Origin of the sequence: Nocardia niwae NBRC 108934 = DSM 45340, assembly GCF_001613465.1 — a bacterium.
Lineage (GTDB): Bacteria > Actinomycetota > Actinomycetes > Mycobacteriales > Mycobacteriaceae > Nocardia > Nocardia niwae.
The window spans coordinates 1-56,002 of record NZ_BDCK01000047.1; the positions used below are offsets into that span (position 1 = coordinate 1).

The 56,002-nt window shown below is 67.8% G+C and carries 56 protein-coding genes and 1 other RNA gene; 27 read left to right on the forward strand and 30 right to left on the reverse strand.

The window, feature by feature from the left end; all coding sequences use genetic code 11:
* The 4 genes from NNI01S_RS29250 to NNI01S_RS34920 form a co-directional block, all read left to right on the forward strand.
* Window positions 1-484: DNA-directed RNA polymerase subunit beta (locus NNI01S_RS29250; RefSeq protein WP_369689708.1), on the forward strand; the 484-nt coding region annotated here is incomplete at its 5' end.
* Window positions 485-556: 72 nt separating this feature from the next.
* On the forward strand, window positions 557-871 hold the full coding sequence (locus NNI01S_RS29255) for a hypothetical protein (protein WP_063024096.1): 315 nt from the start codon (window positions 557-559) through the stop codon (window positions 869-871).
* 466 nt (window positions 872-1,337) lie between these two features.
* Window positions 1,338-1,904: a hypothetical protein gene (locus NNI01S_RS34915; RefSeq protein ID WP_157115073.1), complete on the forward strand. Its 567-nt coding sequence runs from the start codon at window positions 1,338-1,340 to the stop codon at window positions 1,902-1,904.
* Window positions 1,905-1,945: 41 nt separating this feature from the next.
* Window positions 1,946-2,992: a flotillin family protein gene (locus tag NNI01S_RS34920; protein WP_157115074.1), complete on the forward strand. Its 1,047-nt coding sequence runs from the start codon at window positions 1,946-1,948 to the stop codon at window positions 2,990-2,992.
* Window positions 2,993-3,212: 220 nt separating this feature from the next.
* Here the strand turns inward: NNI01S_RS34920 and NNI01S_RS29270 are convergent, their stop codons facing one another.
* The 5 genes from NNI01S_RS29270 to NNI01S_RS29290 form a co-directional block, all read right to left on the reverse strand.
* Window positions 3,213-3,962: a DUF8020 domain-containing protein gene (locus NNI01S_RS29270; protein WP_063024102.1), complete on the reverse strand. Its 750-nt coding sequence runs from the start codon at window positions 3,960-3,962 to the stop codon at window positions 3,213-3,215.
* 96 nt (window positions 3,963-4,058) lie between these two features.
* On the reverse strand, window positions 4,059-5,522 hold the full coding sequence (locus NNI01S_RS29275; protein ID WP_245676412.1) for a PepSY-associated TM helix domain-containing protein: 1,464 nt from the start codon (window positions 5,520-5,522) through the stop codon (window positions 4,059-4,061).
* Between the two features lie 311 nt (window positions 5,523-5,833).
* Window positions 5,834-6,397, reverse strand: a complete 564-nt coding sequence (locus NNI01S_RS29280; protein ID WP_169813034.1) for a hypothetical protein — start codon at window positions 6,395-6,397, stop codon at window positions 5,834-5,836.
* 148 nt (window positions 6,398-6,545) lie between these two features.
* Window positions 6,546-8,204 (reverse strand): acyl-CoA synthetase, encoded by a 1,659-nt coding sequence (locus NNI01S_RS29285; RefSeq protein ID WP_063024116.1) that lies wholly within the window; start codon window positions 8,202-8,204, stop codon window positions 6,546-6,548.
* A gap of 178 nt (window positions 8,205-8,382) precedes the next feature.
* Window positions 8,383-10,008 carry an acyl-CoA synthetase gene (locus tag NNI01S_RS29290; protein WP_063024118.1) on the reverse strand — a complete coding sequence of 542 codons (1,626 nt, stop codon included), beginning with the start codon at window positions 10,006-10,008 and terminating at the stop codon, window positions 8,383-8,385.
* A gap of 252 nt (window positions 10,009-10,260) precedes the next feature.
* On the opposite strand from NNI01S_RS29290, the gene NNI01S_RS29295 reads away from it, so the two are divergent.
* Complete coding sequence (locus tag NNI01S_RS29295) at window positions 10,261-10,863, forward strand: carboxymuconolactone decarboxylase family protein (RefSeq protein ID WP_063024120.1); 603 nt, start codon at window positions 10,261-10,263, stop codon at window positions 10,861-10,863.
* On the opposite strand, the gene NNI01S_RS29300 is transcribed toward NNI01S_RS29295, so the two are convergent.
* Window positions 10,831-11,331 (reverse strand): ArsR/SmtB family transcription factor, encoded by a 501-nt coding sequence (locus tag NNI01S_RS29300; protein ID WP_063024122.1) that lies wholly within the window; start codon window positions 11,329-11,331, stop codon window positions 10,831-10,833. The two genes, NNI01S_RS29295 and NNI01S_RS29300, sit on opposite strands and share 33 nt — an antisense overlap.
* Window positions 11,332-11,413: 82 nt before the next feature.
* Complete coding sequence (locus tag NNI01S_RS29305) at window positions 11,414-12,046, reverse strand: hypothetical protein (protein ID WP_063024124.1); 633 nt, start codon at window positions 12,044-12,046, stop codon at window positions 11,414-11,416.
* Window positions 12,047-12,511: 465 nt separating this feature from the next.
* On the opposite strand from NNI01S_RS29305, the gene NNI01S_RS34925 reads away from it, so the two are divergent.
* Window positions 12,512-12,676, forward strand: a complete 165-nt coding sequence (locus NNI01S_RS34925) for a hypothetical protein (protein ID WP_157115075.1) — start codon at window positions 12,512-12,514, stop codon at window positions 12,674-12,676.
* Window positions 12,676-13,587 carry a phosphatidylinositol mannoside acyltransferase gene (locus NNI01S_RS29310; protein WP_063024126.1) on the forward strand — a complete coding sequence of 304 codons (912 nt, stop codon included), beginning with the start codon at window positions 12,676-12,678 and terminating at the stop codon, window positions 13,585-13,587. Before NNI01S_RS34925 ends, NNI01S_RS29310 begins: the two co-directional genes overlap by 1 nt.
* Window positions 13,588-13,761: 174 nt before the next feature.
* On the opposite strand, the gene NNI01S_RS29315 is transcribed toward NNI01S_RS29310, so the two are convergent.
* Complete coding sequence (locus tag NNI01S_RS29315) at window positions 13,762-14,991, reverse strand: acyl-CoA dehydrogenase family protein (RefSeq protein WP_063024129.1); 1,230 nt, start codon at window positions 14,989-14,991, stop codon at window positions 13,762-13,764.
* Between the two features lie 33 nt (window positions 14,992-15,024).
* Window positions 15,025-16,419: an acyl-CoA dehydrogenase family protein gene (locus NNI01S_RS29320; protein ID WP_435825109.1), complete on the reverse strand. Its 1,395-nt coding sequence runs from the start codon at window positions 16,417-16,419 to the stop codon at window positions 15,025-15,027.
* Between the two features lie 522 nt (window positions 16,420-16,941).
* Here NNI01S_RS29320 and NNI01S_RS29325 point away from each other — a divergent pair.
* A complete protein-coding gene (locus tag NNI01S_RS29325) occupies window positions 16,942-17,529 on the forward strand; it encodes a Uma2 family endonuclease (protein WP_169813035.1) in 588 nt (195 codons plus the stop codon).
* 87 nt (window positions 17,530-17,616) lie between these two features.
* Here NNI01S_RS29325 and ftsX read toward each other — a convergent pair whose 3' ends face one another.
* The 6 genes from ftsX to NNI01S_RS29350 all read right to left on the reverse strand — a co-directional run bounded on the left by ftsX (window position 17,617) and on the right by NNI01S_RS29350 (window position 22,659).
* Window positions 17,617-18,522 (reverse strand): permease-like cell division protein FtsX, encoded by a 906-nt coding sequence (gene ftsX / locus NNI01S_RS29330; RefSeq protein ID WP_063024135.1) that lies wholly within the window; start codon window positions 18,520-18,522, stop codon window positions 17,617-17,619.
* Window positions 18,522-19,211 (reverse strand): cell division ATP-binding protein FtsE, encoded by a 690-nt coding sequence (gene ftsE, locus NNI01S_RS29335; protein ID WP_063024137.1) that lies wholly within the window; start codon window positions 19,209-19,211, stop codon window positions 18,522-18,524. The genes ftsX and ftsE overlap by 1 nt, the downstream gene beginning before the upstream one ends.
* Window positions 19,212-19,295: 84 nt before the next feature.
* A complete protein-coding gene (locus tag NNI01S_RS36425) occupies window positions 19,296-19,421 on the reverse strand; it encodes a hypothetical protein (RefSeq protein WP_281180702.1) in 126 nt (41 codons plus the stop codon).
* A 16-nt stretch (window positions 19,422-19,437) separates the two neighbouring features.
* Entirely contained in the window at window positions 19,438-20,298 is an 861-nt protein-coding gene (locus tag NNI01S_RS29340; RefSeq protein WP_063024140.1) for a mechanosensitive ion channel family protein, read from the reverse strand.
* Window positions 20,299-21,414 carry a peptide chain release factor 2 gene (gene prfB / locus NNI01S_RS29345; protein WP_063024230.1) on the reverse strand — a complete coding sequence of 372 codons (1,116 nt, stop codon included), beginning with the start codon at window positions 21,412-21,414 and terminating at the stop codon, window positions 20,299-20,301. It lies immediately after the preceding gene.
* Window positions 21,415-21,798: 384 nt separating this feature from the next.
* Window positions 21,799-22,659: a helix-turn-helix transcriptional regulator gene (locus NNI01S_RS29350; protein WP_063024142.1), complete on the reverse strand. Its 861-nt coding sequence runs from the start codon at window positions 22,657-22,659 to the stop codon at window positions 21,799-21,801.
* Window positions 22,660-22,798: 139 nt separating this feature from the next.
* Here NNI01S_RS29350 and NNI01S_RS29355 point away from each other — a divergent pair, with 139 nt between their 5' ends.
* Together NNI01S_RS29355 and hisN are read left to right on the forward strand one after the other, a co-directional pair.
* Window positions 22,799-23,395 (forward strand): NADPH-dependent FMN reductase, encoded by a 597-nt coding sequence (locus NNI01S_RS29355; RefSeq protein ID WP_063024144.1) that lies wholly within the window; start codon window positions 22,799-22,801, stop codon window positions 23,393-23,395.
* A gap of 81 nt (window positions 23,396-23,476) precedes the next feature.
* The gene (hisN, locus tag NNI01S_RS29360) at window positions 23,477-24,298 is read left to right on the forward strand and encodes a histidinol-phosphatase (protein WP_063024146.1); all 822 of its coding nucleotides are present in this window, start codon (window positions 23,477-23,479) and stop codon (window positions 24,296-24,298) included.
* A 142-nt stretch (window positions 24,299-24,440) separates the two neighbouring features.
* Here the strand turns inward: hisN and NNI01S_RS29365 are convergent, their stop codons facing one another.
* A complete protein-coding gene (locus NNI01S_RS29365; protein WP_063024148.1) occupies window positions 24,441-25,226 on the reverse strand; it encodes a glutamine amidotransferase in 786 nt (261 codons plus the stop codon).
* Window positions 25,227-25,765: 539 nt separating this feature from the next.
* Between NNI01S_RS29365 and NNI01S_RS29370 the strand changes: the two genes are divergently transcribed.
* Complete coding sequence (locus NNI01S_RS29370; RefSeq protein WP_063024150.1) at window positions 25,766-26,992, forward strand: cytochrome P450 family protein; 1,227 nt, start codon at window positions 25,766-25,768, stop codon at window positions 26,990-26,992.
* Between the two features lie 150 nt (window positions 26,993-27,142).
* Here NNI01S_RS29370 and NNI01S_RS29375 read toward each other — a convergent pair whose 3' ends face one another.
* From NNI01S_RS29375 to NNI01S_RS29385, 3 genes are all read right to left on the reverse strand, one after another.
* On the reverse strand, window positions 27,143-28,048 hold the full coding sequence (locus NNI01S_RS29375) for an alpha/beta hydrolase (RefSeq protein WP_369689709.1): 906 nt from the start codon (window positions 28,046-28,048) through the stop codon (window positions 27,143-27,145).
* Between the two features lie 59 nt (window positions 28,049-28,107).
* Window positions 28,108-28,713, reverse strand: a complete 606-nt coding sequence (locus NNI01S_RS29380) for a TetR/AcrR family transcriptional regulator (RefSeq protein ID WP_169813036.1) — start codon at window positions 28,711-28,713, stop codon at window positions 28,108-28,110.
* Between the two features lie 190 nt (window positions 28,714-28,903).
* Window positions 28,904-29,878 carry an NHL repeat-containing protein gene (locus NNI01S_RS29385; protein WP_063024232.1) on the reverse strand — a complete coding sequence of 325 codons (975 nt, stop codon included), beginning with the start codon at window positions 29,876-29,878 and terminating at the stop codon, window positions 28,904-28,906.
* A 154-nt stretch (window positions 29,879-30,032) separates the two neighbouring features.
* On the opposite strand from NNI01S_RS29385, the gene recQ reads away from it, so the two are divergent.
* The 5 genes from recQ (at window position 30,033) to NNI01S_RS29410 (ending at window position 34,772) form a co-directional block, all read left to right on the forward strand.
* Window positions 30,033-31,916 (forward strand): DNA helicase RecQ, encoded by a 1,884-nt coding sequence (gene recQ, locus NNI01S_RS29390; protein ID WP_063024156.1) that lies wholly within the window; start codon window positions 30,033-30,035, stop codon window positions 31,914-31,916.
* Window positions 31,917-31,992: 76 nt separating this feature from the next.
* On the forward strand, window positions 31,993-33,072 hold the full coding sequence (locus NNI01S_RS29395; protein WP_063024234.1) for a metallophosphoesterase: 1,080 nt from the start codon (window positions 31,993-31,995) through the stop codon (window positions 33,070-33,072).
* A gap of 67 nt (window positions 33,073-33,139) precedes the next feature.
* Window positions 33,140-33,382 (forward strand): WLR motif membrane protein, encoded by a 243-nt coding sequence (locus tag NNI01S_RS29400; protein ID WP_063024158.1) that lies wholly within the window; start codon window positions 33,140-33,142, stop codon window positions 33,380-33,382.
* A 56-nt stretch (window positions 33,383-33,438) separates the two neighbouring features.
* Window positions 33,439-33,912 carry an SsrA-binding protein SmpB gene (smpB, locus tag NNI01S_RS29405; RefSeq protein ID WP_063024160.1) on the forward strand — a complete coding sequence of 158 codons (474 nt, stop codon included), beginning with the start codon at window positions 33,439-33,441 and terminating at the stop codon, window positions 33,910-33,912.
* Window positions 33,909-34,772: an EamA family transporter gene (locus NNI01S_RS29410; protein WP_174554507.1), complete on the forward strand. Its 864-nt coding sequence runs from the start codon at window positions 33,909-33,911 to the stop codon at window positions 34,770-34,772. Before smpB ends, NNI01S_RS29410 begins: the two co-directional genes overlap by 4 nt.
* Before the next feature lie 184 nt (window positions 34,773-34,956).
* Here NNI01S_RS29410 and NNI01S_RS29415 read toward each other — a convergent pair whose 3' ends face one another.
* Entirely contained in the window at window positions 34,957-36,216 is a 1,260-nt protein-coding gene (locus NNI01S_RS29415) for an ABC transporter substrate-binding protein (RefSeq protein WP_245676415.1), read from the reverse strand.
* Window positions 36,217-36,266: 50 nt separating this feature from the next.
* Window positions 36,267-37,580 (reverse strand): ABC transporter substrate-binding protein, encoded by a 1,314-nt coding sequence (locus NNI01S_RS29420; RefSeq protein WP_063024164.1) that lies wholly within the window; start codon window positions 37,578-37,580, stop codon window positions 36,267-36,269.
* Window positions 37,581-37,963: 383 nt separating this feature from the next.
* Here NNI01S_RS29420 and ssrA point away from each other — a divergent pair.
* The 3 genes from ssrA (at window position 37,964) to NNI01S_RS29435 (ending at window position 40,673) form a co-directional block, all read left to right on the forward strand.
* Window positions 37,964-38,334: a transfer-messenger RNA gene (gene ssrA / locus NNI01S_RS29425) on the forward strand.
* A gap of 418 nt (window positions 38,335-38,752) precedes the next feature.
* Window positions 38,753-40,105, forward strand: a complete 1,353-nt coding sequence (locus NNI01S_RS29430) for an AAA family ATPase (RefSeq protein WP_063917723.1) — start codon at window positions 38,753-38,755, stop codon at window positions 40,103-40,105.
* 37 nt (window positions 40,106-40,142) lie between these two features.
* The gene (locus tag NNI01S_RS29435; RefSeq protein ID WP_218019278.1) at window positions 40,143-40,673 is read left to right on the forward strand and encodes an RloB family protein; all 531 of its coding nucleotides are present in this window, start codon (window positions 40,143-40,145) and stop codon (window positions 40,671-40,673) included.
* Window positions 40,674-40,845: 172 nt separating this feature from the next.
* Here the strand turns inward: NNI01S_RS29435 and NNI01S_RS29440 are convergent, their stop codons facing one another.
* Window positions 40,846-41,535: a DUF899 domain-containing protein gene (locus tag NNI01S_RS29440; RefSeq protein WP_063024168.1), complete on the reverse strand. Its 690-nt coding sequence runs from the start codon at window positions 41,533-41,535 to the stop codon at window positions 40,846-40,848.
* A gap of 326 nt (window positions 41,536-41,861) precedes the next feature.
* On the opposite strand from NNI01S_RS29440, the gene NNI01S_RS29445 reads away from it, so the two are divergent.
* The gene (locus NNI01S_RS29445) at window positions 41,862-42,752 is read left to right on the forward strand and encodes a phosphotransferase family protein (RefSeq protein WP_063917724.1); all 891 of its coding nucleotides are present in this window, start codon (window positions 41,862-41,864) and stop codon (window positions 42,750-42,752) included.
* A 69-nt stretch (window positions 42,753-42,821) separates the two neighbouring features.
* Here the strand turns inward: NNI01S_RS29445 and NNI01S_RS29450 are convergent, their stop codons facing one another.
* On the reverse strand, window positions 42,822-43,307 hold the full coding sequence (locus tag NNI01S_RS29450) for a GNAT family N-acetyltransferase (RefSeq protein WP_063024172.1): 486 nt from the start codon (window positions 43,305-43,307) through the stop codon (window positions 42,822-42,824).
* 32 nt (window positions 43,308-43,339) lie between these two features.
* Window positions 43,340-44,086 (reverse strand): SDR family oxidoreductase, encoded by a 747-nt coding sequence (locus tag NNI01S_RS29455; protein ID WP_063024174.1) that lies wholly within the window; start codon window positions 44,084-44,086, stop codon window positions 43,340-43,342.
* A 101-nt stretch (window positions 44,087-44,187) separates the two neighbouring features.
* Between NNI01S_RS29455 and NNI01S_RS29460 the strand changes: the two genes are divergently transcribed.
* Entirely contained in the window at window positions 44,188-45,075 is an 888-nt protein-coding gene (locus tag NNI01S_RS29460; RefSeq protein ID WP_063024176.1) for a helix-turn-helix transcriptional regulator, read from the forward strand.
* 30 nt (window positions 45,076-45,105) lie between these two features.
* On the opposite strand, the gene NNI01S_RS29465 is transcribed toward NNI01S_RS29460, so the two are convergent.
* Window positions 45,106-46,011, reverse strand: a complete 906-nt coding sequence (locus NNI01S_RS29465; RefSeq protein ID WP_245676416.1) for an EamA family transporter — start codon at window positions 46,009-46,011, stop codon at window positions 45,106-45,108.
* A 389-nt stretch (window positions 46,012-46,400) separates the two neighbouring features.
* On the opposite strand from NNI01S_RS29465, the gene NNI01S_RS29470 reads away from it, so the two are divergent.
* Both NNI01S_RS29470 and NNI01S_RS29475 read left to right on the forward strand, forming a co-directional pair.
* Complete coding sequence (locus NNI01S_RS29470; protein WP_063024178.1) at window positions 46,401-46,793, forward strand: Ig-like domain repeat protein; 393 nt, start codon at window positions 46,401-46,403, stop codon at window positions 46,791-46,793.
* Between the two features lie 83 nt (window positions 46,794-46,876).
* Entirely contained in the window at window positions 46,877-47,782 is a 906-nt protein-coding gene (locus tag NNI01S_RS29475; RefSeq protein WP_063024180.1) for a universal stress protein, read from the forward strand.
* A gap of 3 nt (window positions 47,783-47,785) precedes the next feature.
* On the opposite strand, the gene NNI01S_RS29480 is transcribed toward NNI01S_RS29475, so the two are convergent.
* Window positions 47,786-48,241, reverse strand: a complete 456-nt coding sequence (locus tag NNI01S_RS29480) for a hypothetical protein (protein ID WP_063024242.1) — start codon at window positions 48,239-48,241, stop codon at window positions 47,786-47,788.
* Window positions 48,242-48,395: 154 nt separating this feature from the next.
* Here NNI01S_RS29480 and NNI01S_RS29485 point away from each other — a divergent pair, with 154 nt between their 5' ends.
* Window positions 48,396-49,358, forward strand: coding sequence for a GlxA family transcriptional regulator (locus NNI01S_RS29485; protein ID WP_063024182.1), 963 nt, complete (start codon window positions 48,396-48,398; stop codon window positions 49,356-49,358).
* An 85-nt stretch (window positions 49,359-49,443) separates the two neighbouring features.
* Window positions 49,444-50,058, forward strand: coding sequence for a dihydrofolate reductase family protein (locus NNI01S_RS29490; RefSeq protein ID WP_063024184.1), 615 nt, complete (start codon window positions 49,444-49,446; stop codon window positions 50,056-50,058).
* A gap of 5 nt (window positions 50,059-50,063) precedes the next feature.
* On the opposite strand, the gene NNI01S_RS29495 is transcribed toward NNI01S_RS29490, so the two are convergent.
* Window positions 50,064-51,011 carry an alpha/beta hydrolase family protein gene (locus NNI01S_RS29495; RefSeq protein WP_084489387.1) on the reverse strand — a complete coding sequence of 316 codons (948 nt, stop codon included), beginning with the start codon at window positions 51,009-51,011 and terminating at the stop codon, window positions 50,064-50,066.
* Between the two features lie 385 nt (window positions 51,012-51,396).
* On the opposite strand from NNI01S_RS29495, the gene NNI01S_RS35625 reads away from it, so the two are divergent.
* Complete coding sequence (locus NNI01S_RS35625) at window positions 51,397-51,702, forward strand: type 1 glutamine amidotransferase family protein (protein WP_063024186.1); 306 nt, start codon at window positions 51,397-51,399, stop codon at window positions 51,700-51,702.
* Here the strand turns inward: NNI01S_RS35625 and NNI01S_RS29505 are convergent.
* The 3 genes from NNI01S_RS29505 to NNI01S_RS29515 all read right to left on the reverse strand — a co-directional run bounded on the left by NNI01S_RS29505 (window position 51,683) and on the right by NNI01S_RS29515 (window position 54,693).
* Window positions 51,683-52,231, reverse strand: a complete 549-nt coding sequence (locus NNI01S_RS29505) for a thioredoxin family protein (protein ID WP_063024188.1) — start codon at window positions 52,229-52,231, stop codon at window positions 51,683-51,685. The genes NNI01S_RS35625 and NNI01S_RS29505 overlap by 20 nt on opposite strands.
* An 84-nt stretch (window positions 52,232-52,315) precedes the next feature.
* Window positions 52,316-53,275: a serine/threonine dehydratase gene (locus tag NNI01S_RS29510; protein ID WP_063024190.1), complete on the reverse strand. Its 960-nt coding sequence runs from the start codon at window positions 53,273-53,275 to the stop codon at window positions 52,316-52,318.
* 23 nt (window positions 53,276-53,298) lie between these two features.
* Window positions 53,299-54,693: a bifunctional lysylphosphatidylglycerol flippase/synthetase MprF gene (locus NNI01S_RS29515; RefSeq protein ID WP_245676417.1), complete on the reverse strand. Its 1,395-nt coding sequence runs from the start codon at window positions 54,691-54,693 to the stop codon at window positions 53,299-53,301.
* Window positions 54,694-55,624: 931 nt separating this feature from the next.
* On the opposite strand from NNI01S_RS29515, the gene NNI01S_RS29525 reads away from it, so the two are divergent.
* A complete protein-coding gene (locus NNI01S_RS29525; RefSeq protein WP_157115077.1) occupies window positions 55,625-55,981 on the forward strand; it encodes a hypothetical protein in 357 nt (118 codons plus the stop codon).
* Window positions 55,982-56,002 lie beyond the last annotated feature (21 nt).

Here is a 56,002-nt window from a genome sequence, read left to right on the forward strand (position 1 = left end):
AGTGGATTCATCGAAACACGTTGGGCACACACCGTTGTCGTTGTGCCACTTCTACCGGCACGTGTGTGACCTGCCCGCCGAAGTCCATCCACCGCATCTAGGCCGCATCACGCTACGCGCGGGGCGGGTCTGTGGGTTGATGATGCCCGCGTTCATCGGCTCGGAAGTCAAGGCGTGGATGGACCGCACCGGTCAGCCGTCCGGACCGGTACTGACGTATCCGCGTTCGCAGCGCTGGACCTTCCTCACCGGGCCGGACCTGCCGGAGGACATTCGATTGTTCGCGGAGATGTCGAGGCTGAACGTCTCCATCCTCCGTGCCGGGGAGATCGCGTTACCCGGTCCCGGACAGCGCCCCGGCTTGTTCCGGGCGTGGGTGCAGCCTCCCCGGGATTCCTATCGGCCGCCAGGGCGGGTTGTGGTCGAGGCGATCCGGGGATGCGCCGCCCAGCACACCCGGCGGGTGGTGAGGGCGTATGCCTGACACGATCACGGCCACGGTGCCGTGCGGGTGTGGCCCGGCGTGTCAGCCCGTGCAGCCGCCGCAGGCTGGTCGATGACCGGGGATCAGGACGCCGAGCGCGCCGACGCCGAGTTCGACGTCCTCACCGATGTGATCGGCACCCTCGTGGCCGCCACCGCGGATGCGTTGCGGGACGGAATGAGCGACACCACCCGTGTTCGCGTGATGGCGATGGTGATCTATGAACTGATCAGCAGCGCCCGCAATGCCGCCGCGCCGCACACCGGCCGCTTGTACGCCGCGCCGGTGCTCGATCCGATCATCGAGAACATCCCCGCCGCTGACGACATCACCCTTCTCGACCTGCTGATACCCGCGATCATCGGCCAGCACATCACCGGCGCCTGACAACGACCTCAATAGACCGCCCCGACACGCCACGCGCCCCCTGGTCCCCCCTTTGCACCAAAGCAAAGCACCCACGTGCCGGGGCACCCAAAAGGGGGAAGGCTGCGCGAACGGGACTCCGCATCGGTATGCCCAACCGAACGCGCCGCCAGCCTTCCCCCGATCCGCCTCAAACACACTGAGCGACAAAACGATCGCTATCCGCGTGACTACCTTTCGTGGAACGTCCGCCTATGCACACTCCCAGTACGAAGCGGGGTATGTGATGACATCCCCGCTACCGAACGAGCCGGATGTGCACCTGGTCGTGCGGCTGCGCGGCTACCACCGAGATTGCCCGGTGAACGGCTGTATGTAGAGCGATGATGATTCCGGAGGACATCCCACTATCGCGGCATGCCGCCTGTGGCCGTCGTCCGGGGGCGCGAAACTGTAGTGCTTCGATCATGACGAGAAGGAGGTAGACGTGGGGAATGACGAGCAGATAATCATGGATCTCGGCGTACCCGTCGAGCAGACTAAGTGGGGTATATGGGTTGCCCCTGACCGGCATGCGGCACAGGTGCGGAAATTTCTCGATCGCGCCGGATTGCCTGCATTGCCGCAAGAACCATGGGACTTCGAATCGGACGAAGCAGACCAGATCAGCGATAAGGTCGCGGAGCTGTTTCCGGATGTGAAGGCTGTAACGCTCCCCGAAAATGCAGACGACGTCGATCAACTGGTGTGCTTCATCGGAGAATGGTTCATCCGGTATCTCGATGCGCGATGGCTCGACCTGGCCGATATGCCGCCCGGCTACAACGACTGCGAAGATTTCTCCATATACGACGACATCAAGCCGAGCATAGCTTTCAAATTTCAAGGCTGGAAGACCTGCACCGCAGAACTGCTTGTGAACTTCGTTGTAGAAAATGAGTTCATAGACATAATCGAACTGGTGTCCGTTGCGTTCTGGAGACTGCGTAAGGGCAGCACCCCATTGTTCTCCGAGTTGAGCACCAACTTCTCGGGCCATCCTCCTTTCATGTGACCCAGACATTGATATTTGCTTCGTAAGTTCGGGGGCGGGTATTGCCTGGTGACGGCTATGACAGTGATCGCAACGGATTCGATAACAATGAACGGGGACGAATCTTCGAGAATGGTGCCGATCGATTCTTCCGCGACCGGGAGAATGGGTACGTCATCCATTCTCGGACTTACGAAGTCGGGCAAGATCGGATTCAATTCGACAAGATCAAGGAAGATCGCGGTGTCACCTACACCATCGAAGAAAAGTCGGGCAGAATCCGGGGAGGAAAAGACGAAAAGCAACTCAGGGCGGTGCGAGAGCTTCTTGATAAGAATAAGAACCACCAGCATGTATTGCGATCCGTCCAAGGTGAGTCGATATCGAAAGAAGCGCAGGAACTCATCGTCGGATTGCTTCGAGACCTCCCGGATCAGTTCACACACCAAGTCATAGCGCGAGCCGATGCCCGCGAGATTTGGGCGCGAGGGCGCGCGTTGGAGCAGGGGCAACAACTCGAATTGCCTGGCGTCGGCGAAAAGGCTCGTCAGCAGCGACAGCAGGAGAAGGCGAAGCGGCAGGAGAAGATCGCAGAGCTGGCGAAGGCACGCGACCGAGCCGAGAAGTTCCGGAAGATGCAGAAATTCCGGGAAGCCGTCGCGCGTGGCCGGGCAGATGCGCCACAGAAGATCGAACGCGAATGGCAGGTCCGAGCAGAGGCCGAGGGAGCCAGGCAAGCACATCAGACGCCGGAAACCGAACGTGCGCGGATCGAACGAGAGGCCGCCGAACGAGTGGCGCAGGAATTCCCGATGCCCAGCCAGTATCAGGAACGCGAAACCGCCGACACCGGGGAAGAAGCGGCCCGCGCAGCGGCCGAGAAGGAGCGAGAGGCCGCGATCAAAGTGCAGGACCAGGCGCGGGACGCCGCGTTCAAAGAGTTGGACGAGAAGGGGCGTCTGTCCGAGGTGGAAAGACTCGTGTGGTTGGGCCAGGCGACCCACCCGCAAGCGGCCGTGCGAGAGCTGCCTGGTCATGCGCCGAGCGTTGAGCGTGGCGGCACTGGACGAGGACAAGGCCGCTCACGGGGAGTAGCCCGCGACCGATGACCGCCCGCGCTCGTTCCCAGTGCGGTCGGCCCCTCATTAGTGATGCGGTTCGCGTCGCGCGGCGGACCGACGCGGGCAGGGAGCAGCCCGGATAACAGGATCGGCAGCGTGGAGCATGCACTCGACAACGGGTTGCTGCCGCAACAGCTGGCTCGCCAGTCGGCTCACACCGCCGAGGAAGCCCGGCATCGGGTAGCCGCTCCCGAAGCCGGGCCTGGAATCACTTCTGCGGAGTGGGCATGGGCGAGTTGATCGTGGAGAAGTACATGATCGCCGCGCCGATGGCGACCGGGGCGGTCACCAGGATCTGGCCCGCGACCGTGCCGAGGGCGCCGACGGCGACGATGCCGCCGAGGCAGCCGACGGCGGCGGCCGGGATGAACGGGCCGAACATGCCGACGATGGTGGCGGCGGCGACGGTGGCTCCGGCGATGCCGCCGAGCACGCAGCCGACCGCCGCGCCGCCGATGCCGCCGACCAGGGTGCCGATGGTGGCGCCCATGGACAGGGTGCTGGTCATCCGCGACCAGGCGGCCTGTTCACGGTCGTACTCCGTCTTCCACGGCGCCTTGTCCTCGAACGGCAGGGCGACCGGCTTGTAGGTCGCGTGCGCCAGGTCGAACTGCGGGGTCAGCGTCGCGGTGCGATCGGAGATCTCCGCGGCGATGGGGAATTCGAACTCGTCGAGCAGGAACGTCAGCGGGGTGCCCGCGACGACGGTGCCGTCGGCGGCCTTGATCTTCAGCACCTGGTCCTCGACGACCAGCGAACCGGAATCAATCGTGATGACGCTGGCGGTCTCGGTCGCGTGGGCGGTGAAACCGACCCCCTCGGCGGCCTCCGTGGACGTGGCTTCGACGGACGTGGTGTCCGCCGGAGCGCCGTCGGGAGCGGCGGAACTCGTGCCCGCGGCGATGCTCACGGCAGCGGTGGTGAACGCGGCGGCCAGAGCTAGTTTCGTGATCTGCATGGGAAATCCTTGTTTTCGAGGCATGGCGAAGCGACGGCCATACCAATGACGTTCGGTAGGTCGTGAAGTAACGGGCCTTCGCCCGTGGATGTGTGGTCAGGCGGTGGCGCGGAACCGTCCGGCGAGCCCGAGCAGCACGTCGATCACCAGGAAGGCCAGCACACTCACCCCGACCAGCGGGACGAACCAACCCACCACCAGCGCGACGGCCGCCAGCGGCACGACCAGCCACAGCGAGGTCTTGCGCAACGCGCCGCGCCGCGGAGCCCGGCCGAGAACGAACCGGCCCGCGTCCCGGGTCGGCCGCCTGCGCCACCACATCAGATAGCCACGCACGACCACGGTGATCAGGCCGATCATCGCCGCGAGCAGCAACAACTGATTGAGCAACCCGAACATCAGGCCCATGTGGAACTGAATGCCCCAGTTGGTGAGCTTGGCCATCAGCGGCCAGTCGGCGTAGGCGAGCCGGTCGGTGACCGCACCCGTCGAGCCGTCGACGGCGACGGAGTCGACGGTGTAGGTGCCCGGCATCCGGCGTTCTTTCACCGCGAACGCTTTGCCCGGCGCGGCCGGGACGGCGATCTCGGCTGCCTGCGTGATGCCTTCGGCGCGAGCGGTCGCATACACCCGATCCAGCTGGGCGACCCGGTCGGCCGGGTCCGCGGGCGCGTGCTCCGCGTGACCGCCGCCATGATGATCGGACCCCGAATCATGGCCCGACGCAACCGTTCCTGGCAGCGCGGTGCCGACCGCCGGTGTGGTCCAGCTCAGTTGCTCCCGCAATTCGGTGATGTTCTCACCCGCGTAGGTCGACCAGGTCATCCCCGTGGCCGACAACAGCAGCACCAGCGGAAGCACCCACATGCCGACCGCACCGTGCCAGTTCATGGTGCGGCCCCGGGCGCGCTGCGACCGATCGGCCGCCCACAGCCAGCCCCAGCCGTTGCGGGCCCGGCGGCTGCGCACCCGGCGCAGCCAGATCACCAGTCCGGCCAGCGCGACGATCCACAGCCAGGACGCGGCGAGCTCGCTGTAGAGCCGGCCGGGCTCGCCCAGGTGCAGATCCCGGTGCAACCGGTCGATCCAGGTGCGCATCGGCAGCGCCCCCGAGCTGCCGTAGACGACGGCATCGCCCACCGGCTGCGCGGTGTACGGGTTCACGAACACCGCCAGCCGCTCGGACTCGCCCAGTCCCGGATCGCTGAACAGCACCCGGGTGGTGTCTTCGTCGCCCGCGGCCGGAGCGACTGCGACGAGCGGCAGACCCGGCCGGGTGGCGACGGCCGCGCCGACCTGCTCGGACAGCGGCTTCGGCGTTCCGCTCTGCGTGACCGTCAACAGGTCACGCGACGCGATCGACTCCAACGTCGGCGAGATCGCGTAGAGCGCGCCGGTGACGGCCGCGATGAGGATGAACGGCCCGACGAACACTCCCGCGTAGAAGTGCAGTCGCATGGCCAGCGCGAACAAGCTGTTGCGCAGGGTGGTCCGGCGTGGGCCGGGGGAATCCGACGGCTCCGATAATTCGGTGTCGGAAATGGTTTCTGTTGTACTCACGGTCGTTTCGTTTCTGACGGCGGAAACCCGGATGGGGCGCAAACCACTTCCCGATGGGCACGGGCGACCGCACATACCTCGCGGAGGCAGCCGCGCAGAGCGACGACCGTCCCGGCGGCGGACGCGGCCGTCACGAAGACGATCGCGCCGCCGGATGCGGAAAGGGATGATTCGCGACCCGGACGACGGCGTCGCGTCGGCACGCTCGGGCGTGGGCACGAGAGTGCGCGGCGACACCGCGCCGCACGGAAAGACCATGACGGTGAGCAGCACTCACGCCACGGCACACGTGCACCGGGTGTGGAAAGAATTCAGAGAACGACCGCGAGGGGCGGGGCCCGGGTGCGCAGCGCCTCGGCGGCGAACACACGAAGGACGACCCGGTCGCGGTGGACCGTCCGCAAAGGAGCACGGTCCGCGACGACGGGCGGGGTGTGCCGCAGCGGGAGCACGCGGCGCAGCACCGCGGTTCCGATCCGGTACGCGGCTTCCGCGCCGCGGATCACGACGGCCGCCGCGAACGCCGCGCACAGGTGCGCGACGAGCATGGCCGGAGTCAGCTGGGCGTCACCGTGATGCAGGTGCCCCGAGCTGATCCCCATGGTGAAGTGGCCGAGCAGCTGCCCGGCGACCAGCGCCGCGACCAAACCGGACGACGTCTCGCGCAGCGGGGCCAAGCCCGCCACCAAGGCGCCGATCACCGCGGACGCCGCGGCCAGCAGCGCCAGCGCGGTGGTGTCCGGCAGCATGCCGCCGGAAGCCCAGCCGTGCGCCGCGACGGAAATGGCCCCCGAGATCGCACCGGCCGAGCCACCGCGCACCCGCGCGACGGCGCCGCGACGTCCCGCGGCAGACCGGTCGAACTCGTAACTCACCCGCTGATGATAGCGGACCGATTGCACACGTCCGACCGCATCGGACCGCACCGAAAACCCGCCTCACGTGCAGCTTCCAACTGGAAATACTTCGGCCTCCCGGCGGAGCGGCGGGCACACCGCCGGGAAGACCATGCGCGCGAACCGCTCAGCCCGCGTCGACTTCCATCTCGATCAGCGGCTTGCGCAGCAGCTTGCCGGTCGCGTTGCGCGGCAGCTCGTCCAGGAACACCACCTCGCGCGGGACCTTGTAGCGCGCGAGGTTCGCCTTGACGTAGTCCTTGATCTCCTGCGGGTCGCGCTTGCACTCGGGACCGGGCACGACGAACGCGCGCAGCCGCTTGCCGAACTCGCGGTCGTCCACGCCGACGACCGCGGCTTCGAAGATGTCGTCGCGGCCGGCGATGAGGTTCTCCACCTCGAGCGGGAAGACGTTCTCGCCGCCGGAGACGATCATGTCGTCGTCGCGGCCGTCGATGTAGAGCAGCCCGTCGGCGTCGAAATGGCCCACGTCGCCGCTGGACATCATGCCGTCGACCATTTCCTTGGTGCGGCCGTCGGTGTAGCCGGTGAAGGCGAAACCGTTGTCCACGAAAATGGTTCCCGTGACGTTCGGCTCGGTGATCGGCTTGCGGTTCTCGTCCAGCAGCACGATCCGGATGCCGACCGGCGCCTTGCCCGCGGTGGTCGGCGCCTTGCGCAGATCCTCGGGGGTCGCCACCGTCATCACGGCGCACTCGGTGGAGCCGTAGAGGTTGTAGAGGCTGTCGTTGAAGTGGTCCAGCGTGCGGGTCACCACGTCCGGGGCGATGGCCGAGCCCGCCGCGAAGATCACCTTGATGCTGCTGACGTCGTACTTGCCCAGCACGTCCGCGTCCAGGTCGAGGATGCGCTGCAGCATGGTCGGGACCACGACCAGCGAATCCGCCCGGTACTTCTGGATGTTCGCCAGCGTCTGCTCCGGATTGAACCGGCGCTGCTGGAAGACCACCCGATTGCCCAGGGCGAGACCGAGGGTGAACTGCGACAGACCGGTGCCGTGGAAGATCGGCGCGGCCATGATCATGGTGCCGTTGTTGGGCAGCGGCACCCGGTCGATGAACTGGGCCGAGGCGAAGGGGCTGACCCGGTCGCGCGGGGCGCCCTTCGGGGTGCCGGTGGTGCCGCTGGTCAGGATGACGATGCCGCCGGGCTTGCCCGGGGCGGGCAGCGCGGCGCCGGACTGTCCGCTGATCAGCGAGTCGACGGTCGGGATCGCGGGCTCGGCGTTGTCCTTCTCGTCCACCCAGGTGAGGATGCGCGGGATCGCGGCGGGAATGGCGCTCATCAGGTCGATGAACTCGCTGTCGTGCAGCACCGCCTTGACGTTCTCCCGCTCGGCCACGTCGGCGAACTGCGGCTTGGCGAACCCGGTGTTCATCAGCACCCCGCGCACGCCGAGCTTGCCGGTGGCCAGCAGACTCAGCACCATGCCGCGATGGTCGCGGGCCAGGATCGCCACCACGTCACCGGGATGGACGCCTTTGCTCTGCAACCCGCGAGCCAAGGCGTTGGACTGCTCGTTGAGCTGGCCGAAGGTCAGCTCCCCGCGTTCGTCGACGATCGCGACGGCCTGGGGCCTGGTCTGCGCCGCATGCATGACGACACCCGCGAACGGGCCGAACTTCAAGATATTGAACGCCGACCGCGCCGCGTGGTCGGGACGCAGCGGATTGAACAGCCGCCGCTTGACCATCACGTTCACGCCAAGGGCCAGATCGCCCGCCTTGCGGGCGGTACCACCCAACGCGGGGAGGGAAAGAGACATCGACGACAACCTTCCGGCGGTGTCACCCGGTGATCCTCCGAGTGGTGCGGACCGCAATTCGATATACCCAGTGCTGGTGCTAACAGTAGCAAGCGTGTGTAACTGGTTGTGTCACGTATCTCATCGGGTTCATACCCGCTGGTAACGGGCCGGGCGCGAGCGCCCGGCCCGCCGTCGATCAGGCCTTGACCTCGTATTCCACCAGCACGCGGCGCAGCAGTTTGCCGGTCGCGTTGCGCGGCAGGTCGTCGAGGAAGACCACCTCACGCGGCACCTTGTACCGCGCCAGGTTGTTCTTCACGTATGCCTTGAGTTCCTCGCCGTCGGGCGAGTGGCCCGGCTCGGGAACGATGAAGGCACGCAGGCGCTTACCGAATTCCGCGTCGTCCACGCCGACCACCGCCACGTCGAAGACGTCGGGCCGCTCCAGCAGCAGGTTCTCCACCTCCTGCGGGAAGACGTTCTCGCCGCCGGACACGATCATGTCGTCGTCGCGGCCGTCCACCATGAGCAAGCCGTTCTCGTCGAAGTGGCCGACGTCGCCGCTGGACATGTAGCCGTCGATGATCTGCTTGTGCCTGCCGTCGGTGTAGCCCTCGAACGGCGCGCCGCTGCGGATGAAGATGCGCCCGGTGGTGTTGATCGCGCTGACGCGCTGGTCGTTCTCGTCGTAGAGCCGCACTTCGCAGGTGATCGGCGCGCGCCCGACGGTGCCGGGCGCGAGCGCGAGGTCCTCCGGGTTCGCCACGGTGGCGACAGCGCATTCGGTGGAGCCGTACAGGTTGTAGAGCACCGGGCCGAACGCCTCGGTGGCTTTGATCGTCAGCTCCGGCGACAGCGCCGAACCGGCCAGCACGATCGCCTTCAGGGAGGACGTGTCGTACTTCGCCCGGATCGCCGGATCGAGCTCGACCATCCGGTGCAGCATCGTGGGCACCGCCACCAGCATGTCGGCCTTGTGCTCGGCCACCAGCGCGAGTGTCGCCTCGGCGTCGAACCGGCGGCGCACCACCACCTTGTTGGACAGAGCCGCGCCGACCAGCCAGGTGGCCAGGCCGGTGCTGTGGAAGATCGGCGAGACGATCACCTGGGTGCCGCGCCGCGGGAACGGGATCCGGTCGACCATTTGCGCCGTGGACAGCGGAGTGACCTTGGTGCGCGGGGCGCCCTTGGGCAGGCCGGTGGTGCCGCTGGTCAGGATGATGAAACCGCCCGGCTTGCTCGGCGCGGGCAGCGGCTCGGTGGAGTTCGCGGCGACCAGGTCGTCGAGGGTCTGCGCGCCCGCGGGCAACGCGGCGCCCTCGTCGACCCAGGTGAGGTAGCGCGGCAAGTCGGTGGGCAGCGCGTCGAGCAGGCCGAGGAACTCGCTGTCGTGCAGCACCGCCTTGACCTTTTCGCGCTGGCACACTTCGGCGAACTGCGGCTTGGCGAAACCGGTGTTCATCAGCGCCACCCGCACGCCGAGCTTGCCCGCGGCGGCCATGGCGATGATCAGGCCGCGGTGGTCGCGCGCGAGCAAGCCGATCACCTGGCCTTCGGTGATGCCCGCCGCCTGCAATCCGCGCGCGACGGCCGTCGACCGGTCGTCCAGCTCGCGGTAGGTCAGGGCGCCTGCCTCGTCCACGATGCCCGGAGCGTCCGGCGCCACCCGCGCGGAGTGCCGGATCAAGGTCGCCTGGGGGCCGAGGATGCGCGATTCCTTCATCGTCCGCAGTGTCTCCAGCGGCTTCTTGGGATCGGTGACACCCCGGCTGCGCAGCACCCCTAGCGCCTTCACGGCCTCCAGCGTGTGGGCCAAGTTCATGTCGAATTACCTCCACAAAACCCTCGCGTCGGTCCTCGACCTAGCGAACCGGTACGGCGTGTTGACTTGCCACCGTAGCAGTGCGGAGTGTGACAGGTCACAGTTGAATCGGACAAATCAGTCTCGGTTCGGTTGCGTTCGCCCCACGTGGGGGCGGTCCCGCGGGCCGATTCCGATGTTTCCGCACTCGGCTACCGGTCGGTAGGGTTACCCTCGCAGCGTCTCGAGACCGCTCGAAGGGAGACGCGGCCAATGTCCGATCCGAAGGACCGTGCACCGTTCATCGACATCGCCGGCGATTTGCCCGGCATCCGGGGGCTGTTCGCTTTCAAGCCCGAAACCGGCGCCGCGCTCAGCGAATTCGCGCAGACACTGTTGCGCGGGACTTCGCCACTGACGCCGGGGGAGCGCGAGACGATCGCCGCGTACGTGTCCTCGCGCAACGAAACGTATTTCTGCACGCAGTCGCACGCGGCGACCGCGGCGGTGCTGGTGGACGGCGGCCGCGACCTGATCGACGCCGTCATCGAGGACGTGGAGTCCGCCGCGATCGAGCCGAAACTGCGTGCGCTGCTGCGCATCGCGGACAAGGTGCGCCGGTCGGGGCTCGAGGTGACCACCGAGGACGTCGAGAACGCACGGGCCGCGGGCGCCGAGGACGAGGACATTCACGACGCCGTCCTCGTCGCCGCGGCGTTCTGCATGTTCAACCGCTATGTGGACGGCCTGGCAACGGTCGCGCCTCGGGAGCGGGCGACGTATGAGCAGATCGGCGGAATGCTCGCCACCGCCGGATACGTGGCCGCCGGTGTGCCGCCCGAATCAGCGCCGGGCGCTGGCGAGGGCGACCAGTAGGGGAACCACCCTGGCCGCGGGAACCTCGAACCGGCCGCGGCCCGCGGTGTGCAGCCAGCCGACCGCGGCCAATTGACGCAGGTGGTGATAGATCTGGCCGGATGTCCCGACGCCGTCAACCCCGGCCAGTTCCGCCGCGGTCCTGCGTCCGCCCATGATCTCCCGCAGCAGCCGCAGCCGGACCGGACTGCCCAGCGCCGCAAGGCATTCCGCGGTCTCGGCCCAGTCGTCCTCGATCAGGTCGCCGGTGGTGAACCTGGCCTGCCACTCGCGTTGCTGGTCGTTGGGCAAGCGGACCGACCCGGCGAAGACGACGCCGCCGTTGGGTTCGTCGGCCGCGGCGAAATCCTCCTGCAGGCGCGCCACCGCCCAGCCCTCGGCGCCCGGCGGGAGGCTCTCGGGCCGTAGGTTCGCTTCGAGCGCGCTGAGCCGCCGCTCCAACTCGGCGACTCGGTCTTCCAGACTCACGAATCCAAAAGCTACGGAACTACACAATTTCCGACAAACCGAAGGCTCCGGCTCCCGTGGCGGCGGGAGCCGGACCGTGAGCTCAGTTGTAGACCGCGCCGAACGACGGCACCGAGATGGTGCCCAGCCGGTAGGCGTACCCGTCCGGGTGCTCGTCGCTCACCGGCACCGACCAGCGGTGCCACAGCGATCCGTACACGGCGGCGACAACCGGGCCCGCGCCGGTGTCCAGGGCGCGCGTGCGAATGGTGGTGTCCACCGGAACGTCGTTGTGCTCATAGAGCAGTTCGGTGCCGCTGCGCCCGTTGGCTAGGTTGATCCACAGCACCTCGAGTTTCGCGCCGCCCTGGTTCGGCGAGATGGTGCCCGGTCCGCCGAAGAAGCCGAGGCGGAATCCGTCTACGCCCAGGGCGATACCGGATCCGTATACGCCCGGGCCCTCACCGCGTCCGATATCCGACTGCGCCGGAACCTGGAACGGCTGCGCGGGCAAGGCGACCTGCTCGGCCTTCGCGAGCTGTCCGGAGGCGATCAGTCGATCCACCGCCTGCTCGGCTGCCGGATTCCCCGCCGCGGCGGTACGCAGTTGCTGCGCGGCGGCAGTCCAGTCCACGGTGGCCGGTTGCGCGGCGGCGTGCCCGGCGAAAGGCGCTACGAACACCGCGGAGGCGGCGAAGGCGGTAGCGAGGCGACGCGTAAGACTCAGTCGTTGCATAACCAGTTCTCCTCGAAGTTCTCTGGTACAGCTCGAGTGAAATACGTCCGCTGATTCGTCGATCCAGCGACTCAGGGCGATAGGCTGCCCGGTCCCGCGCGGGCCTGTCCAGGGGTAAGCGGTGAATGGCGTGATCGGGTCGTTGTCTCATCGATGCAGCGGCGTGCTCGTCCGAGGGCCCAGCGTACGGATCTCCGGAGCCGCAGTGATTTCCACCCCGGGTGGGATCAGGCGGAGCGGGCCGCCTGCCGTGTTCGGATGTCCACCGTCGCCGTCATGGCGCAAGCGTCCGCTTGCCGACCGGGCGCCCTGGACGGCACATTCTCGATAAACCGTTCCGTATGGTCTGGTCGAGGGTAGGCTGAATTCGAGGCGACCGCCGAATCCGCGGCGGCGATGCCCGTATCTGTACGGGACGCCACCCATTCGGGCGTCATCGATCGCGAGTGAGCGGAGAATCCAGAAATGCATCGAAGTGACCGGTCCCCGTTGTTCAGCCACCCCAACGAGCCCTCCGAGGTCGGCGCGCCCGCGGTCGGAGTGGTTCGCGTGCCCGTATTCAGCGACGTCGTCGCGACGACGTCCGCGGCGACCGACGAAGCGGGGCCGGTCGAATCCGGCGGCGATTAGTGCCTCCCTCCGGCAGGGCATGGGACCTGGGTTACGCCGCCGGCTGGCGGCTGGTACGCGCCCTGCCGGAACCTCTGGCGGTCCGCCTCTTCGACGCGGGAGCCGAACGAGCGGCCCGGAATGGTGGCCCGAAACAGTTGCGCCGCAATCTCTCCCGGGTACTGCGCATCGCACCGGACGAGGTGCCGCAGACGCTGATCCGAGCGAGCTTGCGCTCCTATGCCCGCTACTGGCGCGAAGCCTTCCGGCTGCCGTCGATGGATCCGGTGCGGCTGGCCGACACCATCGAATCCTCGGCGACCGGACTCGAACACATCCACCGGGCGGCCGAACGCGGCACCGGTGCGGTGCTCGCGCTGCCGCACAGCGGTAATTGGGACCTGGCGGGAGTATGGCTGGTGCAGCGCGTGGGCTCCCCGACCGTGGTCGCGGAACGGCTCGCGCCGGAATCGCTGTTCCGGCGCTTCGTGCGCTTCCGTGAACGGCTGGGATTCGAGATCATCCCGCTCACCGGTACCGCGACGCCGCCGTTCTCCCAGCTCCTCGCGCGGATCCGGGAGGGGCGGATCGTCGGGCTGCTCGGCGAACGCGACTTGTCCGGCACGGGCGTACCGGTCACCTTCTTCGGCGAGCCGGCTCGGCTGCCCGCCGGTCCGGCTCGGCTGGCGATCGACACCGGCGCGCCCCTGCTTCCCGTGCACTGCTGGTATACGCCCGACGGCTGGGGATTCCACGTGCATCCCCCTATCGACACCAGCAGTGGAGTACGCGAGACCACCCAGGCGCTGGCCGACCGATTCGCCGCGGGTATCGCCGCCCATCCCGCCGATTGGCACATGCTGCAGCCGCTCTGGACGGCCGACCTCACCGCTGCCCAGCTCGCCCGCCGTCGCTCGATCCAGCCGGACTGAATCGTTCGGAGTGCGCTGACGAACAGCGCGGAGGAAGTATTGTCCTGAGCCCGGCTGTCGTGAGATGTGTTCCTGGACACGTCATTTCTTCCCCTCGCCGGTAGGGGAAAACGAAAATCCGGTGCGAGTCCGAGAAGCTCGCACCGGATTTCGTCGCTGCCGACTAGCTCGGCGTCACTTCAACTCGGCGCTGGTCTTACCGAGCACCCGCCGGGCGACGATGAGCTGCTGGATCTGCTGGGTGCCTTCGAAGATGTCCAGGATCTTCGAGTCGCGGCCCCACTTCTCCAGCAAGGTGCGCTGCGAGTAGCCGATGGCGCCGGCCAGTTCGACGGCCTTCAGGGTGACGTCGGTGCCGGTGCGGCCCGCCTTCGCCTTGGACATGGACGCCTCGAGCGAGTTGGGCTTCTTGTTGTCGGCCATCCACGCGGCGCGCAGGGCGAGCAGGTAGGCGGACTCGTAATCCGCTTCCATGCGCAGGAATTCGGCGGCGGCGGCGTGCTGGTTGTTGGCGGGGGTGTCGTAGGAGATCTCCACGCCCGCCGCGGTGAGGATCGAGCGCAGCTCTTCCAGGGCGGCGCGGGCGACGCCGATCGCCATCGCGGCGACGAGCGGACGGGTGTTGTCGAAGGTCTGCATGACCCCGGCGAAACCCTTCTCCACGTTGACTTCCGGGCTGCCGAGGATGTTGTCCTTCGGGATCCGGCAGTCCTGCAGCAGCAGCACGGCGGTGTCGGAGGCCTTGATGCCGAGCTTGTGCTCGAGCCGCGCCACCGACAGGCCGGGTGCGTCGCGCGGCACGACGAACGACTTGATCGCCGCGCGGCCGAGGCTCTTGTCCACCGTCGCCCACACCACGATGTGGGTCGAGCGCTGACCGGCGGTGACGAAGATCTTCTCGCCGTTGAGCACCCACTCGTCGCCGTCGAGCACGGCGGTGGTGGACACGGCGGCGGAGTCGGAACCGAAGGACGGCTCGGTGATCGCCATCGAGGCCCACACCTTGCCGAAGCGCTTCAGCTGCTCGTCGGTGGCCACCGCGGCGATGGCCGCGTTGCCCAGGCCCTGGTAGGGGATCGACAGCATGAGGCCGACGTCGCCCCAGGACGTCTCCAGGGCGTTCAGCAGTGCGGACATGTTGCCGCCGTTGGTGTTGCCGAGCAGCTCGGTGGCGTGGCGGTCGGTGTCGCTGTCGTCGGAGCGGCCACCGGCGGCGCCGCCGATCTTCTGGGTGCCGGAGTCGGCCAGACCCTCGACCATGGCGGCCATGGTGTCCAGCTCGACCGGGTAGTCGTGCTCGGCGAGGTCGTACTTGCGCGAGATCGGGCGGAAGATCTCCTGCGCGACCTGGTGCGCCTGGTTCGCGCTGGCCCGCAGCTTCTTGGGGAGTTCGAGGTTGATCATGGGTGAGGTCTCCTGGAGAACGGAACGGGCCGGTTAGATGAGCACGACACCTTCGGCGACGCCGATCGCCCGCAGGTCGCGGTACCAGCGCTCGACCGGGTGTTCCTTGGTGAAGCCGTGACCGCCGAGCAGCTGCACGCCGTCGAGGCCGATCTGCATGCCCTTGTCGGTGGCCAGCTTGCGGGCCAGCGCGGCCTCCCGGCCGAAGGACAGGCCCTGCTCCGCGCGAGAAGCGCCGCGCAGCGTCACCAGCCGCAGGCCGTCGAGTTCGATCGCGATGTTGGCGACCATGAACGCCACCGCCTGGCGGTGCGAGATCGGCTCGCCGAACGCTTCGCGCTCGTTGACGTAGGGGATCACGTAGTCCAGTACGGCCCGGCCGGTGCCGGCCGCCAGCGAAGCCCAGCCCAGGCGAGCCAAGCGCACGGCGTCGGCGTACTCCTCGGCGCGGGTCGCCGCGTCGCCGTCGCCCAGGACGGCGTCGGCGCCGACCGCGACGTTGTCCAGGATCAGCCGGCCGAGGCCCGCGGCGCGCAGACCCATGCTCGGGTCGGCCTCCACGACCAGGCCGGGCGCGTCCGACTCCACGATGAACAGCGCCGGACGGCCGTCGAGTTCGGCGGCGATCAGGAACAGCTCGGCATCGGCCGCGGCGGGCACAAGGCTCTTCACGCCGGAGAGCCGGTAGCCGCTCGGCGAGCGCACCGCCTTGGTCTCCAGGGCGAAGGGGTCGAACAGGGCACGCGGCTCGCTGATCACGACCGAGGCCTGCGGCACGTTCTCACCGGTGAAGGCAGGCAGGTAGGTCTTCTGCTGAGCGTCGCTGCCCCACTGCGAGAGGGCGACCGCGACGCCGCTGGGCGCCAGGATGGGCAGGGCGAGGCCCATGTCGCCGTGCGCCAAGGCCTCGGCGACCAGCGAGTTGGTCACCGCACCGCGCTCGGAGGCCGCACCCTCGAGTTCCTCCGGGACGTTGATCAGGGTGATGCCGAGTTCGGCGGCGCGCTCGAGCAGGTCGCGCGGCGCCTTGGCGGCGTTGTCGGCCTCGTAGGCGGCCGGGCGCAGGATCTCGGCGGCGAATTCCTTCACCGTCTCGACGATCATCTGCTGCTCGTCGGTCGGCGTCAGGTCGAAGAAGTCCTTGTTCTTCGTCTCGTTGGCCGCCAGACGTTTCGGCGCGCCGCCGCCCGCGACCTTCGCGAACGCTCGGGTCGCCGCGCCGAGAGTGCGGAAGCCGGTCTTGGTGCCCTCGTAGGTGACGCGCTCGATCGGCTTGCGCAGGTTGTATTTCTCGGCGAGTTCCGACCCGGTGAGGGTCGTCATGACCCGCATCGCCGCGCCCATCCAATCCCGCTTGGGTTGGTTCAGGCCGACCGCGGACGTATCTGGACGTCGCTTCGTTGCGCTGTCTCGAGTGCTCATCATCACCTGGTTTTCTCGGATGGGTTGGTGCGGTCTGTCCCCAGCTATCTTACTCCGGAGTAAGGCTATCTTACTGCTGAGTAAGAAGTGCGTCGAGGTGCAGCATACGCGGGTAATCCGCGCCTTGCTGGACAAGTGCCCAAAGTTGCGTCCGAGGGGTCGGTCGTCCTCTCCTGCGCGCGTCGTGTTATGCCGCGCAGCGCGATGAGCTGCGCTTTCGGAAGGCGCTAGGGGTTTCCGGCCCGAATAGCCGGACCGGCCGCCGCCGGTTCGCCCCGCCCCAAGGCCGTAGTGGCGATCGATGCCGATTCGTTACCGGTTGCCGGAGGCCGAGCCCTCATATGAAGGCCGCGAGCGCGAGCTGGGTGGAGGGATCTGCGAAACCGGTCTCGGCCGTAGCGGCGGCGCGATCGGCAGTCGCGAGACGCATGGCGGCGACAGGCGAAGTCGGCGGAAGCGGCCGACAGTGTTGCCGTGATTACAATCCGACGCATGTCAGCGATCTTCGACTGGGCCCGGCCGGACAATGTGCAGCCGGAGCCGATCACGGTCGACATCTGGCGCGAGCTTCCCGAAGAGTTCTGCCGCTTGGTCGAGGTGGTGAACGGGGATGCGGTCCGTTGCGAATCTCCGAGCCGGGCACATCAGAAAGCCGTCCACCGGCTACTGGCAGTGCTGGAATCGGCGGCTCGTGAATACATGGCCGAAGATCCATCGGCATGTCTGGACGCCAATCACGACTTCGACGTGGTGCTTTGGGAAGCGCCTCGAGCGACGATTCGGCGTCCCGACATCGCCCTGTTCGAGTGCGTGCCGGCGGACGTACGGCCGATGCCCGCACGCCATCTGAAGATTGCCGTCGAGATCATTTCGCCCAGCCATGTCAAAACAGACCGGCTCGAGAAGATGGGCGAGTACGCGGCTGCCGGAATTCCGTGGTACTGGCTGGTCAGCGTGTCCGACACCGAGGTGACCGCCATCGAAACCTACGGCCTCGACCACAGCGTCGGCCACTACCGCCTCGCTCGTGTCCTGAAGCCGCAAACCGCGTTCGCCGTCGACCTGCCGATCCGCATCCGGCTCGACTGGGATCAGCTCACCGATCTCGTGCTGTAGAAGCTTTCGAGACGGGCCGCCCCGTGCGCGGGCTCGGTCGCATCCCGGACGGGCCGGTGGCGCTCGGCGACCACCGGCCCGGACGGGTCACTCGCGCACGTAGTAGCGCAGTGTCGCGTAGGCCGTGATCGCCGCGAAGACGATGCCGACCGGGCCGATGACCAGCGCCGTCATCGCGATGTCGTCGCCGGTGATCCGCGGGAAGACCTTGCTGGCGAACAGGTCGCCGAGGGCGCGGTCGATCACCAGCGGGCGAGCGATGAGCAGGCCGAGCACCGCGAGCACCGAGCCGGCCAGCGCGGCGGCCACGGCCTCGAGCAGGAACGGCAACTGGGTGTACCAGCGGGTCGCGCCGACCAACCGCATGATGCCGACCTCGGTGCGCCGGGTGAACGCGGCGATCTGCACCATGTTCGCGATCAGCATCACCGCGGCCAGCGCTTGCAGCACGGCCAAGCCGAACGCCGCGTTGCGCAACCCGTCGAACAGGCTGACCAGCCGGTCCACGATGTCCTTGTCGTTGCGCACCATGCCGACGCCGGGGCGGTCGTAGAACTTCTCGTAGATGGTGGGATAGAGCTCCGCGTCCTCCATCTTCACTCGCAGCGACGCGGGCAGCGGGGTCTCGCTGACGTACTTGGCCAGCTCGGGCTGGTCCTTGAAGGTCTTCTCCTTGGCCTCGCGGACCGCTTCCTCCCGGTTGAGGAACTGGACCGACTCCACGCCGCCGGTCGACTTCAGGTCCGCCATGAGCGTCCGGCACGGGTCCTGCGAGCAGTCCGGGTCGTTGGCCGACACGTCCTCGGTGAGGTACAGCCGCACCTCCAGCCGATCCAGGAAGTACTGCTCGGTCTTGTCCGCGATCCGCACCGCCAACAGACCGCCGCCGAGCATGGTGAGCGAGACCGCGGTGGTCAGGATCATCGCTATGGTCATCGTGACATTGCGACGCAGGCCGGCGGCGACCTCGCCGAACAGGAAGCTCGCGCGCATTACCGGCCCACCCCGTACACGCCCGTCGCCTCGTCCCGCACCAGGCGCCCGTGGTCGAGCTCCACCACCCGCCTGCGCATCGCGTCGACGATGTGGTTGTCGTGGGTGGCCATCACCACCGTGGTGCCGATGCGGTTGATCCGCTCCAGCAGCATCATGATGTCGCCGCTGGTGTCGGGATCGAGGTTGCCGGTCGGTTCGTCGGCCAGCAGCACCAGCGGCCGGTTCACGAAGGCCCGCGCGATCGCGACCCGCTGCTGCTCACCACCGGAGAGCTCGGTCGGCAGCCGGTCGGCCTTGCCGCCGAGGCCGACCATGTCGAGCACCTCGGGGACGGTGCGGTCGATGACCTGGCGCCGCTTGCCGATGACTTCCAGCGCGAACGCGACGTTCTGGTACACGGTCTTCTGCTGCAGCAGCCGGAAGTCCTGGAAGACGCACCCGATCCGCTGGCGCAGCTTGGGCACCTTGCGGCCGGGCAACCGGTCGACCCGGAAATCGGACACTCTGATCTCGCCCGCGGTGGGCGTCTCCTCCTTCAGCAGCAAGCGCATGAAGGTCGACTTGCCCGAGCCGGACGGTCCGATGATGAAGACGAACTCGCCCTTGCCCACATCGACGGTGATGTTGTCCAGCGCGGGTCGCGTCGAGGTCTTGTACGACTTGGTCACGTTCCGCATGGTGATCACGGGGAGCCAGTGTAACCAGCAACTGGTCGCGGCCTGCGTCGTCAACCGTGGGTGACAGCGCGGCGGCGGCCCGTCGCGCTCGGCTCAGCGCCCTCGCGGTTCCGTAATCACCGCTGCCGGAACCGCGTTGACCAGGGTGGCCGGAGCGGTGGTCGTTTCATCGGGTTTGACGAAGACATACAGCACGAACGTGGCGACCCAAGTTGCCATCAGGATCGCCGTGGATCTACGTGGTCTCACTGATTCCCTCCCGGCGCAGCGCCGCGGCGACTCGTACCCGCAGCTCGCGTCCGACTTCGAACTGTTTGCCCGGCAACGTTCGGGCAACCATTCGGATGTTCATCTGGTCGACGGTGAGGTCTTCCACACCCATGACGGTGGGCTCGTCCAGCAGCAACGGCTGCAGGCGAGCGTCCTCGTACGCCTTTGTACCGACCTCGTGCAGGATCTCGTTGACCCTGGTGATGTCAGCGCTGGCGGACACCGGCACGTCGATCGCGGCGCGCGCCCAGTCCTTGGACAGATTCGTCACCTTCACGATCTGGCCGTTGGGCACCGTGATCACCTCACCGTCCGCGTTGCGCAACGTGGTGATCCGCAGCGTGACGTCCTCGACCGTACCTTCCGCCTGCTCCGCGGCTCCAGTCACCGCGATCCGGACCACATCGCCGAACCCGTACTGCCGCTCCGTGATCAGGAAGAACCCCGCGAGGATGTCCTGCACGATGCGCTGCGCGCCGAAACCGAGCGCGGCGCCGAGCACCGCGGCGGGAGCGACCAACCCGGTGACGGCGAAGCCGAGCCGCCGCAGCACCTCCATGGTGATCAGCACGTAGACGATGGTCAGCACCACCCACGTGATCACCTGGGCCAGCGCGTGCCGATGCTTGGCCGCCTCGGTGCGCACCAGCGCGTCGCTGCTGCGGAACCCCGCGTCGATCCGGCGGGTGACCCGATCGCGCAGGTAGGTGGCGAGCCGGCTGAACAGGATGGCGCCGAGGATGAGCAGCACGATCTCCAGGCCCGAACCGCGTAGCCACGTGGTGAAACCGGTGGAAGCGATCGCCTGGATTCCCGCGACATTCATCTAGCTCGCCTGCTCTCGCATTCGCCAGCGGATACCCGACTCGATGAACCCGTCGATGTCACCGTCGAGCACCGCCGACGGGTTGTTGACCTCGTAGTTCGTCCGCAGGTCCTTGACCATCTGGTAGGGGTGCAGCACGTAGGAGCGCATCTGGTTGCCCCAGGACGCACCCTCGTTGGTCTTCAGCGCGTCCATCTCGGCGCGCTCCTCCTGCCGCTTGCGCTCCAAGAGCTTGGCCTGCAGCACGCGCATGGCCGAGATCTTGTTCTGCAGCTGGGATTTCTCGTTCTGGCAGGTGACCACGATGCCGGTGGGCAAGTGGGTGATGCGGACCGCGGAGTCGGTCGTGTTGACGCTCTGGCCACCCGGGCCCGAGGAGCGGTACACGTCGACCCGGATCTCCGTCTCGGGCACCTCGATGTGGTCGGTGGTCTCGACCACGGGTAGCACCTCGACTTCGGCGAAGGAGGTCTGGCGGCGGCCCTGGTTGTCGAACGGGCTGATTCGCACCAGCCGGTGGGTGCCCATCTCGACCGACAGCGTGCCGTAGGCGTAGGGCGTCTTCACCGCGAAGGTGGCGCTCTTGATGCCCGCCTCCTCGGCGTAGGAGGTGTCGTAGACCTCGACGCCGTACTTGTGCCGGTCGGCCCAGCGGATGTACATGCGCATCAGCATCTCGGCCCAGTCGGCGGCGTCCACGCCACCGGCGCCGGAGCGGATGTTCACCAGCGCGTCGCGCTTGTCGTACTCGCCCGACAGCAGCGTGCGGACCTCCATCGCCTCCACGTCACTGTGCAGCGCGGCGCGCTCGGCATCGGCCTCGGCGAGGGCGTTGGTCTTGGCCTCGCCCTCTTCCTCCTCGGCCAGCTCGTAGAGCACCGGCAGGTCGTCGAGCCGCTGGCGCAGCTCCTCCACCCGGCGCAGTTCGCCTTGGGCGTGCGACAGCTCACTGGTGACCCGTTGGGCGTGGTCCTGGTCGTTCCACAGGTCGGGGTCGGCGGCCTGATGTTCGAGCTCGTCGATACGACGGCGCAGCTCGTCGATGTCGAGGACCGATTCGACCGTCTTCAGGGTGGCGTCGAGTTCGGCGAGATCAGCGGAAACGTCAGGATGCACGATCGTCAAGCCTAGCTGCCCTTCTGTGACGACAGCACACGAGTGCGCGCGGGATGACCGGGGGCGGCGTCGGTGCGGGTGATCCGCCCCGTGCGCGGGCCGAGCCGACGGGTCGCCGGGAGGTCACGCGCTCGCTTTCCGACCGACGCCGGACGAGTGTGCTGTGACGGACGCCTCATGGCTTCCTACCCTAAACGGCGACCGTGCCTGGCGCAGTTGGTGTTTGGAATTCACGACGGCGGTGACCGCTGATCCGCTCGAGCACGCCGGTCGCGTCCAGCGGTCGTCCCGCCGGACGCACGGTGGTCCGGGCGGGGCGCGAGGTGTGTCGAACTCCACTCCGCCGACCGTGGCGGGCGGGCATTCCCTGCGGATCCGTGCCGCTCAGCCGGAGACGGCGCGCAAACCGCCGGGGCGGCGACCGGTGAGCGCGTCGAGGGCCGCGGCGGTGGCGTCGTCGGCCGGAAGGTAGACGAGCACCCGCTGGTCGTCGTCGGCGGAGAGCTCGAGGGACTCGTAGGCAAGGCGCAATGCTCCGGCCTCCGGATGGGCGAGACGGGTGATGCCGGTGGCGGCGGCGAAGCTCGGCACGGTGTCCACCCGGTCGGCGAAGGCCGGGCCCACGGTGACGGTGAGCTCGTCGGCCAGGGCGGCGATGTGCGCGTCGGCGCGGAACGGCCCCTGCTTCAACGTAGCGACCGTCTCGTCGGCGACGTGCTCCCAATCCGCGTAGAACTCCCTTGCTCCGGGCAGGCAGAAGACGAAACGCGCCAGATTGGGCGGGGTGAGGGGGCCGTCGAAGAGCCCGGTGGGCGCCATCAGCCGGTGGTAACCGTCGGTGTAGGCGAGCACTTCGGTGAGGCGGTTGACCACCACGGCGGGTGCGGGCTCGAGCCGGTCCAGGATCGCACGCACCGTCGGCCGCACCTCGCGCAGCGGCTGCGCGTCGCCCATACAGGTGAATCCACTGTCCACCGACTTGCTCAACCGGTGCAGGTGGACGCGCTCGGCGGGACTCAACCGCATGGCGTCCGCGAGCGCGGACAGCACCGGGGGCGAGGGACGCCGGTCGCGCCCCTGCTCTAAGCGCGTGACGTACTCGACACTCACTCCGGCCAAGGTGGCCAGCTCGGCCCGGCGCAGTCCGGGGGTGCGTCGCCGCGCACCGGTGGGCAAGCCCACCTGGGCGGGAGTCACCGCTTCGCGGCGGGTGCGCAGGAAGAGTCCTAGCTCGTTGTCGCTCACCTTCCGAACCTAACAAGACGAAACGCTCTCAGGGTGTCCCTGCCACTACCACTCTTACGGCGGTCTCCCTCGTCTGTTCGTGGGGCAGCAGATTGAGTGGGCGGCCCGGCCGGGTCGTTGTCATCCGAGGAGGAACAGCATGTCCAACACCCCGCTCCAGCTCGCCGTGATCATCGGCAGCGTCCGGGAAGGCCGGTTCGGGCCCGTCGTCGCCTCGTGGTTCACCGAGCAGGCGAAGCGGCACGGATTGTTCGAGGTGGACGTCATCGATTTGGCGCAGGCGGACATTCCCCTGGAATTGCCCGCGGTGCCGCCGGCGATGGACCCGAATCCGCAGCGCCCCGACGGCATGGCCGATCTCACGCGGCGGCTGACGGCCGCCGATGCCTTCGTCATCGTCACGCCCGACTACAACCGCAGCATCCCCGCGTCGCTGAAGGCGGTCATCGACTGGCACTTCACCGAGTGGGACGCGAAGGCGATCGGTTTCGTCGGCTACAGCGGAGCCTCCGGTGGCCTGCTCGCCATCGAGCACCTGCGCCAGATCTTCAACGAACTCAACGCGCACACCGTCCGTAACTATGTGTCGTTCCCGCGGTACTACCTGCTTTTCGACGAGGAGGGCCGGTTGCGCGAGCCGGATGAGCCCGCGACCGCCGCGACGGCGATGCTCGACCAGCTGCACTGGTGGGCGAGCGCGTTGACCGCGGCCCGGTCGCTGGAAAGCGTGGGGTGAGGGGTCGACGCGAGTCTCGTGGCCACTGTGTCCCTCGCCGATGGGCGGCGTTCCGGTCGCGGTCTGTCCGCGCCGGGACGAATGGGGGTGACCAGGCGGACCGATAGGGTGCGGGGCGTGGCTGTGTACTCCTCCGATCTCGAACTCGCCCTGCGACTGGCCGATGCCGCCGACGCGATCACCCGGGCCCGCTTCGGTGCGCTGGATTTGAAAGTCGACGCGAAGCCGGACCTGACCCCCGTGTCGGACGCCGATCTGGCCGTGGAGCAGGCGATTCGGCAGGTGCTGGCCGAAGCCCGGCCGGATGACGCGGTGCTGGGTGAGGAGTTCGGCGGCGCCGCCGAGTTCAGCGGAAGGCAGTGGGTGGTCGATCCGATCGACGGCACCAAGAACTTCGTGCGGGGCGTGCCCATCTGGGCGACGCTGATCGCGCTGCTGGAGGACGGCGAACCGGTCGTGGGTGTGGTGAGCGCGCCGGCCCTGGTCCGGCGCTGGTGGGCAGCGGCGGGATCGGGCGCGTGGTCGAGCTTCGAAGGGCAGGCCGCCGAGCGAATCTCGGTCTCCGCTGTCGGCGAGCTGAGTTCGGCCAGCCTCGCGTTCTCCAGTCTGTCCGGGTGGCGCGACCGCGGCTTGCGCGAGCAGTTCATCGCCCTGACCGACGACGTGTGGCGGGTGCGCGGCTACGGCGATTTCCTCAATTACTGCCTGCTCGCCGAAGGCGCCGTCGACCTCGCCACCGAGCCCGAGGTCTCCCTGTGGGACCTGGCCGCCCTGGACATCCTGGTGCGCGAAGCGGGCGGGCGTTTCTCCGCGCTGGACGGCAAGCCCGGTCCGCACGGTGGCGACGCCGTCGCCACCAACGGCCTGTTGCACGACGAGGTCCTCGCGCGTCTGCGCGGCTGATCGATCCGTTGCGCCGCTTCCGCACCTGTTCCACGAGCCCGAGGCCTCCGGCTACACCGGCGGCATCGACCTGCCGCGCGATGGCCTCGGCCAGGGCCGCGCCGCAATCGATCGGCTCGCGCCGTCGCCGCGTCGAGTTCGGCTACCCGCTGCTCGCCGCCGGCCCGGTGACTTCCTGCTGACCGCCGCGGTTTCGGTATCGGACGATGAACCGCCGCAGTATTTCCCTCGGGACTGGCACCGACTCCTGACGGCCGAGGGACGTCAGGTATGCGGCTTGGCCGGGATCGAAATAGCCGGCATCTCGATAGGTCTCGATGCGAAGCGCCAAGCCGTCGCTGTCCAATTCGGGGTGAAATTGGGTCGCGTAGACATTTCGGCCGACCCGGATCATCTGTACCGGGCAACCGGCCGACGCCACCAGCAAGTCCGCACCGGGCGGCACTTCTTGACAAGCTTCTTTGTGCCCGACGAACGCGCGGAACGAATGCGGCAGGTTCTCCAGCAGAGGGTCGGCGGCACCTCGGTCGGTCAAGGTCATCGTCTGCGCGCCCGCCGTCTCGCTGAACCGCTCGGTGCTCACCTTGCCGCCCATGACATCGGCCAGGATCCCCAGGCCATAGCAGGCGCCGAAGTACGGGAAATCCCGGGCCAGAATCTCGCGGACAATCCGCCTGAGTTTCGGCTCGAACTTCTTCTGATAGTCGTATTTCTGGTCGTGCGGACAGCTGACATTGCTCGGTCCGCCACCCACGATGACCGCCGAAAAATCATCGATATCGATGTCCGGCAATCCTTCGTCCATCCGTATGCGTATCAGCTCGTCGGCCCCGAGTCGGGAAGCTCTCCGAGTCGCTCGGTATTCGTCGTCCGCGGCCGCACACTCCGGCCGCAACTGCAGAAGTAGACACGGCTTGGATGTGGTCATATGTCCACCTCGGCCTCCACCACACGGTCGTATACCGTCACGTGCACCCTCATCGCTGTCCCGACGATAGTCCGGTTACTTGTTCGGTTCACACGATCGGATTACCCGGAGATTCGCGACCCAGGCGGCCGCCGGAGCGTTCCGCCGTCCGCCCGCTTGTCACCGTGCGGTGAACCCCGACTCGTCGCCGCACTGAACCGGGCAACTGGGCCTCGGCGCCTGGTGGTTTATCGCTGGAGTTCGGCCCAGCCTCGTCCGTGTCGGGAAGCCGACCGCCGGGCCGCCGGCCCTCCTCACCGGTCGAGCGTGCACGACTCCGTCGAGGGAAGCATTCGCCGTGGCGGCACGTCGTCGCTTCGGTTCGCTGGTGCCGGTCCCTCCCGGCGGCCCGCGTTCCATTGGTTTCGCTACGAGGAATTCCGTTCTGGGGCAGAGGATTCTGGTTCCGCGCCCGAGTCGGGCGGGACGGCTCACACTCACATGCACCGCACCCGGTTCACCTGCGTGCGGGACCACTGTTCGGATACATGGGAGACGTTGTGACCGAGTCCTTCATCCAGCTGCCCACCGCTGGAGAGTCGGTGTTCCAGACATATGAGCGAATCCGCGGGCGCGGGCCGGTCGTGCCGATCGAACTGCCCGGGAAGGTGGCGGCCTGGTTGGCGGTCGGTCACCAGGCGGTGAGCGAGATCCTCGCCGGCGACGGCACGCTCTTCAGTAAGAGCGCCCGGAACTGCCCCGCACTCCACGACGGGACCATACCGCCGGACTGGCCACTGCGTGCGTTGACCGACATCGACCACATGCTCAATAAGGACGGCGACGATCACCGGCGAGTGCGCAAGACGATCGGCCGAGCGTTCAGTCCCGGTCGAGTAGCCGCGCTCGAACCCCGGATCCGGCAGATCACCGCCGAACTCATCGACGGTCTTTGCGACCACGCCGGCGAGCTCGATCTGGTCTCCTGCTTCACCACACCACTCCCGGTGCGGGTGATCTGTGAGCTGTTCGGCGTGCCGTCAGACGAACAACCCCAGATCCGGCGCTGGACCACGACGGTGGTCGCTCATACCAGCACAGGCGAGGAAACTCAGGCGGCGGTGGCGGAAATGCTGGCGTACCTCACCGAATTGCTGGACCGCAAGCGCCGCGCTCCCGGTGACGACCTGACTTCCGCCCTCGTACAGGCCAATCGCGAGAGCGGGTTGACCGACGACGAACTGGTCCAGACCTTGTGGTTGGTGATCATCGCCGGTCACGAGACGACGGTGCACCTGCTGGGCAACGCGGTAGTCGCGTTGTGCTCGCACCCCGCGCAACTGGCCAGAGCCAGCGCAGAGGACCGGTGGTCGGACGTCGTGGAGGAAATCCTGCGTTTCCGTTCGTCGGCCTGCGTCATGTTCAATCGGTACGCGCTGCGGGACGTCACCATTGCCGGGATCGATATTCCCGCGGGGGCGATCGTGGGCTGGTATGCCGGGGTCGGACGAGATCCGCAACGGTACCCGGACGCCGATGTCTTCGATATCGACCACGATCACCGGGACCAATTGGCTTTCGGCCGAGGACCGCATTTCTGTCTCGGCGCGCCGTTGGCGCGACTGGAGGGCCGCGTGGCACTGTCGATGCTGTTCGGCAGCTTTCCCCGGCTGAACTTGGCGTGCGACCCCGGCTCCATTCCGCTCAGCCCGCAGTTCATCACCTGCGGACCGCTCGCCCTCCCGGTGCACCTCGAGCCTATGGCGAAAGCAACCGTGTCCTGCTGATCGTCCGTCGGCGAACCTCGCCGAGATGGGCCTCGGTGTGCCGACCGCACGGAGAGTTCACGGGTTCGGTAGTCGGTGGTTGATGCGCTTCACGCGCGTGGAAGCTCGACCGGCTCGGCCAGGGGCGAAAGGCGGCGGTCCGGCCGAACTTCAGGCGCTGAGCTTGGCGAGCAGGAAGTCGCGGGCGACGCAGGACGCTCGTTGGAATTGCTCTTCGTAGACGGCGAAGTGGCCGCCCGGGATCAGAGCGAGTTGCTTGGGCTCGAGTGCCTCGGCGTAGCTACGCAGCGCGATATCGCTCGGCGTCAGGGTGTCTTGATCGGCGATCACCATCAGCAGCGGGGTGGGGGAGACTCGCCCTACGAACGCTTCCGGCGCGTAGGACTGGAATTTGTCGACGCTGGACAGAGTGACCTCGTTGCGCCACGTAGGAACCTGCGGGCCATGGGCCATCAACCATTCGTAGACCTCGGTACCCGGCATTGCCACGAACTCGGCGGGGTCGTCGGAAGCCGCCTTGATCATCTCGTGCGGCGTGCCTGAAGCGCGGGCGCGGCGGTCGGCGGCAATCGCAGCATGGACGGTGGGGAGCATGATCGAGGGGACCAGGCTGCGGAAAGTCGCCCAGCCGTCGGTGAGGGGCACTTGCGATACCACGGCGCGTACGCGCCGGTCGGTGGCGGCGACGACGAGTACATGACCGCCCGCGTAGCTGGTCCCCCAGACGCCGATGCGGTCCGGGTCGATGCCGTCCAATGTCTGGGCGAAGGTGATCGCATCGCGGTAACCCTCGATCTGGCGTACCGGGTCGACCTCCTGCCGGGGTTCGCCGTCGGAAGCTCCGAAGCCGGGGTGGTCGTAGACCAGACAGGCCAGTCCGGCGTTGCTGAAGACCTCGGCGAACGGAGCCACCCATTCCTTCACGCCTGCGAAGCCATGTGTCATCACAACCACCGGGGTCCTGTTCGAAGCGCGTTCCGGCCGGTACAGCCAGCCACGCAGGGTCGCTCCGCCGCTGAGGAATTCGATGTCCGTCCGCATAGCCGTGCCTTTCATTACATTGCGTTTCGTAATGAAATTAAGCGGAGTCGAATGTGATGTCAACCACAGGATGGTCAGGTTGTGCGATAGTCCACCGCGGCGAGGGCCGAGCGCACGGTGAGCAGCACGAACTCCTCGTCGATCGGACCGAGTGCGGGCATGAGCGCCCGCATCAGCATCGGCCCGGTGATCAGATCGCAGAGCCACTCCGAATCCACTCCTGCGGCGATCTCCCCCCGCGCCACTGCACGATCGAGGATCGTCGCGGTGGATGCTCGCCGAGGGCGCAGGAATTGCTCGTGGAACCGGCGCGCGAGGTCGGGAGTGCGGTGGAGGTCTTCGAGCAGACCTGGCAGAGCCCGGCGTAGGACCGGATCGTTGAACAACTCCATTTGATGCCGCTGGATGCCCAGCAACTCCGCCTCGATGCCGCCCAGATCCTCGGCGCCGGGGTGGAGTCCGTAACGGTCGATCAGAACCGATACGACCAGGTCGGCCCGATCTGCATAGCGACGGTAGAGCGCCGGTCTGCTGGTCCCCGCCTCGTCGGCTACGGCCTGCAGAGTGAGCGCTCCGTATCCGCGCTCGGCGATCAATCGCGCGGCCGCAGCCAATAACGCCGTGTCCACCCGGGTGTCACGCGGCCGTCCGATTCGGGGAGGAGCGGTGCTGTCCGGCATGCGCTCACCGTACCCAGGCCCACGCGCGGAGGTCGCTGCTCCACCCCGGCCCATCGGATGCCGCCGCCGGCCTTTGCCGACCGGGTCTCCATCGCGCCGACCACATCGGGTCGGCCACGGCGCCAACCCGCGCCGAGCCGGTGATCCATCACCGGCGCCGCGGCCACCACTCACCCCGGCCCAGGCAGCGCTAACGGGATCGTGCCGGAGTCGCCGGAGTGAGATCTATCCCGGCCGGGGGGCGCAGGCGGCGCAGGGTGCCGTCCATGCTGGTGACGAACAGCGCCCAGGAATCTCCGTCACGGGCGATGCGCACCGACGTGGCGCCGTCCGGTGGGTTGCGCACCGGGCCGGGTTTGATCAAGCCCGTGATGATCGCGCAGGTGGCGCCGGTCGTCGTATCGACCTGATAAACGGCGCCGAGTACGTGATCGGCGACGAACAGCGCCCCCGCGCGGGTGGCCTCCATGTCGTCGGGCAGCGCGACGAGGTCCGGGATGCCGGATACGACGGTGGGATGAGCCGGATCGTCCAGCCGGACGCGCAGGATCTGCAGTGTCATGGTGTCGACGTAGACGGATTCGCCGTCCGCGGCCAGCGCGAGGCCGTTGGAGGGCGGCAGCGCCGACCAATCCCGCTCGTACTCGCTGGTCTCGGGCCAGTAGCGCGAGATCCCGCTAGGACCGCTCAGGCCGATGGTGGTGAACAGCAGGCTGCCATCCGGCAGCGACAACAGGCCGTTGGGCCCGTTCAGTCCGGTCAGCAGGACGCCTACCGCACCGGTCTCGGTGTCGTAGCGCTGCAACGTGCCCGGTGGTTCGCTGAGCCCGTCCCCGGTGAGGAAGTAGACGTACCGCCCCGCGACGCGCACGCCCGCCGGGCGGTGCAGGTCGGTGACCAGCTTCTCCATCCGTCCCGCCCGGTCGACGTGCGCCAGGTAGCCGTCCATGAGCCCGGTCACGTAGAACCCGCCCAGTCCGTCGGAATCGAGATTCTCCAGATTGCCGGCTCCTTCGACGACGGTCGTGGTCTCCCAGCCGTCCGAGCACCGGGCGGGAAATGTTTCCGCTCGCGCTGCCGGCATCGCCGCGGTGATTCCGGCGATCACGGCGGCGGCGCTGACTATCGCCGCCGCGTGTGCCCGAATCCCTATCCCTTTCGCCATGAGCGACAACATAACAGCGCCGAATCAGCCGGGAAGGCCCCGAATGGATGTCGACGACGAGCTTCCAGGTCGGTTGTCCCCATGTGCACAACTCGGCGGCTCAGCAGGGCGAACGCCGAACCGTACGGGTACCGGCCGTTCGGGCGCTCGTAGGATGGGCCGGGTGACTCCCCCCGATGATTTCGCGGCTGTGGCGACCGAAGTCGCGTCCGGTTCGGACGCCGGACCCGTTGCGGCGCAACAGGTTCTACGCCGAGTCTTCGGTTACGACAGCTTCCGCGGCGACCAGCAGGCGATCGTCCAGCACGTGATCGACGGCGGCGACGCGCTGGTGCTCATGCCGACCGGCGGCGGCAAGTCCCTCTGCTATCAGGTCCCCGCGCTGGTGCGCCCCGGCGTCGGAGTGGTGGTCTCCCCGTTGATCGCCCTCATGCAGGATCAAGTGGACGCGCTCAGCGCACTGGGCGTGCGCGCAGGGTTCCTCAACTCCACGCAGTACCCCGACGAGCGCCGCACCATCGAGGCGCAGTTCGTCGCGGGCGAACTCGATCTGCTCTATCTCGCTCCGGAGCGGTTGCGGCTGGACTCCACCGCGCAGCTGCTGGATCGCGGCAAGGTCGCACTGTTCGCCATCGACGAGGCGCACTGTGTTTCTCAGTGGGGTCACGACTTCCGGCCCGACTACCTGGGTCTTTCCCTCCTGCACGAGCGGTGGCCGGACGTACCCAGGATCGCGCTGACCGCGACCGCCACCGAGAAGACGCGCGATGAGATCATCCAGCGTCTCGACCTCGGAACCGCACGCCGGTTCGTCTCCAGCTTCGACCGGCCCAACATCCAGTACCGGATCGAGCCGAAGAACCGTCCCGAGCGTCAGCTGCTGGAATTCATCCGCACCGAACACTCCGGCGACGCCGGCATCGTCTACTGCCTCTCGCGCAACTCGGTGGAGAAGACCGCGGCCTTTCTCACCGAGAACGGCGTCACCGCGGTGCCCTACCACGCGGGCTTGGACAATCGCACCCGCGCGGCGAACCAGTCGCGCTTCCTGCGCGAAGACGGATTGGTCGTCGTGGCGACCATCGCGTTCGGCATGGGCATCGACAAACCCGATGTGCGCTTCGTCGCCCACCTCGACCTGCCGAAATCGGTCGAAGGGTACTACCAGGAGACCGGTCGCGCCGGGCGCGACGGGCTGCCCTCCACGGCATGGATGGTCTACGGCCTCAACGACGTGGTGCAGCAGCGCAAGCTGATCGACTCCTCCGAGGGGGACGCCGCGCACCGCCGCCAGCTGCAGCTGCACTTGGACGCGATGCTCGCACTGTGCGAGACGGTCGGCTGCCGGCGCACCCAGCTGCTCGCCTACTTCGGCGAGCCCGGCTTGCCCTGCGGCAACTGCGACACCTGCCTGTCCCCACCCCAATCCTGGGACGGCACCGTGGCCGCGCAGAAACTGCTGTCCACGGTGCTGCGGCTGAAGCGAGAACGCGGCCAGAGCTTCGGAGCGGGCCACATCGTGGACATCCTGCTCGGCAAGAAGAACCCCAAGGTGGTGCAGTACGACCACCATGAGCTGAAGGTGTTCGGCGTCGGCACCGACCTGCGCGACACGGAATGGCGTGGCGTGGTACGACAGCTGCTGGCCCACGGGCTGCTGGCCGTGCACGGCGACTACGGAGTGCTGACGCTCACCGAGGCCAGCAGCGAGGTGCTGTTCGACGGACGGCAAGTCCTGCTACGCCGCGAGCCCGAGCGCGCGACCAAGCCCGCGCGGGCCGCGAAGGCGGCCAAGGCGGCTTCCGTCGACCTGTCACCCACCGACCTGCCGCTGTTCGAGAAGTTGCGCGAATGGCGCGCGGCCACCGCGAAGGAGCAGGGTGTGCCCGCCTATGTCGTCTTCCACGACGCCACTCTGCGGGAGATCGCGGCGCACAAACCCGCGAGTCTCGCCCAGCTCGGCGGCGTCAGCGGTGTCGGCGAGAACAAACTCGCGAAGTACGGCGAACAGGTGCTCGAAGTGCTCGCGGCCGGATGAGCCGCTACCGTCACGCAGATCACTGGTGGGCGAGGATGGTCGACGGCGATCGCCATCGAAGACTGTGGAGGACAGCGTGAGTCGGAGCGAGACGATCGGACGTCGGACGTTCTTGACCGGTGCGGCCACCCTTGCGGCCGGGGCGACAGTGGCCGGGCGCACCCCTGCGCACGCGGTACCCGTCGCCGAGGGGGTCGCCAAGTTCCCCTTCCCGGCCGAGCGCCGGGTGCGGGTGCTGGTGACCGGCGACGCGGGCACCGGCACCCGCACCCAGTGGGCGGTTTGCGACGCCATGCGTGCGATCCACGGCCGCGAACCCTTCTCGCTGGCATTGGGGCTCGGCGACAACATCTACGAGCACGGTCCCGACGGCGCGGCCGACGTCCAATTCACCGACAAATTCGACAACCCCAACGCCGGGCTGGATTTCCCCTGGTTGATGGTGCTGGGCAATCACGACAACAGCTCGGTGCTCGGGGGTGACGGCGGGTGGCTGCTGCGCGGCAACGCCGAGGTGGAGTACCACGCCAACTCTCGCCGCTGGTGGATGCCGAGCCGCTACTACTCGGTGCGGATACCCGAGCGCAACCCGGTGGTCGAATTCTTCGTCCTAGACCTCAACCCGTTGGCCGCCTACGTGCCGCCGGTCTTCTCGCCCTACTGGGCGGTCGACGGCCAGTTCATGAACGAGCAACGCGACTGGCTCGATCGCGCACTCACCGCGTCGCCGGCTCCATGGAAGATCGCCTGCACCCATCACCCGTATCTGAACAACGGTCCGCATGGAGACGCGGGCCGCTACGAGGGCCTGTCGCTGGAGCCGATCAACGGCGTGCACGTGCAGCGCTTCATCGAAGACCACGTGCTCGGCCGCTGTCAGTTCATCCTGTCCGGGCACGACCACTCCCTGCAGGTGCTCGAGCCCACGGCGGCGTCGAGGGGGACCAGGCAGATCGTGTCCGGTGCGGCCGCGAAGACCGTCGGCGCGGAACCGCGGCTCGCGGCGAGCGCGGGCCACAGCGCGCTCTATGAGAACTACCACGAGCTGGGCTTCATGATTCTCGAGCTCACCGAGGACGGGGTCGACCTGCAGGTGCACACGGTCGACCTGACGACCGGCGCGTCCGTCGAGGCCTTCCGGCGGCGTCTGGCCTGAGTTCCAACTACGTTGCGCGCCGCCGGAATTGCGGCGAGTCGGCCTCGTGGCGGCTACCGTTCTGGCTATGGCACCGGGTGAGGGTTCCAGCGACGCGGGCGACGATGTTTCCATCGGCTCGGCGGGGGGTGAGACCCCGGACGCGCCGCCGTATGTGCGCAGCAGGAACGATCCGGCGGTCGAGAACGTGTGGCTGCGGCCAAGCCCACCGCCGCCGCGCCGCGGCGTACCGCGGATGTCGACGGTGGCGCTGGTCGTCGCGTTCCTCGCCGTTCTGGCGCTCTACCTTGTCCTGCATCAGGGCGGTTAGTGCGTCCGCGACCTGCGGGAATAATCCGGTTGCCGGGTCACTTAAAGTGGACCGTTATGAAGGAGAAGGGGCGCAAGGTCATCGCGACCAACCGCCGGGCGCGGCACAACTACACGATCCTGGACGTCTACGAGGCCGGGATCGCGCTGGTCGGCACCGAGGTGAAGAGCCTGCGTGAGGGCAAGGCCTCGCTGGTGGACGCGTTCGCGACGGTGGACAACGGCGAAGTGTGGCTGCGTGGGCTGCACATCCCCGAGTTCAGCCACGGCACCTGGACCAACCACTCGCCGCGCCGGGTGCGCAAGCTACTGCTGCACAAGCGCGAGATCGAGCGGTTGGTCGGCAAGTCGAGGGAGGGCAACCAGACGCTGGTGCCGCTGTCGATGTACTTCTCCGACGGCAAGGTGAAGGTCGAGCTGGCGCTGGCCAAGGGCAAGCAGGACTACGACAAGCGCCAGGACTTGGCCCGGCGCACCGCCGAGCGAGAGGTCACCCGCGAACTAGGACGGCGGGTCAAAGGCATGCGGTGACGGCCGTCCTGCTCGCGCTGGCAGCCGCGGTGGGCTATGGCGTGAGCGATTTCTACGGCGGTGTGGCGTCGCGGCGGGTGACCGCGCTGCGGGTGACCATCTACTCCTATCCGTTCTCGGTGCTGCTGGTTCTCGCGCTGTTGCCGTTCGTGTCCGGTAGCGCGGACGCGGCGTCGCTGTGGTGGGGTGCGGCCGCCGGCGTCGCCAGCGGTGTCGCGGTGTGGTGGTTCTATGCCGCGCTGGCCAGCGGTCCGATGGCAGTGGTGTCACCGCTGACCGCGGTGCTGGTCGCGGGCATCCCGGTGCTCGCCGGGCTGGCGACCGGCGAGCGACCCGGTCCGCTCGCCTTCGCCGGCATCGTGTTCGCGCTGGTCGCCGTGCTCCTGGTGAGCCGGGAGTCGCCGGACGACGTGACGGAGGAGATCACCGGCGGACGCGAACTGCGTTTCACCCGCAAGGTCGCCGCGCTGACCGTGGGTTCGGGCATCGCGTACGGATGGGCCTTCGTCTTCTTGCACGAGACTTCGGCGGACTCGGGTCTGTGGCCGCTGCTCATGCAGCGCCTCGCGGCCACCGCGATGGTGTGGCTGACGGCTCTGGCGGCCCGGGATTTCGGGCGGTTGCGCGGCGAACCGCTTCGGCTGGCCTGCTATATCAGCGCCTTGGACGTTCTCAGCAACGCGGCGCTGCTGTACGCGTTTCACGGATCGCTGCTGTCGCTGGTGAGCGTGATCGGCTCGCTCTATCCGGCCGTGACCGTGCTGATGGCGATGGTGTTGCTCGGCGAGCGGGTCCACCGGCAGCAGCAGGCCGGATTGGTACTGGCGCTGGCCGCGGTCGCGCTCATCGCCGCAGCGTAGTTCGCACCGGCCAGGGACAGGCGCTGTCGCCGAGGTCAGGATGGGCCGTACCGAGACCGCGCCACTCAGGCGACGGCGACGAATCGCCGACGCCTGAGTGCGGAAGACGTGGCCCGAGTTCCCGTGCCGACCCGAGCCGCACCTGCCCTCGCGAGTCGTTACCGACGCAAGCCGAGCGCGCGGATCACCGCGTACACGGCTCGCGCATCGATATCCGCTTCAAGGTGGGACTGCGGTAGTCGGCGACCACGGTGCGTGAACCCAGCGACGTGGACGGGTCGGGCACGTTGACCACCGCGCGCTGCGCCGCGACGTCGGGTTCTTCCCGCCCGTATATCTGCGGCGCCGCCATTCCCTCGGAATCGACAGTGAGGCCGGCCAGGGCCTTGCGCAGCGTCGGCCGGTCCAGGCCGCCCGTCTCGGCTGCCTTGGTGAGCAGCGCCTTCATCGGATACGAGATCGCCCAACCCAGGTTGTAGCCGAAATTCGTCGGTTCGCTCGGGGCGGCGTTCCTGGCGCGCTGCGCTCCGGGGCTCGTGCCGTCCCAGCCGTCGAACGGCGAGGTGTAGTTGTAGAGCGCCGTGAGCGCGGGCGCGGCGGGCGACTTGAGCAGTGCGCTGTTCCACGTCGGCGTGGATCCGAGGAACCGGCCGGTATAGCCGGATTTCGCCAATTTGCCGACGATTTCGGCGGCTTCGGCCGGTCCGGTGGCCAGCAGGACCACGTCGGGCGGGTCGGCCATGATCTCGGCCACCGGGTAGTCCTGGTTGCCCACTTCCGGATTGGGTCCGGTGTCGATCCGCGCGGTGATCGTCGCGCCGTTGTCCAGCGCCCACTTGAGCGCCCCGCTGGCGTAGTCACCGCCGTAATTGCCGCGGTAGGCGACCACCCCGAGCGTGCGCGGCTGGTAGTAGCTCTGCGCGAACCAGTCCAGGCCGAGCACCGCCTCCGTGCAATACGAGAATCCGTCGTCCAGCACCAGATCGCGGTCGGTGGAGCGGTACTGCCAACCCGACCAGAGTGTGCCCGCCCCGGTCACCAGGTCCGCCTCGTCCATCTCGTGCAGGACCGCGAGTGTCTGCGCGGTACCGAAACTCATCGCGAGGGCCAGCACATGGGGGGCCACGTTCTCGAATTCCGCGACGTGCCTGCGTGGGTCGTAGGCGGTGTCGCGGCTGTAGGTCGCGATGTCGATCTCGTATCCGCCGATACCGCCCTGCTTGTTCACCTCGTTCCAGAACGCGAGTTGCCCTTCCTGCAAGGACTTCCCGAGCGGAGCGAAGGGGCCGTTGTTCAGGTCCGACAGAACGCCCAGGTAGATACAGCCCTTGTCGGGGTGGATCGCGTGCGGGCAGGCTTCGCGGGTGACGCCGGGCGCGGCGGCGGGTGAGGAGGTCGAACAGCCGCCGGTCAGTACCAGCCCGAGCGCCAGGGGAGCGGCCACGACACGGAGCAGCCGACGGAAAATGTGGTGAAAAGGCATGTCTCGCTCGCTTACGGCTGCACGCAGGGCTCGGTGAGGGTGATGCGGTCCTGGGTCGGCCCGTGGTAATCGGTGGACAGGGTCTTCGCGCCCAGCGGCGCGGTCTGATCCGGTGCTTCGATGACCGCCCGCTGCCGGGTGAGGTCGGGTTTCGTCGTGCCGTAGATGTGTTCGGGAATCGCGCCTTCGTAATCGACGCGCAACCCGTGCACCGCCTGCCGGACGCCCTTGCGGGTCAGCTTGCCCTCGTTGACCGCTCGGGTGAGCAGCGCCTTCAGCGGATACGAGAACATCCAGCCGGCGCTGTAACCCCAGGTGGAGGGCTCTCTGGTCGCCGAGGCCCTGGCCTTCTTGGCGCCCGCGCTGGTGCCGTCCCAGCCGTCCAGTGGCGAAGTCATGTTGTAGCGAGCCGTGATCGCCGATGCCGCAGGGCTTTTCAGCAGCCCGCCGTTCCAGGTCGGACCCGAGCCGAGGAACCTGCCGGGAAAGCCGGCCAGCGCCGCCTTGCCCATGATCTCGCCCGCCTCCGCGGGGCCCGTGGCCAGAAGCACGAGATCCGCATGCGAATTGAGGATCTTGGCGACCGCGGCATCCTGATTGCCGATCTGGGTGTTCGGCTCGGTGTCGATCTGCGCCACCATGTCGACACGGTTGGCGGAGGCCCACTTCTTGGCGCCGGTGGCATAGTCGCCGCCGTAGTCGCCCTGGTAGCTGACCGTGGCGATCGAGTTGGGCTTCGCTTCGTGCTCGGCGATCCAGTCCAGGGCGATGATCGCCTCGGAACAATAGGAATAGCCGGACTCCAGCAGCAGACCCTTGTCACTGTTCTCGAATTGCCACCCCGACCACAGGGTTCCGGCAATGGCGATCATGTTCGCCGCGTCCATCTCGGGAAGTACCTTCTGCGTCTGCACGGTGCCGAAGCTCATCGAGAGCGCGAGGATGTGCGGCTCGATCCGCCGGTAGGCCTCGGCGTGCTTCTGCAGATCGTAGTTCGTGTCCTCGGTATAGGTGGCGATGTCCACCTCGTATTTGCCGCCGATTCCACCCGCTTCGTTCACCGCCCGCCAGAACGCCAGTTGGCCGTTCTGAATGTCCTTGCCCAGCGCGGCGAACGGCCCACTCGTCAAGTCGGACAAGACGCCGAGGTAGATACACCCCTTGCGGGAGTCCACGGCATTCGGACACGGGTCGGCGGTGACACCCGGTTCGATCGCTTCGGCCGCCTTGTCGCGCAGGGCCGAACACCCCGTCAGGACGAGCCCGGCGATGACGGTGAGGGCGGACAGGCGCAGCAACCTGTCCCGAATGGTACGAACTGCCAAAGTGTTTCCTTAGTCTGAAATCGAGATCCGCTGCTCAGAGCCGATCGTACGGCTCGTGCAGTGTAAGTCGGGTTCGTCGCCTGACCCGAGGAATCGACTACCAGCATCCGGGAAGGGTTGGGTGGCGAAGGCGCCGTCCGGGCCCACCGCCGACGAGGCACTGCTCGTGGGATCTCGACGACATCCGGTCCGGCCGGAACACCCGGATGGCTGCGACCCGCCCTACGGGTGATCGGAAATACGCCGCTGACCTGTGCTAGCGAGCTGCACCGACCGCGCCTCGGAACGGTCGCGGCTGTGGCCGTCGCCACCGCCCGATATCGGGATGATCCCCGCTCACGACGGTGTTAACATGGACAGCCCGGCAAGGCGCCGGGGCGTACGGGGCTGAACGGTTTCGACTGCGTACGTTGATTCAGGGGAAGCGTGTCGGTGCAGGCAAGAGACCACCGTAAGCGTCGTTGCAACCAATTAAGCGCCGATTCTCATCAGCGCGAGTACGCTCTCGCTGCCTAACCAGCGAAGCGTCTCTGTCGGCCCGGGGCATGCCCTCGGCTCCGGTGCCGGCATCAGCTAGAGGGCTCACCGTTCTACTCGGTCGCGGAGTAGGACGGGACATCGAACAGCGACTGGGATCGTCATCCGGGCTTGTTCGCGGGACCCGGAGATCCGAGCAGAGGCACAGCGGACTGCACACGGAGAAGCCCTGAAGACGCGGCGGAGGACCCGGGTTCGATTCCCGGCAGCTCCACGAGGCCCCCGACCTGATACCAGCAGGTCGGGGGCATTTTTATGCCCGACCACCTGTAGGTCGGGCCGCGTGGGCGCATGTGGGAACATCTCGCCGCGGCATCGCGCAATCCGGCGCCCATGAAATCGGCCACGCTGTCCAGGTCGTCGTCGAACAGGTGTCCGTACTTGTCGAGCGTCATGGTCGCCGACTCGAGGCCGAGCTGGCGTTGGATCGTCTTCACACGCGCCGCTTGCGATCAGTGAGCGACGGCGCAGTGTGGCGCAGCAGGTGGGCCGTCACAGTTCTCATGTCGGCGTCGATGCTGGCACGTGGCTCCATCGATCGACGTGCCCTGAGTGAGACATATGAAGCCTTCCGGGGTGTATCTTGCAGCTATACTGTTAGAAACGCCCTTCAACTCGGTGTCGGAAGGTGGCAGATGCTTCGTAGCTTCAGGGTCGGCAACCACCGTTCGTTTGCGGACGAGAACGAGTTGCTGCTGATGCCTGCCGCTGACGATCGGCCTGCGGTTCCGGTTGCCGCGGTGTATGGGGCGAACGCCTCGGGCAAGTCCAACCTGTTGGATGGACTCCGGTTCATGCAGCGGGCGGTGACCCAGTCGTTCTCCCAGTGGGAGCCATTCGCGGGTGTTCCACGCACTCCTTATAGCTTTCGGACGAGTCACATGTTCTCCGTGGCGTCGACTTACGTCGTCGAGATCGTGGCCGACGGGATTCCGTGGACGTATGGGTTCACGGTCGATAATGACAGAGTGCTCGAGGAATGGCTTTTCAGCTATCCGGAGAAGCGTAGGCGGGTGTTGTTCCAACGGACCGGGGACGAGTACAGCTCCGGGTCGGTGATGGCCGAACATCGGGCTCAGCTCAAAGTCCTACAGGAGCTCACCCGGCCAAATGCCTTGTTCCTGAGTGCTGTGGCCCAAGCCAAGCCGGATATGTTCCGACCGGTACACCGCTGGTTCCGTGAAACGCTGATCCTGCCGGACGGGCGGCGTGCTTCGACCGCAGCGATCGCTCGTCGCCTGCGTAGAGTTCTGCTCAGTGGTTCGGTGGCAGATGGGGCCCGGTTGGTGGAGTTGGTTCAAGAGGCGGACTTCGGAATTGCCGCCATCGATACACCTGTCGTTCCTGAGGCTCTGCTCGATTCCATCCCGCCCGGACAACGGCTCGACATCACAGGGCTGAAAATGCTCGATGAGTTCACTTCGAGAAGTGAACCGAAAATCGATGACTCGCCGGAGAGCGCTCCTGTGGTGCCCGATGTGTACGGGGAAGGTGTAGCTCGCGCGTTGCCTCCACTGGTATTCGTTCATCACGGTAGCGAAGGAGCCGTGCTGCCGCTGGAGCAGGAGTCCGCCGGCACCATCGCCTGGCTCGAGATCTTGCCCGGAGTTCTGGACGCGCTCGATCATGGGCGCGTTCTCGTCATCGATGAAATCGACACCAGTCTTCATCCGCTGCTCACCGCATCGCTGATCGAACTGTTCCAGTCGGATGAGACCAATCCTCATGGCGCGCAACTGATCCTGACGACGCACGACTCTTCCCTCCTCGGTACGGTCGTCCGTCCCGATGGATTGCTGCGCCGCGATCAGGTGTGGTTCGTCGAGAAGGACGCGGAAGGGGTCAGCTCACTCTATCCGTTGACCGATTACAAGCCGCGTAACGAGCACAATCTCGAACGCCGCTATCTCGGAGGAAGTTTCGGTGCGATCCCGCAGGTCGACTTCCATCGGCTTGCGGAGGCTTTGCGGCATGCCCACCCGGCGTGAGAACTCGCGCCGTCGACGGGCTCCGTTCCGTGATCCGGTGACGCTGATCCTGATCGTCTGTGGCGGCGAAGCCACCGAGCCGGCGTACTTCCACGGTCTACGTCGGTACCTGCGCAATCCGGCAACAAAGTCCGTGGTGACGGTGCGCCCGGAGGATCCCAAGCGCGTCGTTGCCTTCGCGGCGAGGCAACGCGCAGACTACGACCAGATCTGGTGCGTCCTCGACGTCGACGAGTTCGACTACTCCGAAGCGATCCGAATGGCGCGGACGTCGAAAATTGATCTCGCGGTATCGAATCCGTGTTTCGAGTATTGGCTGCTACTTCATTTCGAGAATTACGATGCCGCCCTGACGAGTTTTCGAGACGTCGAAAAGCGGCTCAAAAAGCACCTTCCGGCATATGACAAGTCTGCACCCCGTTTCGCGGACTACATCGAGGGTGTGCAGGAAGCAGTGCGCCGCGCGAAGTCGCGGAGCGTGGACGGCGGCGAAAATTATCGCACCAATCCGTCGACGGGTGTGTGGAAGCTGGTAGAACTCATGCTGCCTGGATTTCCCGATCGGTAGCGACTTCGGGGGGCGCCGGATTCGACGGGCACGGAGGTAAGAGCCATGCCCGCGGAGGGCGTGGTCTTTGCATCGTTTCGCCGTATTTTTTGCGGGCGCAGCCCCACGCCTCGCCCGGCGGGCTTCGCCCCCGGCCCCCTGCGTCAGTGTTGCGTTCGGTCAACAGCAAACTTCACGCATCCGGCTCGCCGTACGCTGCGGCGATGTCCTGGGAGCTGCTCCAGCGGCTGTAGGTGGGGGATTGTGGCCAGCCGTCCGGGGAGTCCTGCCATTCTTCCTGGCGGCCGTATGGCAGCAGGTCGATCAGGGCGAAGGAGTGGCTGAGTTGTTCGGTGCCGCGGCCGTTGGTGTGCCAGGTGCGGTAGACGGTGGCGCCGTCACGGAGGAAGACGTTGACCGCGAATCCCCCGCCGGGCGGTGCGCCGACATCGGCGCCGAAGGAACTGTTCGCGGTGGAATACCAGGTCATCTTGTTTCCGACCCGCCGCTTGTAGGCGAGCGCCTCATCGATCGGCCCCTGGGTGACGATGACGAACCGGGCGTCGTAGTTGCTCAGGAACTCCAACCGGGTGAACTGAGCCGTGAATCCGGTGCAGCCTCCGCATTGCCATTGCTCGCCGGGGAACCACATGTGGTGGTAGACGATCAGTTGGGACGTTCCGCCGAAGAGGTCCACCAGCCGGACTGCTCCTTCCTCACCCTCGAGGGTGTAGTCGGGCAGCTCGACCATCGGCAGGCGGCGGCGCTGGGCGGCGATCGCGTCGAGTTCCCGGGTCGCGGCCTTCTCCCGGGCACGCAGCGCTTCGAGTTCGCGCTGCCAGGTATCGGCGTCGACAACGGGCGGCAGTGCCGTGGTGCTCATGGAGGTCCTCCCTGGCGGTGTTCACGAGTTGCGGGTTGTAGGTGTAGACCCGGTTCGCTCACCGAACTCATCGGTGACGGCCGATCGAGCGTGTTAGGCATGACCGCCGGTCTTCTCGCAGCAGGGTACGAAGCGGGCCGAAAGCGGTAATTCCGGCGAATCGGGCGGATTCTGTTTGGTTGCTGACTGTGGTGGAATGCCGAGGGTAATGTCCACTGAGCAGGGAAAATGGGGTGTTTGCCCCCCGGTATCTGGATGGCGACTATGACGCTCAAGGCCGAGATGCGGTACTACTGCTCCTGGAGCAGGGGGCTCGGGGGGATGACATGACCGCCGGGGTGGCGGGTAACGGCATGCGGTCGATCCTGCGTGCCGCATGTGTGAGCGTCGGGATCGATGCCAGTGATGCCGAGCCGGTCGGGGGACAGGGCGTCTATCGGTTGCGCGGCGGGATCGTCGTGCGCATCGGTGGGCGGGGACAGAAGCTCGCGACCGGGCGAGAAGTCGCCGTGGCTCAATGGCTGGAGACATGTGGCGTGTCCGCGGCGCGTGTCGTCCCGGATATTCCGCAGCCGGTCGTGGTCGACGGTCGCCCGGTGACCTTTTGGGCGGAGTTGCCGCCGCATCATCCCGGGGCGCCCGGCGAGGTCGCCAGGGCGCTGGGCCAGCTGCATCGGCTGCCACTGCCGGGGTTCGAACTACGCCGGATGTCGCCCCTGGCTCGGATAGCGGACGAGATCGACGCCGCGCAGACGGTGACCGAGGACGACCGGCGGTGGTTGCACAAACACCTGGAGGAATTGCGCGGCCGCTGGAAGGCTCTGCCGCGGGGTCTGCCGTGGTCGGTGGTGCAGGGCGAGGACTGGGACGACGGCGTGGTGGTCGGCGACGATGGCGAGGTGATCCTGGTCGGCTTGGGGCGGGCGATGATCGGCCCGCCGGAGTGGGATCTGGTGCACACGGCGATCGAGTGCTGGACCGCGGGCCAGATCACCGCTTCGGAGTACGCCGAGTTCTGCGCCGGCTACGGACGCGATGTGATGCGCTGGGACGGTTTCTACCTGCTGCGCGACATCCAGGAGTTCCGTATGGCCTTGCAGTCGATGCGAGCCGCCGCCGTCGATCCCGTCTATCAGCGGCAGGCGCTGCGCCGCCTCGCTTACATCCGTGGTGACGAGGGCATGCGCCCCTGGCCCGGGTGGGCCGACCTCGACTGACCGTCGCGCCTGACCGGCGGCGTCATGGGCAGCGCCGTCGGCGTGGTCCCGCTTCGCGCAGAGGACTGTTCAGAGCCGCTTGGTGTAGCGGTGGGCCGGGACCGCGACCGGGCCGGTGGGGCCGGGAGCCGCGTGGGTGAACGCGCCTTCGTCGATCCAGCCCTGGTTCTCGTAGCAGCGGCGAGCGCGGGCGTTGCCGGCCACGACCGCGAGCCACGCGCGGTCGTGGCCGTCGGCTCGCACGCGCTGTTCCGCGGCGGCCAGCAGCAGGGCGGCCAGGCCGGTGCCACGATGGGCGGCGGCGACATAGACCTGGTCGACCTCGTCCCGGTCGACCATGACGAAGCCCGCCGGTACGCCGCCCACGGTGGCGACGACGGTGTCGCCGACGCGCTCGGCCGCGCGGGTGTCGAACGAGTCGCGGGGACGCACGGCCAGCAGGGTGTCGGGGACGTTGCCCAGGTGCGCGTCGCGCCAGCCGTGGTACCAGATCTCGGCGACCGCCGAGGCGTCCTCGGGCAGGGCGCGGCGCAGGGCCGGGGCAACCTCCGTCATCCGGCGGACTGTAGCAGCGAACGCGCCTGCGCTCAGCCCTGCTGGGTCGGGACGACGACGAGCTCGGCGATGTTGACGTGCGCGGGTACGGCGACGGCGTAGGCGATCGCGTCGGCGATGTCGCCGGGTGTCAGGATCTCGATCGCCGTGCGCCACTGCTCCAGCCCGGCGCGCTGCTGCTCATCCTGCATACCGGCGCCGAGCTCGGTGCCGACGAAACCGGGTTCGATGTTCTTCACCCGGACGCCGCGCGGCCCGAACTCGGCCCGCAGATTACGGGTCAGATGCGCGACCGCGGCCTTGGTGGCGGTGTAGACGGCGTAGTTGGGGAAGACCGTGTGCCCACCGATGGAGCCGACCAGCACCAGATCCGCTTTCCCGCCGTCGGCGGCGGCCAGCAGATCGTCGATGAACGCTCGTCCGGTGTAGAGCAGGCCGGTGATGTTGGTGCCGACCATCTGGTCCCACTCGTCGGTGAGCGCCGATTCGAACGGCGCCGCGAGCATGACGCCCGCGTTCGCGACGACCAGGTCGACGCGGCCGAACGCCGCCCGCACCGTGGCGGCGGCGTCGCGCAGGGACAGCTGGTCGCCGACGTCGGCGACCACCGCGAGCGCGTCCGCGCCGATCTCGGCGGCCAGTTCCTCGATGCGATCCTTGCGCCGGCCCAGCAGGGCGACCTTGGCCCCTTGGTCTGCCAGCCGCCGCGCGGTGGCGGCGCCGATTCCACTCGATGCTCCGGTGACGACCGCGACGCGGCCGGTGAGATTGTTCGTCATGTCCACTACCTTCCGGCTCCACAGGCCCGCCTGACAGGCTGCGGACTTCCTGGTAGTCGCGGGGCCACCCAGGGCGGGCGCCGCTGACCTACGCTCGAGTCATGGATTCCGACAACCGACTGGGCGCCTTCCTGCGCGCGCGCCGCGAGCTGGTCCGACCGGAGGATTTCGGGATGTCGGGTGGCGGCCAGCGGCGGGTCGCGGGGCTGCGCCGGGAGGAGATCGCCCTGCTCGCTGGGGTGAGCGCCGACTATTACGTGCGGCTGGAGCAAGGACGCGATCGACACCCCTCCGAGCAGGTGATCACGTCGCTGGCGCGGGTGTTCGCGCTGGACGAGGAGGGCACCGCGCATCTGCGGGAGCTGGCCCGGCCGACGGTCAAGCGATCGAGGGCTCCGCGCAGGCCCGAACGCGTCTCCCCGGGATTGCTGCGCCTGATGGACGCCTGGCCGCACACTCCGGCGCTGGTGCTGGGCAGATACCTGGACGTGCTGGCGGCGAATCCTTTGGCTGTCGCGGTCAACTCGTGCTCTGTCCCCGGGGTCAATCAGGTGCGGATGGTCTTTCTCGATCCCGAGGCGCACGATCTCTACCAGGATTGGCCCACCATCGCGGCGGACACCGTCGCCAGCCTGCGCGCGACCGCGGGCGCGGACCTGGATGATCCGCGCTTGACCGAGCTGGTCGGAGAGCTGTCGCTGAAGAGCGAGGAGTTCCGCCAGTTGTGGGCGCGCCACGACGTGCGGGTGAAGACCGCTGGCGTCAAACATTTCCGCAACCCCATGGTCGGGGACCTGACTCTGTCCTACGAGACGTTCAGCGTGAACGGTGCGCCGGGCCAGATGCTGATCGCCTACCACCCGGAACCGGGCTCGCCCTCGGAGCGGTCGCTGGCCCTGCTCGGCAGCTTGATCGCCAACGATCCCGGGACGGCCGGTGAACAGCGCCGTGACGCCGGGCGACCGGACGCGGCCCGGCACAAGGGTTGAGCGCGGACGAGTCGCGCTCCGGGCGGCGATTCACTTCGCTTCGGTCCGCGTAGCCCCCGCCGACGCCGCGACCACACACGCGACGCCTGCCCACTGTCCGAGATTCATGACCTGACCGAGCACGACCAGGCCCGCGATCGCCGCGACCGCGGGCTCCAGGCTCATCAGCACACCGAAGACGCGGGGCGGGATCCGCCGCAGCGCTTCCAGCTCCACCGAATACGGCAGCACCGACGACAGCATCGCCACCGCGAATCCGGCGGCCAGCACGGTGGGCTGCAACAGCGCCGCCCCCGCATCGATGACGCCGACCGGCAGCATGACCAGCCCGCCGAACGCCATGGCCAGCGCCAGCCCGCCGCCGCCACTGGTCCGTTCACCGAGTGCGGCGCTGAGCAGGATGTAACCCGCCCAGCACGCTGCGGCGGCGAGCGCGAACAGCACGCCTGCCCAGTTCACGTCGCCGTCCGCCCGGGTCAGCAGCAGCACTCCCGCGCCGGCGAGCACCGCCCACAGCGGGTCGATCCAGCGGCGCGATCCGGCCAGTGCGACGGTCAGCGGCCCCAGGAATTCGATGGTGACCGCCATTCCGAGTGGTATCCGGTCGATCGCCTCGTAGAACGAGAGGTTCATCAGCGCGAGCACCGCCCCGTAGCCGAGCACGACCGGCAGCGCACCGCGCGCCACCCGGAGCGAGGATCGCCAGATCACCAGCAGGACGACTCCGGCGAAGACCAGCCGCAGCATGACCGCCCCGGCCGCGCCGGTAGCCGCGAACAGCTGCGTGGCCACCGCGGCGCCCACTTGCACGCTGACGATGCCCGCCAGGACCAGCGCCGTCGGCGGTACGCCACCGAGCCCCTGAGCGGCGACCGAACGCCAGACCGACACCGGCCTCGCCCCGCGCACCATCCGCTCGAAGTCGATCGCCACCACGTCGCACCTCCGTTGTTTCGGGAAGACCTCCGGACACACAACCACGTGGGGGCGACACGCACCGCCGTGAACCGCCCCCCCGGGTGGGTGGTGCCCGGTGCCGGGAGGTTGCGGGACTCTTCGGGCCGCACCGGACAGGGTGCACGGCGCCGATGGGTGAGCCTCGGTGGTTGGCCGCGCAGTGTCGTCGGGGGCAACCACGCAGTCCAACGGCGCTATGGGGAATGCGGTACGGCGGATGTCGAGAGGGGGCTGGGGCGCGGTCCGATCGAGATTCGGCGGTTCGCACCCCGTCGAAGCGGCAGGGGAGTGAGTATCTAGTTATCGCGCCGGTGCGTGGCCGGCGTCTGTTCGAGGAAGAGCGACTCACGAGCGATAGGACCACCCGCATGCGAGAACGAGTTGCCGCACTGGCGGCGGCGATCGGAGCCGGCGCGGCAGTCGCCTCGGCCGGTCCGGCCGGAGCCACGGTGACCCAGGTAGGGATGTATCCCGGCATCAACTTCGGCTTTGTGACGAACTACGGGACGGGCTGCACCTACACCGCGCGCGCGACCGTGACCGACACGGTGGCCCCGGTGACGTTCTACGACAACGGGATGCCGTTCGGGGTGGTCCGCCCTTCCGGTGGCGTCGCGCTGATCGACTGGGTGCCCGCCACACAGGGGCCGCACACCGTCAGTGCGGTGCAGGAGCCGGACGCGCCCTACGGGGCGGGTATCGAGCTCCGGGTCGGCGAAGGCATCCATGTGGGTTACGCGTGCGTCGTCCGGGGCGGTTGACGGCGACGTTCGCCGGACGACCGGGCCGGTAGTGTCGAATCGGCGGTGCTGAGCTCGATCTTTTCGGCAGGAAAGGAGTCGGCATGCGAAGCAACGGGCCGATCTTGGTCGGTGTGGACGGGTCCGCCGGATCAGGGGCGGCGGTCGCGTGGGGAGCGCAGGCGGCCGCGCAGCATCGGGCGCCGCTGCGGCTGGTACACGTGCTGGATCCGGTCGCCGACTACGGGCCCGGCGTCACCGAACCGCTCACCAGCACCGACTACGCCCGGTTGGAGGGGCATGGTCGCTGGGTGCTGGACACCGCGGCCGAGGAGGCGCGCATCGCGGTCCGGGCGCTGCGCGACATCGAGATCAGCACCGAGCTGGTGCACGAGCCGGTCGGTCCGGCGCTGCTGGACCGGACCGGCGCCGCACGGATGATGGTGGTCGGCACCCGCGAGCGCGGGACCGTGCGGCGGGCGTTGCTGGGATCGGTCAGTGCGGCGCTGGCGCGGCGGGCCCGCTGCCCGATGGTCGTGGTCCGGGAAGGAGCGCCGCTCACCGCGGAAGCGAGGAGGCGGCTGATCGTCGTCGGGGTGGACGGCACGGAGATCAGCGAACCCGCCATCGAAGCGGCGCTGCACGAGGCCTCCGCGCGGGGCGCGCCGTTGCTCGCCCTGCACGTATGGACCGGCGTCGAAATGCCCTCCGTGAGTGCCGAACTCGCAGTGGATACGGAGAAGCAGATCGTGCTCGCGGAGAGCCTCGCGGGATGGCAGGAGCGCTTTCCCGATGTCGAGATCCGGCGCGAGATCGTGACCGACCGGCCCGAGCGCAGCCTGCTCGAACGCTCCGGACAGGCTCAGCTGCTCGTGGTCGGCAGCCGGGGCCGGGGCGGTTTCGCCGGCATGCTGTTCGGCTCGACCAGCCAGGCACTGCTGCTGTCGGTGGCGTGCCCGATCATGGTCGTCCGCGATGTCTCGATGGCGGTTCGCTACCTGCCCGACTGAGCGTCACGCTCCCGTCGTCGAGCCCGGTCGGACGATCATCAGGATGGTGACCGCCGTCCACAGCAGGTTGAACACCCCGGTGTCCATGGCGAGACGGCGGATCAGCGCCGGGGTGGTGCCGGTGAGATCGGCGAGGACCTTCTGCTGACCGGGCAGCACGAGCAGGGCGAGCACGCCCGCCGCGGCCGCGGTCAATCCGATGGACACCACCAGCCAGACGTCGTCGAGCACGCCGAGGCTGAGCGCGGTGAGCAGGCCGAAAGCCGGGACGGCGACGCCGAGAAGGGCATATACCCGGCAGATGCGATGCAACGTGCCGAGGACGGCCGGGTCGTGGCCGGTCGTGGGGGCGGCCAGGGCGCGGCGGGTGGTGGCCGGAAACATGCTGGCCGCCACCGTCACCGGGCCGACGGCGATGATCACGGCGAGCACGTGGACCGAGAGCAGGAACTTCGTCACGGCGCTCGACACTAACGACGAGGGCCGTTCGGCGGAATTGGCGAAAGTGCCACATACCGTTTGATTCCCGCCAACTAAGTTGAACTGTGGGTATGACTTGGATGGCCAGCTACCGTGCCTTGGCTGGAATCGACCGGCTGGCTACCCTGTTGCCATGCACACCGTGGTCGTCCTCGCGCTGGACCAGGTGGTCGCGTTCGATCTGGCCACGCCGGTGGAGGTGTTCGGACGGACCTGTCTGCCCGATGGCAGGCCCGCTTATCGCGTGCTGGTCTGCGCGGGCACACCGACGGTCGACGCCGGGGTCTTCACGATGCGCGCTCCGCGCGGGCTCGACGCGCTGGCCGAAGCCGACACGATCGTGCTGCCCGGCTGCGCCGACCCGACCCTGCCGGTGCCGGACGACGTGGTCGACGCGCTCCGCCGGGCCGCGGCCGCGGGCACCCGTATCGCGTCGATCTGCTCCGGCGCCTTCATCCTGGCGTCCACGGGATTGCTCGATGGCCGTCGCGCGACCACGCACTGGCTCGCCGCCGCCGAACTCGCGGCTCGCTACCCGGACATCGAGGTGGATCCCGACGTGCTCTACGTGGACAACGGCGCGCTGCTCACCTCGGCGGGCGCGGCGGCGGGGATCGACCTGTGCCTGCACATGATCCGTCGGGATTACGGCTCGGCGGTCGCTGCCGACGCGGCCAGGAAGTCGGTTGTCCCGTTGGAGCGGGAAGGCGGGCAGGCGCAGTTCATCGTGCACGATCTGCCGCCGACGCCGCGCGGCTCGGCGCTGGAGCCGGTGCTGCGGTGGATCCAGGAGAACTCCGCGCGCGAACTCACCCTCGACGACATCGCCGCCCACGCGGGGATGAGTACCCGCACGCTCAACCGGCGGTTTCGCGAGCACACCGGAACCACCCCGCTGCAGTGGCTGCTGCGCGCGCGGATCCGGCAGGCCCAGCATCTGCTCGAAGCGACCAGCCACTCGGTCGACCGGATCGCGGGCCAGGTCGGTTTCGGATCGCCCACCGCGTTCCGCGACCGCTTCAAGCGAGTGGTCGGGACGAGTCCACACAGCTATCGAGCAGCTTTTCACGGCTCAGACCCGGACCGGACCGGCTGACGCGAGTGCGACCGATGAGTTCTCCGGCGTCGCGCCGTCGGATCAAGCGACCAACCCCGTGAACACCGATCCAGGAGCCACGCACATGAGGAAAATCACCGCCGGTCTGTTCATCGCCCTTGACGGCGTCGTCGAGGACCCGCAGGACTGGCACTTCCCGTACTTCGACGACGCCATGGGGGCAGCGGTCGACGCCCAGCTCGGCTCCGCCGACACCCTGTTGCTCGGCCGCACAACCTATGACAGTTTCGCGGGCGCGTGGCCGGAGCGCGAAGCAGCGGGCGGCCCGGACGCGGCGTTCGCGAAGAAACTGGGTGACGCGCGCAAGATCGTGGTGACCCGGCAGGATCGCGAATTCACCTGGCGCAATTCAGAGGTGCTGGACGGCGACCTGATCGAGGCCGTGGCGGCGTTGAAGGATCAGCCGGGCGGCGACATCGGCATGAGCGGTTCGGTCTCGGTCGTCCGTCAGCTGCTCGCCGCCGGGCTGTTGGACGAACTGCACCTGCTGGTGCACCCGATCGCGGTCGGCAAGGGCGAGCGCCTGTTCCGAGACGGCGCGGCCACGATTCCCCTGCGCCTGCTGTCTTCGGAGACCTTCGCCACCGGTGTACTGCACCTGGTCTACGCCCGGGACGAGGCCACGCTCACCGGCAGCTATGCGGACGCGAAAGAGCATCTGTCCCAGAGCGTTCGATAGGGCGGTCAGCTCTGCGAATCCGTGGCCGTCCGGTGTCCGAGCGCTTTCGCGACGATGCCGCCGGTGACCGCCTTGACGAGGTAACTGGTGGAGTCGTGCGGTGACGCGCCGTTGTCTAAGTACTGCTCGGTGACCGGAACGACGGCACTGCCGGGATACGGCGGGAAGAGTGGAGCGAGATCCAGGTGCGCCGCCACGAGGTCGTCCTCGTCGACCAGGTTGTGCCAGTTCGTCACCGATTTCGGCACGGTGCTCCGCTGAGGGCGCAGTCGGTCGTACACGACCGTGCGCAAACCGAGCGGCGAGCCCATGGTCAGCAGGGTCACCGGGTGATCGATGCGGTGCAGCGCCTCATAGGCCACCACGCTGCCGAGGGAGTGCGCGATGACCAGGCGGGTGTCGGAACCGATCTGGTCGAGTACTTGCCGCTGGGCGTACTCCCGCACGTCGTCCTCGGTGAAGTAGCGGGCCACCTGGGACAGCGCGTGGATGACGAACTTCTGTGCCAACCCGAAACCGAACGGCGCGAACCAGCGCAACCGCATCAGCGCGTTGAGCGCGGGCCGCAGCCGCGCGTGCGCTCCCTGCGCCACCGCGTCCGGCGGCGGCGCGGTGCCGAGCCTGCGGGCCGTCGCGCGGTCCCGCTCGTCGCCGGCGTGTGCGGCGGCTGTCGCGAGCCATTCGGCGGCGAGCTGCTCCATCAGGTCGAGCTGGGCCTCGTCGAGTTGGGCCCCGGTGCCTTGGGCGCCTTCGACCAGGAAGCGATTGCCGTAGAAGGCCATCCGGGTGGACAAGTCGCCGGGAGTGCCGTTGCGCCACAAGCGGTCGGCGAGGTCCGGCGCGCCGTGGTTGCGGACGCCCCCCGCGAGTCCGGGCAGCCAGCGCGCCTCCAAGGTGTCGGCCGATTCCTGTTCCTGCGCGATGCCGTGTACGAGGACGATTGTCGCCAACATCCCACCCCCTTCCGATCCCCGGTGTCGGAAACAGTGTCCCCCATCAGGGCTGCCTCGGCAGCGTGGAACACCGTCGAGGACGGTTCCGCCTGCGGATCGCTTTGCCGAGTGGGGCAATCGAATTCTCAAGTCGAGGCGCCTTCCGCTCGGCGTCAACCCGATCGGCATGGCGGTGCCGTCGAACCGGCCCGGCATTCGCCAGTCCACTACGGCACGTTCGTCCTGCGCCGTGACCGTGAGGATGCCGTGGCCCTCGCCGGCCGTGATCGACACCCGTTCGGTTCAGTGAAACGATAGTTCTTTCTTTGCCTCAGAGGTGCCGGAACGAGGTCGACGATGACCGGATCCGAGGAGCGCGCGCCGGGCTAGACGGTGCGGATCGGCATTGCGCGCACTCCGAGCGGACGCTCGCCCGGACGAGCGGGTCGTGCGCGACGGAAAGATCCTCACTGCCGCAGGGGTCTCCGCGGGCATCGATCTGGCGCTGTGGCTGGTCGGCGAGGTCTTCGGCGTAGAGCGGGCGCAGACCGTGCGGCTGGCCGCCACCGCCCAGCAGGCCCGGACCGTGCTCGAGCCGGGCGATTTCGGCGAGTTCGCCAGGTTGTCGGCGGCCGTGCCACAGCTGGCGTGGCGCAGCGCGATTCGTCGTGTGCGCGAACGGGGCAGAGGTCTCAAGCGTCCCGCCACTTGATCGAGCACCCCATGCTCGGCCGATGCGGTTCGGGGGCGGGCCCGCCCGCCAGCACGGCTTCGACGGCCGTGCGCAAGTCGTCTCCGGTCAGCGGTTTCCCGTTGCCGGGCGTGGATTCGTCGAAGGCGCCGCGGTAGGCGAGTCGCAGATCCGCGTCGTAGAGAAAGAAATCAGGGGTGCACGCGGCGCGGAAGGCCCGCCCGACGTGCTGTTGCTCGTCGACGAGATAGGGGAAGGTCCAGCCCGCGCGGATCGCTTGGTCGCGCAGCCGCAGCGGGGCGTCGTCCGGGTAAGCGGTCGCGTCGTTGGTGCAGATCGCCACCGTCGGCATGGACGGCAGCGAGTCGACCAGTTCGCCGAGTGCGGCCTCGATGTGCTTGACGTAGGGGCAGTGGTTGCATGCGAAGACGACCAGCAGGCCGGGCCCGTCCGCGAAATCGTCCCGGGAGTAGATCCGCTGGTCGAGGTCGGGAAGAGAAAAGTCGGGTAGCGGTGTGCCGATGGGAACCATGTGTGAGGTATGCGCCATGGTGTGCCTTCCGTCGGGATCGCAGAGGACAGCGGGAGCCTAACCCCGTGTCGTCCGATTCGTCGGAAATACGCCGATGAACCGTCAGTCGGCGTGGCGGCCGTCCCAGCCCGCCAGATCCGACGGATCGGTGTTCGCTCCGCACAGCACCACGCATACCCGTTGACCCGGCTCGGGCCGGAACGCGGGCTCGTCGCCGAGTATCGCCGCCAGGGCGGTCGCCGCGCCGTGCTCGACGGCGATCCGGTGCCGCGTCCACAGAGCGCGGCGCGCCGCCACGATCGCGTCGTCGTCGACCAGCACGGAGGCCACGTCGTAGTGCCGTGCGGCGGTCAGCGCCATCTCCGACACCCGCCGGGCGCCGAGCGAGTCCGCGGCCACCGAGTCGACCTCCACGTCCACGACCTCTCCGGCCGCGACCGCGGCATGCAGCGCGCGGCACCGCGCGGGCTCCACGGCGACGGTCCGGACGCCGTAGTGCTCGGCCGCGGTGGCCACGCCCGAGAACAGTCCGCCGCCGCCGACGGCGACCACGACGGCGCCGAGATCCGGAATGCGCTCGCGGATCTCCGCCATGAGCGTGCCCGCTCCGGCGGCGATGAGCGGGTTGTCGTAGGCGTGCGAGAGCAGGGCGCCGCTGGATGCGGCGAACGCACGGCTGGCGGCGAGCGCGTCGGCGTATTGCGTCCCCACCAGGCGGACGTCGGCGCCGTAGGAGGTGAGCCGGTCCACTTTCACCCGCGGGGCGGTGGCCGGCAAAAACACCGTGGCGGGAATTCCCTGGCTGCGTGCCGCCCATGCACAGGCCAGACCGGCGTTGCCGCCCGAGGCGATCGTCACTCCCACCCTCGGCAGCGTGCCGTTCTCCCGGTGCGCGAGCAAGAAGTTCACCGCACCGCGGGCCTTGAAGCTCCCGGTGTGCTGCAGGAATTCCAGCGCGAACCAGAGTTCGCCCGTATGGTCGGCCTGCGCCAGGGTAACGGGCCGGACCAGGCCGCTCACCCGTTCGGCGGCGGCCTTCACGTCGCTGTATGCCAGTTCCATCGAGTTCCTCGCCTGCCGCCCGCTCAGTGCTCGCGGCGATGCGGGGCGAATTCCAGGGTGAGCAGAGCGGCGGCCGTGATCACCACTTCGCGCCAGCGGAACAAGGCGTATCGCTGATCCGACAGCGCGTGGAACTTCCGTAGGAAGCGGTAGAGCGATTCCAGCCGGATCAGCGGATCCGCGAGGTGCACCAGCAGGTAGAGCAGCGTGGCCGTGCGCGATTTCTCCTTCTCGGCGAACAGTTCCGGGAACGGAGCGAAGGCCAGCGATATCCGATGGATGTCGTGGGCCGCGGCGTAGTCGACCAGATCGATGATCATGCGTTCGTCCAGGCCGTTGGGCGCGTCCTTGCGCCGCCACGGGACGTCCAGGCTCAGTTCCCGCCCGCGCCCGGAAATGCCGTAGCGCTGGAAGCCTACGGGGCTGCCGTCCGCGTCGTTGGCGATGACCACCAGCATGTTCGGATTCCGCCCGTCGAGCAGATGGTCCAGGATCATCGAGAAGCCGCGGGTCTGTCTGCCGCGTCGCCATTCGTCGACGATGGCCAGCAGCTCCTCGCGCCGCGCCTCGGTCAGCGCCGACTCGTACACCACCTCGGTGGTGACGCCGAAATTCCTCGTGCGGCTCACGGCTTGGCGCAGGTTGCGGAATTTGCGTCCGACGAGGTCGAACTTCCCCACTTCGAGCACCACGTCGCGGCCGATCGGCACCGCGTGCAGCCCGCGATGCTCCAGCGCCCACACCTGCCACAGCTCGGCCAGATCCCGGCTCGCGCCCAGGACCGCGACACGCCAGCCATGGTTGACCGCGAAATCGGAGAACGCCGCGACCAGCTCGGGAAATGCCGCGCGATCACCGATCGGGTCGCCCGCGACGGCGGCGATGCCGAAGCGAGCGCGGTAACCGATCGCGGCGGTCGACGACGCGTTGAAGAAGTAGGTCTTGGACGAGTGCAAGGAGAACGGCGCCAGCGGATCACCCTCGGTGCGCCCGACCAGCTCGGCCACGCGGTACAGCTGGTCGGGCTGCGGTTTGCTGGCCATGGGCAGCACCAGGACGAAGCCGGTGGCGGCCAGCAGCACGAAACCGGCGTCGGGATGCTCGGCGCGGTAGGCGAGGTGCGCGACGGCCAGCACCAGCACCGCGGCGGTGGCGTGCGGAAGCGTGATCGGTCTGCGCAGGTGCAGCCCGCGCGCGACGAACACCCCGGACAGCGCGAGCCCCACCAACCAGCCATGGGCGGCGCCCTCGTGCGAGGTCATGTCGGCCTCGTAGGTCAAGATCACCGCGATCAGCAGCGCACCGGTGACCAGCACGGCGCGAGTGCCGGGCGTGGTGGTGAGAGCGGCCGCTCGATAGCCGCCGAGTGTGGCGGCGCGCAGCGTGCGGGAGCCGGAGGTTTCCTGACCGTCAGGCACGACGGGACTCCGCCCTGCCCTCGCGTTCCGTTGCCCACGACAGTCTCGCCATGGTGGCCCTCCAGATGATCGCCTACCGAACACACTATGCGGCCCTACCGACCCAGGGGAAATGCCTTTTTCGAACCGCCCGGTAGACGGCACGAATCGAGACCTGACACAGGGACGAGGGCAACCCCGAGGACAAACATCGGATGAATCTTGTTCTATTCCTACGCCGAGGAGGCGGCGGCACGTGCGCTGGGCCGCCGAGATCGGGGTATGGGCAGTACCGGCGCGCGACCGGATCGGGCGTCGCCGTGTACCCGTGCGCGGAGACCGTCCGCACCATCTCGCCCGATCGCGAACGCAAGCCGAAGTCGTCCATGCGGACGCCGGGTGCCGGGCCGTGTCATCCGGGCGTGCGAACCAAGCGTCGGCGATGCCTTCGGTGGGACGCGGCATCGATCGACTCGAACGTGATGGGTGCGATCATGGGTCTCCGCGGTCGGATCATGGCGGTCAGCCGCGGCGATCGACGCGGAGGAGGCGTGGATCGCGCGCCGCAGGAGGAAGTCCCTCGGCTGCAACATGATTGCTGAAGGCCATGAGGGCCTGTTCGTGGAGATCGATAATTCAACCCTATTACATTCTCTGGGGGACTGTTTCAGATAATTGCGGTCCAATTGCCGGTCGCTCGGCGTGTATCCGAGCTTTTCCGGTTGCCCGTTGCCATGCTCAGTGCCTGGCTGATCCGAACCAACCGCCTGACGAGTGGGCGCGACGAGAGGTTCCGACTGTGAAACTGAGCTGGATGGCGATTTCCGCGCTGATAGTCGCCGCCGTGGCCGGGTGTTCCGACGACACCTCGGCGAGCGAGGCGGCGACGTCGACGAGTGCCGCCGCCGCCCCTAGCGCTCCGGCAACGACGACCGGAGCGCGCGACGAGGAGGTGGCCGACGGCGGTATTCGCATTTTGCTGGGTGAAGCGAAAAGGGTTCCTGTGCCGGCCGATGTTGTGCTCGATATCCGGGCTCCCGCCGCGTGGGGCCAGGCAGCAGACGGCATTCGCTGCACGGTGACCGATAGTTCCGGGCGGAATGAGGATCTGCGTTCGTCGGACGCGAAGAAGACCGACACGTTCGGGGGGACGGAGTGGGTGACAGTGTGGACGTTCTCCTCCGTGCCGAACACCGACGTCACTGTCGGTTGCCGAGATCCGGAGGCGAAGATCGCCGCGGCTCATCGTGATCCGTACCTGCGTGTGGTGCCGCGCCCGATCGTCCCGGTCGCTGCGCCGCCGCGCTGATTCCGGTCTTCCGGTTCGGCG

Excerpts from the sequence above, each read along its gene's own strand:
- NNI01S_RS36425 (WP_281180702.1), bottom strand. The coding sequence starts at position 19,421 with ATGGCAACTTGGGTCGCCACGTTCGTGCTGTATGTCTTCGTCAAACCC.
- NNI01S_RS29375 (WP_369689709.1), bottom strand. The coding sequence starts at position 28,048 with ATGAAAGGCACGGCTATGCGGACGGACATCGAATTCCTCAGCGGCGGA.
- NNI01S_RS29510 (WP_063024190.1), bottom strand. The coding sequence starts at position 53,275 with ATGGAACTGGCATACAGCGACGTGAAGGCCGCCGCCGAACGGGTGAGC.
- NNI01S_RS34925 (WP_157115075.1), top strand. The coding sequence starts at position 12,512 with ATGCATCGAAGTGACCGGTCCCCGTTGTTCAGCCACCCCAACGAGCCC.
- NNI01S_RS29460 (WP_063024176.1), top strand. The coding sequence starts at position 44,188 with ATGGATTCCGACAACCGACTGGGCGCCTTCCTGCGCGCGCGCCGCGAG.
- NNI01S_RS29365 (WP_063024148.1), bottom strand. The coding sequence starts at position 25,226 with ATGACCACATCCAAGCCGTGTCTACTTCTGCAGTTGCGGCCGGAGTGT.
- NNI01S_RS29385 (WP_063024232.1), bottom strand. The coding sequence starts at position 29,878 with ATGGCGAAAGGGATAGGGATTCGGGCACACGCGGCGGCGATAGTCAGC.
- recQ (WP_063024156.1), top strand. The coding sequence starts at position 30,033 with ATGGGCCGGGTGACTCCCCCCGATGATTTCGCGGCTGTGGCGACCGAA.
- NNI01S_RS29380 (WP_169813036.1), bottom strand. The coding sequence starts at position 28,713 with ATGCCGGACAGCACCGCTCCTCCCCGAATCGGACGGCCGCGTGACACC.
- NNI01S_RS29315 (WP_063024129.1), bottom strand. The coding sequence starts at position 14,991 with ATGATCAACCTCGAACTCCCCAAGAAGCTGCGGGCCAGCGCGAACCAG.
- NNI01S_RS29400 (WP_063024158.1), top strand. The coding sequence starts at position 33,140 with ATGGCACCGGGTGAGGGTTCCAGCGACGCGGGCGACGATGTTTCCATC.
- hisN (WP_063024146.1), top strand. The coding sequence starts at position 23,477 with ATGGGGGTGACCAGGCGGACCGATAGGGTGCGGGGCGTGGCTGTGTAC.
- NNI01S_RS29505 (WP_063024188.1), bottom strand. The coding sequence starts at position 52,231 with ATGGCGCATACCTCACACATGGTTCCCATCGGCACACCGCTACCCGAC.
- NNI01S_RS29440 (WP_063024168.1), bottom strand. The coding sequence starts at position 41,535 with ATGAGCACCACGGCACTGCCGCCCGTTGTCGACGCCGATACCTGGCAG.
- NNI01S_RS29430 (WP_063917723.1), top strand. The coding sequence starts at position 38,753 with ATGCTTCGTAGCTTCAGGGTCGGCAACCACCGTTCGTTTGCGGACGAG.
- NNI01S_RS29290 (WP_063024118.1), bottom strand. The coding sequence starts at position 10,008 with ATGAACTTGGCCCACACGCTGGAGGCCGTGAAGGCGCTAGGGGTGCTG.
- ftsX (WP_063024135.1), bottom strand. The coding sequence starts at position 18,522 with ATGCGCGCGAGCTTCCTGTTCGGCGAGGTCGCCGCCGGCCTGCGTCGC.
- NNI01S_RS29455 (WP_063024174.1), bottom strand. The coding sequence starts at position 44,086 with ATGACGAACAATCTCACCGGCCGCGTCGCGGTCGTCACCGGAGCATCG.
- NNI01S_RS29485 (WP_063024182.1), top strand. The coding sequence starts at position 48,396 with ATGCACACCGTGGTCGTCCTCGCGCTGGACCAGGTGGTCGCGTTCGAT.
- smpB (WP_063024160.1), top strand. The coding sequence starts at position 33,439 with ATGAAGGAGAAGGGGCGCAAGGTCATCGCGACCAACCGCCGGGCGCGG.
- NNI01S_RS29470 (WP_063024178.1), top strand. The coding sequence starts at position 46,401 with ATGCGAGAACGAGTTGCCGCACTGGCGGCGGCGATCGGAGCCGGCGCG.
- NNI01S_RS29445 (WP_063917724.1), top strand. The coding sequence starts at position 41,862 with ATGACCGCCGGGGTGGCGGGTAACGGCATGCGGTCGATCCTGCGTGCC.
- NNI01S_RS29305 (WP_063024124.1), bottom strand. The coding sequence starts at position 12,046 with ATGCAACGACTGAGTCTTACGCGTCGCCTCGCTACCGCCTTCGCCGCC.
- NNI01S_RS29270 (WP_063024102.1), bottom strand. The coding sequence starts at position 3,962 with ATGCAGATCACGAAACTAGCTCTGGCCGCCGCGTTCACCACCGCTGCC.
- NNI01S_RS29255 (WP_063024096.1), top strand. The coding sequence starts at position 557 with ATGACCGGGGATCAGGACGCCGAGCGCGCCGACGCCGAGTTCGACGTC.
- NNI01S_RS29450 (WP_063024172.1), bottom strand. The coding sequence starts at position 43,307 with ATGACGGAGGTTGCCCCGGCCCTGCGCCGCGCCCTGCCCGAGGACGCC.
- NNI01S_RS29340 (WP_063024140.1), bottom strand. The coding sequence starts at position 20,298 with ATGAATGTCGCGGGAATCCAGGCGATCGCTTCCACCGGTTTCACCACG.
- NNI01S_RS29355 (WP_063024144.1), top strand. The coding sequence starts at position 22,799 with ATGTCCAACACCCCGCTCCAGCTCGCCGTGATCATCGGCAGCGTCCGG.
- NNI01S_RS29495 (WP_084489387.1), bottom strand. The coding sequence starts at position 51,011 with ATGTTGGCGACAATCGTCCTCGTACACGGCATCGCGCAGGAACAGGAA.
- NNI01S_RS29475 (WP_063024180.1), top strand. The coding sequence starts at position 46,877 with ATGCGAAGCAACGGGCCGATCTTGGTCGGTGTGGACGGGTCCGCCGGA.
- NNI01S_RS29490 (WP_063024184.1), top strand. The coding sequence starts at position 49,444 with ATGAGGAAAATCACCGCCGGTCTGTTCATCGCCCTTGACGGCGTCGTC.
- NNI01S_RS29285 (WP_063024116.1), bottom strand. The coding sequence starts at position 8,204 with ATGTCTCTTTCCCTCCCCGCGTTGGGTGGTACCGCCCGCAAGGCGGGC.
- NNI01S_RS29295 (WP_063024120.1), top strand. The coding sequence starts at position 10,261 with ATGTCCGATCCGAAGGACCGTGCACCGTTCATCGACATCGCCGGCGAT.